Source organism: Phenylobacterium sp. (genome assembly GCF_030697925.1).
GTDB lineage: Bacteria > Pseudomonadota > Alphaproteobacteria > Caulobacterales > Caulobacteraceae > Phenylobacterium.
The window spans coordinates 1-55,907 of record NZ_JAUYOJ010000169.1; the positions used below are offsets into that span (position 1 = coordinate 1).

Below are 55,907 nucleotides of genomic sequence, written 5' to 3' on the forward strand. Positions count from 1 at the left end.
AGACCAACGGCAAGGCCGAACGCTTCATCCAAACCGCGCTACGGGAATGGGCCTACGCCCAGGCTTACCCGACCTCAGATCGCCGCACCGCCGAGCTGCCCTTCTGGCTGCATCGCTACAACTGGCATCGACCGCACGGCGCGATAAAGTCCCAGACACCCATCAGCCGACTCGGCTTGGATCAGGACAACCTATTGAGGCTCCACAGCTAGAGCGTTTCGGCCAAGGGTTCGCTTGTGAGCGCGCCGGTCCCAGCGAGCATTCGTGGAGTGATCCAACATGCAACAACAGATCGCCGTCATCACCCTTGGCGTCACAGACCTCGACCGATCCAAGGCCTTCTATCGCGACGGCTTCGGCTGGTCTCCGGTGTTCGAGAATGACGAGATCGCCTTTTACCAGATGAACGGCTTCGTGCTCGGCACGTGGCTGAAGGGCGCGCTGGAAGGCGATATGGGGCGTTCCGGCCTGGCGACGCCTGGCGCCTTCGCCCTCGCGCACAATGTCGGATCGGCGGAGGAGGTGGATGAGGTCATCGCCCGGCTGGTGTCAGCCGGCGGGCGGCTTCTGAGGGGGGGGACGCGCCAACCCATGGCGGGTTCCGAGGCTATGTGGCCGATCCGGACGATCATGCGTGGGAGGTCGCCTGGAACTCGGCTTGGCCGATCTCCGCCGAAGGCTATGTGACGTTCGGGACCTGATCCTCGCCGCATTCTTCAGTCCGGCGACAATGGCCTCTAGGCCTCAGGTCATCTGGGCGGCGACGGGCGGCGTCTCGACGTCGCCCGGCGCTTCGAGCAGGGCCGGGATGACATCCTCGATCCGATCGACCGAGATCCAGCTTTGCATGAACGAAGCGGGGGTCAGGCGGTGATCCACCGTGTGCTGGAAGAGCTGGAACAGCGGCTCCCAGAAGCCGTCCGGGCTGAAGAACACCACTGGCTTGGCGTGCAGATCCAGGCGCCGCCAGGACAGCAGCTCCACCACCTCTTCCAAGGTGCCGATACCGCCGGGCAGCACCACGAAGGCGTCGGATCGTTCGAACATGATCTGCTTGCGTTCGTGCATCGAGCTGACGGTGATGGTCTCCACCACGTCCAACCGGCGCTCGCGCTCCTTAAGGAAGTGCGGAATGACGCCCAGCACCCGGCCGCCGGCCTCGTGGGCGGCGATGGCGCAGGCGCCCATCAGGCCGACCCCGCCGCCGCCATAGATCAGGGTCAGGTCCTCGGCCGCCAGGCCCCGGCCCAGGGTCGCCGCGTCGGCCAGCAGCTGCGGTTCGGCGGCGTCGGACGAGCCGCAGAACACACAGACCGATTCAAGATGGGCGGGCTTTGGCCCCATTCGCTTAGGCTCCGGGAGAATATTCCGTTCCGGGCGCGCTTGCGGATGCGCCTGGAAGGTCCAATTAGCTATGATCCGGGTTAAGGAGTTTCAAGCAAGTCGTGTTCCGCGCGCCGTTTCTTATCTTCGCAGCCCTGTTGGCTCCGCTCGCCGGGTGTGGCGAGGGGACCTCGCCGGTCATCGTGCCCGGAACGGCGCCCCAGGCGCTGCCCGAGACCGCCTATCTGACGCCCCCCACCGTCACCGCCGCCCGTCTCCAGGGGGCGAGCCTCGTGCTGTCCGGCGCGGCGCCGGCCGGGGCCAGGGTGCGGCTGGCCACGCCCGCCGGCGACACGGTCTTCGCCAACGCCGACCCTAAGGGCGTCTGGCGGGTCACCCTGCCGGCCTCGACCGAGGCGCGAATCTACGGGATCTCGGCCGCCAGCGGCCCTCGCACCGCCCAGGGTGAAGGCTATCTTCTGCTCACGCCCCAGGGCGAGCCCGTGCTGCTGAGGGCCGGGGCAGGGGCCCTGCGCATCGGTCCGCGCGGCCAGAACGGCCTGGACGCCGTGGACTTCGACCGGGAGGGCGGGGCGGTGGTCTCCGGCCGTGCTCCGGCCGGGGCGGCGCTCAGCGTCCATATCGACGGGCGCCAGACCGCCGACGGTCGCGCCGATTCGACGGGCCGCTACGCCATAGCGCTCACCCAGCCCCTGCCGCCGGGCGCGCACCAGGTCGACGTGTTCGGCGACGCCACCGAGAACTCCGTGACGGTCGACGCCACCTCCGCGCCGCCGCTGGCCGAAGGGCCGTTCCGCGCCATCCAGGCGGGCTCCGGCCTGCGGGTCGACTGGATGACGCCGGGCGGCGGCGCCCAGTCCACCCTGTTGCTGAAATGAGCGTCCTGACTTGACCTTCGCCCATCCCAGCACGGCGCGCGGCTTCGCCGTTCCCGGCGCGATTTCCCCGGCCTCGGTCAAGTTCGACTTCTGGCGCTCGATGGCCGATCTCGGCCGGCTGGTCATGCGCTCGGGCGCGCCCGGTCTCAAATGGCGGGTCAGCGCCTCCCTGGCCCTGGTCTTCGTCGGCAAGCTGGCCGGGGTGGGCGCGCCCGTGGCCCTGGGGGAGGCGATCAACACCCTGGCGCCTGGGGCAGGCGCCCCGGCGGCCGAGGTCGGCGTGGGCTTCGTGGCCTTCGCGCTCGCCTTCGTCGGCATGCGCCTGGTCGCGGCCTGCGCGCCCTATGCCCGCGACGCCATATTCACCGTGGTCAGCCAGTCGACCATGGCCAAGGCGGCCACCGAGACCTTCGCCCATGCGCTTGCCCTCTCGCTGGACTTCCACCAGGGCAAGCAGACCGGCAGCATGGCCCGGATCATCGACCGCGGCGCGCGGTCCACCGACTTCCTAATGCGCAGTGTGGTGTTCAACCTGGGCCCCACGGCCATCGAACTGGTCCTGGCCATGATCGTCATGGCCACTCGGCTGGACTGGCGCTTTGCGCTCACCGCCTTCGCCACCATCGTCGTCTACACGGTGCTGACCTTCAAGATCACCGACTGGCGGCTGGCCCATCGGCGCGAGCTGAACGAGGCCGACAGCCGCACGGCGGGCCTCTCGGTGGACGCCCTGCTGAACTACGAGACGGTCAAGACCTTTGGCTCCGAGGTCCGCACCGTCGGCCGCTACGAGGCGGCCATGGGCGACTATGTGAAGGCCGGGGTGAAGGCCAACACCTCGCTCTCCCTGCTGAACGCCATCCAGTCGGTGGTGCTGAACCTCGGGCTGGCCCTGATGACCGTTATGGCCGGCTACGAGGTGCTGGAAGGCCGCATGCGGATCGGCGACGTCACCATGGCCATCCTGCTGCTGATCGGCATCTACGGGCCGCTCAACATGCTGGGCTTCAACTATCGCGAGATCCGCCAGGCCTTCATCGACATGGAACAGATGGTGGCGCTTACGGCGCTGAAGCCCGACATCGTCGACGCGGCCAACGCGCGGGACTTGCCGCCCGCCACCGGCCGCGGGGCCGAGATCGTGTTCGAGGACGTGGAGTTTCGCCACGACGCGCGTTCCACCGGCCTGATCGGCATGAACTTCCGCGCCGCGCCGGGCTCGACGGTGGCCCTGGTGGGTCCTTCCGGCGCGGGCAAGACCACGGCGGTGCGCCTGGCCCTGCGGCTGATCGATCCGCAGAGCGGCCGGATCACCCTCGATGGCGTGGACCTGCGCCAGATCCGGCAGTTGGCCCTGCGCCGGGCGGTGGCCTTGGTCCCGCAGGACGTGGCCCTGTTCAACGACACCATCGCGGCCAATATCGCCTTCGCCCGACCCGAGGCCGGCGCCGCCGACGTCCGCGCCGCGGCCGAGGCCGCCGAGCTGGGAGCCTTCATCGACGGCCTGCCGAACGGCATGGCGACCCTGGTCGGCGAGCGCGGCCTGAAGCTCTCAGGCGGCGAGCGCCAGCGGGTGGGCATCGCCCGCGCCCTGCTGGCCGATCCACGCTTTCTGGTGTTGGACGAGGCCACAAGCGCCCTCGACGGCCCCACCGAGGAAGCGATCCAGGCCACCCTGCGCAAGGTGAGGGAAGGGCGCACCACCCTGGTCATCGCCCACCGACTCTCCACCGTGGTCGACGCCGACCTGATCCTGGTCCTGCGCCGCGGCCGCATCGTCGAGCAGGGCCGCCACGCCGAGCTGCTGGAGAACGCCGGCGAATACGCCGCCCTCTGGCGCCGGCAGACGCGGGAGGTTTGAGGCGCCCTCTCTTCCCTCCCCACAAGGAGGAGGGAAAAGTCCCTACTCCGCGGCCTTGGGCAGGCTGTCGTCGTCGCCGAACACCACCGAAGGCTTCCGCGACGGCGTCTGGCGAGGCTTGAACACCTTCGCCCCAGTCTTGCTCCAGAACCAGGCGAACCGGCGCGAGGCCACCTTGGGCGCGGCCAGCAGGGTCGGGGTCAGGATCAGGGTCAGCAGGGTGGCGAAGGACAGGCCCCAGACCACCGCGCCGGAGAGCTGCACCCACCATTCCGAACCGGGAGCCTTGTACTCCATGTGCATGCCATGGAAGTTCGGGTGCACTTGGAACATCAACGGCAGCAGGCCGACCACGGTCACCAGGGTGGTCAGCATGACCGGCCGGAACCGCTGGGCGGCCGAGCGCACCGCGGCCTCATCGGCCGGGAAGCCCTGGCGCCGGAGCTGATAGTAGGTGTCCACCAGCACGATGTTGTGGCCCACCACCACGCCGGCCAGGGCCACGACCCCGGTCCCCAGCATGATCACCGAGATGTAATCGAAGGTGTGGCCGAGATTGACCACGACCCCCAGCAGCACGCCCACCGTGGACAGCGCCACCGCCGAGAGCGTCACCACCACCCCGTAGAAGGAGTTGAACTGCCAGAGCAGGATCACGCCCATCAGGAACAGCGACACGGCCATGGCGGTCATGAAGAACACCGCGGCCTCGCGGCCTTCCTCGTCGGCGCCGGTGAACTTCCATCGGACGGAGGGGTCAATGGTGGCCTTCTCCAGCCAGGGGCGGAGCTCCTCGATCTTCGGGCTGGCGTCGACGCCTTCGATCGTATTGGCCTGGATGACCACCAGGCGCTGACCGTCGCGGCGCTGGATGGTCGTCACCTGCTGGGCCGGCATCTGCTTGATGAAGTAGCTGGCCGGCACGGGGCCGCTGGCGGTCGGAATCTTCAGGGTGTCGAAGGCCGCCACGTTGCGCGCCTCGGGCGGGAAGCGGACGCGGATGTCCAGCTCGTCGTCGGCGTCGTCGGGGCGGAAGCGGCCCACCAGCACGCCGCCGGTCACGAACTGGATGGCCTGGCCGACCGAAAGGACGTCGACGCCGTAGCGGCCAGCGGCCTCGCGATCGACCGCCAGGTTCCACTCGATCCCGGGGGAGGTGCGGTTGTCCTCCATCTCGTAGAGCTGGCGGTCGCTGGCGAACTTGGCCTTGATCATGTCGGCCGCGGCGTTGAGCGCGACCGGATCCTGGCCGCGCAGTTCGACCTGCACGTCCTTGCCGGTGGGCGGCCCGCCTTGCGGCTCGCGGACCTCGACCTCGATGCCGGGGAGGTTGGTGACGCGCTTGCGGACCTCGTTGGCGATGTCCTTGCCGACCAGGCCCAAGGCCTGGCGTTCCTCATACTCCGCGAAGTCGAGGTTCAGCCGACCGATTGTGTCGTTGGGCGCGGAGTTGGGGCCGCCACCGGGGCTGCTCGTGCCGGTGCGGGCGAAGATCGAGTTGACGCCTTTGATGCCCTGGAGGCGGCTCTCGACCTGTTTGACCAGGATGTCCTGGGCCTGGGGCGAGAGGTTGCCGCGGGCCTTCACATAGACGTTCACCCATTCCGGGTCCTGCTGCAGGAAGAATTCGGAGGGCTTCTTGGCGTTGATGAAGGCGAAGACGATGACGACGATGATCGCGATGGTGCCGAGCACCGTGCGGCCGGGGTGGCGGCCTAGCACGTCGATCATCCGGGCGTAGTAGCCCATGAAGCCCTTCATCTGGCGCGGGTCGCCGCGCTCGGACTTCTCGATCTCGGCCAGGTGATCGGCGTCGACCGCGGCCTTGCGGCCGAAGATCGAACCCAGGGCCGGGGTGAAGATCAGCGCAATGAAGATCGAGGCGCCCAGCACGTAGAACAGGGTCATGGGCAGGAAGCTCATGAACTTGCCGGGGATCGAGTTCCAGAACAGGAACGGCAGGAAGGCGCAGAGCGTGGTCAGGGTGCCGTTCAGCACCGGCCAGAACATGCGCTTGCCGGCGGCGGCGAAGGCCTCCTCCTTGGGCATGCCCTCGGCCATTTTCCGATCGGCGTACTCCACCACCACGATGCCGCCGTCGACCAGGATGCCGACCGCCAGCACCAGGCCGAACATCACCATCTGGTTCAGGGTCACGCCGTTGGCGTTCAGCATCAGGAAGGCCAGCAGGAAACAGGCCGGGATCGCCGCGCCGACCATCAGGCCCTGGCGGATGCCGAGCGTCGTCACGATGATCAGCATGACCAGTATGGTGGCGGTCAGCAGGCCGCTCTCCAGCACCACCAGGGTGCGGCCGATGAAGTCGCTTTCGTCGAAGATATAGTTGGCCTTGACCGTCTCGGGCCAGCGCTTCTGCTCCTCGGCGACGACCTTGCGGACCTCTTTCACCGTGTCGAGGATGTTGGCGCCCGAGCGTTTGGCCACGTCCACCGAGAAGGCGGGCTGGCCGTTGAAGCGGGTGATGAGGGTCGCTTCCTTGAAGGTCCGGCGCACGTCGCCGATGTCGCCAACGGTGATCAGCCGATCGCCGTTCTTCTTGATCGGCAGGGCCAGGATATCTTCCGGCTTCTCGACGACGCCGGGCACCTTCACGGCGAACTTGCCGGTGGTGGATTCCAGGTTGCCGGCAGGGACCAGCTGATTGTTGCGGCCGATCACCTGGGCCAGCTCGCCTGTGGTGACGTTGGCCGCCTCCATCCGCGCCGGGTCGATGGTGACCTCGAGGAACTCCTCGCGACCGCCGTTCAGATAAACCTCCAGCACGCCAGGGGCGCTTTCCAGCCGGTCCTGTAGGGAGCGCGCGATCTGGAACAGGGTCCGCTCGGGCGCGGCGCCCGACAGCACGATGCCGATGATCGGCTCACCCGTGAAATTGGCCTCTTCGATGATCGGTTCTTCGGCGTCCGGCGGGAATTCGCCGCGCGCCAGGTCGACCTTGGCGCGGACCTCGCCCAGGGCCTTGTCCTTGTCGAAGTCGGCCTCGAACTCAAGATTGACGATCGCCATGCTCTGGCGGGCGACCGCGTTCATCTCCTTGATGCCTTCGATCGCCTGGAGTTCGGTCTCCAGCGGTCGCACCAGCAGCCGCTCGGCGTCCTCGGGGCTGACGCCGGGATAGGGCACCACCACCGAGATGAAGGGAAAGTCGATGTTCGGGTTGGATTCCCGCGGCATCGCCAGATAGGCGAACAGGCCGAAGATGCTGGCGATCAGGGTGACGGCCAGCACGACCTTGCGCCGTTTGATCGCGCCGTCGATCAGAGGTCCGATCATCTGCCCAGTCTCCTACCGCGGGATCGCGCTTAGCGCGCGACGCCCACGCGAACCTTTTGACCCTCGGCCACGTACGACTGGCCAACGGTGATGATGCGGACGGGACCTTGCAGGCCCGTCACCCAGATGCCTTGCGGGGTCTCCTCCAGCACCGTGACGGGGGAGAAGGCCACGCGGTTGTCGTCGAGGACGTAGCGGACGCCCTGGCGGCCCTTGGCGTCCAGCACCAGGGACGACAGGGGGATCAGGTGGGCCGGACCAACACCCGTGCCGATCTTGACCGAGGCCGAGAGCCCCGAGCGGATCAGGTTGGGATTGTTGGCCGTGACCTCGACCCGATAGGTGCGGGTCATGGGGTCGGCCTCGCGCGACGCGTAGCGGATGCGGCCCGAGAGGCTCTCGCCCGAGGTCAGCTGAGCCGTGGCGTTGGCCCCGACCCGGACCTTGGAGGCCTCGGTCTCCGGCAGGTCGCCCACGATCAGCAGCGGGTTCAGCTCGATCATGGTGCCGCAGGCCTGGCCGGGCGCCAGATAGGTTCCGATCTCGGCTTCGCGCTTGTCGAACACGCCGTTGAAGGGCGCGCGGATGTTCATCTGCTCCACCCCGATCTCGGCCTGGCGCGCGGCGGCGGCGGCGGCGTCAAGGTTGGCCTGGTCCTGCAGGACCTGGGTCTGGGAGCGGTAGCCCTTGGCGGCGAGATCGGCCGAGGCTTTCTGTTGCAGCTGGCGCGAACGCACGTTGGCGCGCGCCTGGTCGAGCGTGGCTTGGCGGGCGTCGACGTTCAGGCGGCAGAGCACCGTACCCTTGCGCACATAGGAGCCTTCCACCGCCGGGGTCGCGGCGACCACGCCGGCGCTCTCGGACTTGACGACGACGCTGCGAGCCGACTCGGTACGGCCGCGGATCGTGACGATATAGGGCTTGGCGACCTCGGGGGTCAGCACCGCCTGGACGGTCGGATCGGCCGCCTTGGTCTGAACCGCGGTCTTGGCCTCGGCCTTTCCAGCCTTGCCCGCGGCGTTCATGGTCGTCCCGACCACGAAGGCCAGGACGAGCACCCCGACCAGGATCAAGGCGAAGAGGTACTGTGGTTTTAAGCGCATCCAGCCGTTCCCCGAGCGCAGCAGCAATGTCGCGACCGTCCCAATCCGGCCGCACGCCCCAGCTCACCAAATAGGTTGCGTCGCCTTGTTATTCCACCGTTCTGCGAGCGCAAATGAAATCGCGGACAGGTAAGTGGTTCGGCGGATATTGTACCCTTTACGCCATAGGTTCGCAGCACAGCCTTGCGTAGACCTTAACCTGGCGGCACACCACGGCGGCCAGTCTTCGAAGGGAGCCCCCACGTCGTGAAATACCTGCACACCATGGTCCGCGTGGCCGATCTCGACGCCTCGCTCGATTTCTACTGCGACAAACTCGGATTGATGGAGGTCTCGCGCACCGAAAACCCCGGGGGGCGTTTCACCCTTGTGTTCCTGTGCGCCCCGGGCGACGCGGAGACAGCCGCCCAGCGCAAGGCCCCGACCGTCGAGCTGACCTATAACTGGGACCCCGAGGACTATGGCGGCGGACGTAATTTCGGCCATCTGGCCTATGCGGTCGACGATATCTACGCGACCTGCCAGCGGCTGGCCGACGGCGGGGTGACCATCAACCGCCCGCCGCGCGACGGACGCATGGCCTTCGTCCGCTCGCCGGACGGCATCTCCATCGAGCTGCTGCAGGCCGGTCCTGCCAAGCCGCCGGCCGAGCCCTGGGCCTCCATGCCGAACGTGGGTGTGTGGTGAGTGGTCGTCTGGAGGGGCGCTGCGCGCTCATCACCGGGGCGGCCGGCGGCATCGGCCTGGGCTGCGCCGAGGCCTTCGCCAAGGAGGGCTGCGATCTGGTCCTCATGGATATCGACGGCCCGCGGCTGGCCACCGCCGCCGTGGACCTGGCCCAGAGGTCGGGCCGCAAGGTCCATGCGCTGACCTGCGACGTCGCCGACGCCGACGCCGCCCGCGCCGCGGTGATCAAGGCCGCGGCCCTGCTGGGACGGATCGATGTCCTGGTCAATAACGCAGGGGTCCTCGCCCCGGGTGACATCCTCGACGCCGAGCTCGCCGATTTCGACCGGGTGCTGGCGATCAATCTTCGCGCGCCGTTCGTCATCGGCCAGACCGTGGCGCGCCACATGGTCGACGCCAAGATCAAGGGCTCGATCATCAACATGTCCTCGATCAACGCCATCCTGGCGATCCCCAACCAGGTCGCCTACGTGACCAGCAAGGGCGGCATCGGCCAGTTGACCAAGGCCATGGCGCTGGGCCTCGCTCCTTACGGCATCCGGGTCAACGCCATCGGCCCGGGCACCATCGTCACCGACATCCTGAAGGGCGTGATGGAAAACGACGACGCGCGCCGCAGGGTCCTGCAGCGTACGCCGCTCAAGCGCTTCGGCGAGCCGGAGGAGATCGGCCGGGTGGCCGTGTTCCTGGCCAGCGAGGACGCCTCCTACATGACCGGCCAGACCATCTATCCCGACGGCGGACGGCTGGCGCTCAACTACACGGTGCCGGTCGACTAGGGCGTGACAGCCTGAAGCGGATACCGGTTCAGGCGACCGTCACGCTCTACGCTAGAGATCGATCTCGGCGACGATCAGGCGGACGGCGGTGGCGAAGCCCACCTGCGTCCCGGCGGGCGCCAGTAGGGCGTCCTCGCGCGCCAGGGCCGCCTCGCCGCCCGGCCAGGACGCGGCGACGGCTTCCAGCGCCAGCAGCAGGGTCGCCTCGCTCGTGCAGGTGAGGGCGTCGCCGGCGTCCAGCGAGCGCCGCCGGACGTGGGCCCGGGAGACGCCGCGCCGGACCATGATGTTGAGATCACGGATCGGTCCGAACTTCAGGCTGGCCTCGCACCGCGCTTCGCCGGGGAAGGCCAGGGGCGGGGAGGTGGCGTCCATGGTCACGGCCGTCCGCCCGTCGATGCTGAGGCTGAGGCCCGCGCCCTCGATCACGGTCAGCACCCGGTCGATCCCTGGGAAGCTGGAGAACGGCCCGCCCTCCGCCACCTCGGCGATGCTGATCCGCCAGTCGAAAGCGTCCATGGGCGCGCCGGCGGGCTGGACGGCCAGTTCGCGAGTGATCCCGCCGCCGTTCTTCCAGGGGACCGCGATCTGGTCGCCGGCGCGCAGGACGCGTGTCATGGGAGGATGCCCGGCAGGTCCAGGCCCTTCTCGCGGGCGACGTTGAGGGCGATCTCATAGCCTGCGTCGGCGTGGCGCATGACCCCGCTGGCCGGGTCGTTCCACAGCACGCGCTCCAGCCGTTTGGCGGCGGCCGGGGTGCCGTCGGCCACGATGACCATGCCGGCGTGCTGCGAGAACCCCATGCCCACCCCGCCGCCATGGTGCAGCGACACCCAGGTGGCGCCCGAGGCGGTGTTCAGTAGGGCGTTCAGCAGCGGCCAGTCGGAGACCGCGTCGGAACCGTCGCGCATGGCCTCGGTCTCGCGATTGGGGGACGCGACCGAACCCGAGTCCAGATGATCGCGGCCGATCACGACCGGGGCCTTCAGCTCGCCGGAGGCCACCATCTCGTTGAAGGCCAGGCCCAGGCGGTGCCGGTCGCCCAGTCCCACCCAGCAGATCCGCGCCGGCAGGCCCTGGAACTTGATCCGCTTGGCGGCCATGTCGAGCCAGTTGTGCAGGTGGGCGTTGTCAGGGATCAGCGCCTTCACCTTGGCGTCGGTCTTGTAGATGTCCTCGGGGTCGCCCGACAGCGCCGCCCAGCGGAACGGCCCGATCCCGCGGCAAAACAGCGGGCGGATATAGGCCGGTACGAAGCCCGGGAAATCGAAGGCGTTGGTCACGCCCTCTTCCTTGGCCATCTGGCGGATGTTGTTGCCGTAGTCGACGGTCGGCACGCCCGCCGCCTGGAAGTCCAGCATCGACTGGACGTGCACGGCCATGGAGGCCCGAGCGGCTTCCTCCACCTGCTTCGGGTCCTGGTCGCGCATGGCGGCCCAGCGCTCCAGGCTCCAGCCCTTCGGCAGGTAGCCGTTGATCGGGTCATGGGCCGAGGTCTGGTCGGTGAGCAGGTCGGGGCGGATCCCGCGCGCGAACATCAAGGGCAGCAGCTCGGCGGCGTTGCCCAGCAGGCCGACGGAGATCGGGGTCTTGTCGCGGCAGGACCGCTCGATCCAGGCCAGGGCCTCGTCGAGGTCCTCGGTGGAGCGGTCGAGATAGCCGGTGCGCAGCCGCATGGCGATGCTGGCGGGATTGCACTCGATGGCCAGGCACGAGGCGCCGGCCATCACCGCGGCCAGGGGCTGGGCCCCGCCCATGCCGCCCAGGCCCGCCGTCAGCAGCCACTTGCCGGATAGGTCGCCGCCATGGTGCTGGCGGCCCATCTCCACGAAGGTCTCATAGGTGCCCTGCACGATCCCCTGGGCCCCGATATAGATCCAGGAGCCGGCGGTCATCTGGCCGTACATGGCCAGGCCCTTGCGATCGAGCTCGTTGAAGTGCTCCCAGGTCGCCCAGCGCGGCACCAGGTTGGAGTTGGCGATCAGCACCCGGGGCGCGTCGGTGTGGGTCTTGAACACACCGACCGGCTTGCCCGACTGCACCAGCAGGGTCTCGTCGTCCTCCAGCCGGCGCAGGGTCTCGACGATCTTGTCGAAGCTCTCCCAGTCCCGCGCCGCACGGCCGATGCCGCCATAGACCACCAGCTCCTCGGGCCGCTCGGCCACGTCGGGATGCAGGTTGTTCATCAGCATGCGCAGCGGCGCTTCGGTGAGCCAGCTCTTGGCGGTGAGCGTCGTTCCGGTAGCGGGGCGGATGACGCGGGTGGTGTCGAGGCGGGTCATGGAGAACTCAGGCTTCGGCGAAGGCGAGGCACGCCTTCAGGACATCGGTGAGGGCCGCGCGCATGGGGGCGGCCTGGGCGGCGGAATAGGGGGCGGGCCAGGTGGCCGGGGTCGGCGGCTCGGCCGGATCGTCCATGTAGCCCCGGCAGGCGAGTTCCATCTGGATGGCGTGGATTCCCGCCTGCGGTTGGCCGTAGTGGCGAGTGGTCCAGCCGCCCTTGAAGCGGCCGTTGGTGACCCGGGAAAAGCCGCTGGCGTCACAGGCCGCCTCGACGGCGGCAGTCAGGGCCTGATCGCAGCTCGCGCCTGAGCTTGTGCCCAGGTTGAAGTTCGGCAGTTCGCCCTCGAACAGGCGTGGGATCACCGAGCGGATCGAATGGGCTTCGTAGAGCACCACCCTGTCGTGGACGTCGCGCAGGCGAGTCAGCTCGGCCTGCAGGGCGTCGTGATAGGGCGCGAAATAGGTCTCCCGCCGCCGCGCGATCTCGGCGCCGTCCGGGCCGCCGTCCGCGTGGAGCGGCTCGCCGTCGAAGGTGGTGGTCGGGCAGAGTTCGGTGGTTGCCTGGCCCGGATAGAGCGAGGCGCCCGACGGATCACGGTTCACGTCGATCACCGTGCGGCTGATGGCGGTGCGCACGGTGGTCGCTCCCAGGTCGCGGGCGAAGCCGTACAGCCGATCGATCCACCAGTCGGCGTCCTTGCGCGCCAGCCAGGGCGAGGCGAGGCGCTTCTCGATTTCCAGCGGGATCATGGTCCCGGTGTGCGGGAAGCTGACCACCAGGGGCGCCGCGCCGCGATGGACCTCCAGCCACTCCATCACGACACCGCCGGAAGGCTGACGGCCTGGACGGCGTCGATCACCGCGCCCGAGCGCACGAGAGCGATCGCGGCCTCCATGTCCGGATGGAAGTGGCGGTCGTCGGAGAGGTGCGGGACCTGCGCGCGCAGGGCGGCGCGGGCGGCTTCCAGCACGGCGCTGGAGGCCAGCGGCGCGTGGAAGTCGCAGCCCTGGGCCGCCGCCAACAGCTCGATCCCGATCACGGCGGTGGCGTTGTCGACCATGGCCAGCAGCCGCCGCGCTCCGTGGGCCGCCATGGAGACGTGATCCTCCTGGTTGGCCGAGGTCGGGATGGAGTCGACGCTGGCGGGATAGGCCTTCTGCTTGTTCTCGCTGACCAGGGCCGCGGCGGTCACCTGCGGGATCATGAAGCCGGAATTGAGCCCCGGCTTGGGAGTCAGGAAGGCCGGCAGGCCCGATAGGGCCGGGTCCACTAGCATGGCGATGCGCCGTTCGGCCAGGGAGCCGATCTCGCAAACCGCCAGGGCGATCATGTCGGCGGCGAAGGCCACCGGCTCGGCGTGGAAGTTGCCGCCGGACAGGGCCTCGTCGCTCTCCGGGAAGATCAGTGGGTTGTCTGTGACCCCATTGGCCTCGGTGGCGAGGGTGCTGGCGGCCTGGCGCAGGACGTCGAGGGTCGCCCCCATCACCTGGGGCTGGCAGCGCAGGCAGTAGGGGTCCTGCACCCGCTCGTCACCCTGCAGGTGCGAGGCGCGGATCGCCGAGCCGGTCATCAGGGCGCGCAGAGCGTCGGCGGTCTCGATCTGGCCGGCATGGCGGCGCAGGGCGTGGATGCGCGGATCGAAGGGGGTGTCAGACCCCTTGGCGGCCTCGGTCGACAAGGCTCCGGTCACCAGGGCGGTCTGGAACAGCCGCTCGGCCCCGAACAGGGCGGCCAGCGCATTGGCGGTGGAGAACTGGGTGCCGTTCAGCAGGGCCAGGCCTTCCTTGGGCCCGAGCGTCAGCGGCGTGAGCCCGGCCTGGGCCAGGGCCTCGGCGGCCGGCAGCCGCGCCTCTCCGACGAAGATCTCGCCGACTCCGATCACGGTCGCCGCCATGTGGGCCAGCGGAGCAAGGTCGCCCGAGGCGCCCACCGACCCCTGACCTGGAATGACCGGCGTCAGGCCCCTGGTCAGCATGGCTTCCAGCAGGGCGACCGTGGCGGGCCTCACCCCGGAGGCGCCCTGGGCCAGGCTGCCCAGCTTCAGCGCCAACATCAGCCGGATCACCGCGATAGGGGAAGGTTCACCGACGCCCGCGGCATGCGACAGCACGATATTGCGCTGCAGGGTCTCCAGGTCCGCGGCGGCGATGCGGACGCTGGCCAGCTTCCCGAAGCCCGTATTGATTCCATAGACCGGCTCGCCCTTGGCCAGGATCCGCTCCACGGCCGCGGCGCTCTCGGCGATCAGCGGGGCGCAGGCCGGGTCGAGCCTCGCCCCCGCGCCACGGTAGATCGCCGCCCATTCGGCGAGGCTCACCTCACCAGGCCGCATGACGACGTCGTTCATAGTCCACTCCAGACGCGGGCATGGAGCGGGTTGAACCCCATGCGATAGACGAGTTCGGCCGGGCGCTCGATGCCCCAAATGGCCAGGTCGCAGCGTTTGCCGGCCTCCAGGGTCCCGGTCTCCGCGAGCACGCCCAGGGCGCGGGCCGCCTCGCGGGTGACGCCGGCCAGGCACTCCTCGACCGTCAGCCGGAACAGGGTCGCGCCCATGTTCATGGTGAGCAGCAGGGAGGTGAGCGGCGCGGTGCCGGGATTGCAGTCGGTGGCGAGCGCGATCGGCACGCCGGCGGCGCGCAGGGCTTCGATCGGCGGAAGCTTCGTCTCGCGGACGAAGTAGTAGGCGCCGGGCAGCAGGGTGGCGACCACCCCGGCCTGGGCCATGGCGGCGATTCCCGCCTCGTCGAGATGTTCCACATGGTCGGCCGACAGCGCCCCGAACTCGGCGGCCAGCGCCGCGCCGCCCAGGTTGGAGAGCTGTTCGGCGTGCAGCTTCACCCGCAGGCCATGGGCCCGGGCGGCTTCGAACACCCGCCGTGTCTGGGCCAGGGTGAAACCGATCCCCTCGCAGAAGGCGTCCACGGCGTCGGCCAGGCCCTCGGCGGCCACGGCCGGGATCATCTCGCGGCAGACCAGGTCGATATAGCCGTCGGGATCGCCCTTGAATTCGGGGGGCAAGGCGTGGGCGCCGAGGAAGGTGGTCTTGATGGTCACGGGGCGGCGCCGGCCGAGCGCGCGGGCCGCGCGCAGCGACTTCAGCTCGTGCTCCAGCGAAAGCCCGTAGCCGGACTTCACCTCGACGGTGGTCGTTCCTTCGGCGATCAGGGCGTCCAGGCGGGGCAGGGCGCTGGCGACCAGCTCCGCCTCGCTGGCCGCCCGCGTCGCGGCCATGGTCGAGACGATGCCGCCGCCGGCCCGGGCGATCTCCTCATAGGAGGCGCCGGCCAGGCGCAGTTCGAACTCGTGGGCGCGGTCGCCGCCGAACACCAGGTGGGTGTGGGGATCGATCAGGCCCGGCGTGATCCAGCGGCCTTCGCAGTCGATCGTCTCGTCGGTCACAAAGGCCGGCGCCCCGGAGGCTGGCCCTGCATAGACGATCCGGCCGTCGCGGGCGGCGACACAGCCGTCGTCCACCTCGCCCAGCCCCCGCCGCCCGGAGGCGAGCGTGGCGAGGCGGGCGCGGGCCCAGACCCTGTCGCAGCGCATGGCCGCCTCCTTCCCTCGGTCGTCGAATATGTATAGACATATGTCCGAGACGGGAGGCTTGTCCAGTGACCGATCCGACGACGACCCTGTGGTTCGAAAGCGCCCTGCTGGAGACGGGCTGGGTCGACAATGTTCGCCTGACCCTGAGGGATGGCTGTATCGTCCGCGTCCAGGACGGCGTGCCGCGCGAGCCGCATGAGTCGGCCAACGGCCCCGCGGTCCCGGGCCTGCCGAACCTGCACAGTCACGCCTTCCAGCGCGGGATGGCGGGCCTGGCCGAGGTGCGTGGTCCGGACGGCGACAGTTTCTGGACCTGGCGCGAGGTCATGTACCGCTTCCTGGAACGCCTAGGCCCCGATGAGGTCGAGGCCATCGCCGCCCAGGCCTATGTCGAGATGCTGGAGGCCGGCTTCACGCGGGTGGGAGAGTTCCACTACCTGCACCACGACCGCAACGGATCGCCTTTCACAGATCCCGCCGAGATGGCGGCCCGGATCGCCGCGGCGGCCGGCGAAAGCGGCATTGGGCTGACACTGCTGCCGGTGTTCTACGCCCATTCGGGCTTCGGCGGCGCGGACCCGACCCCTGGCCAGGCCAGGTTCATCCACGACATCGATGGCTTCGCGCGCCTGCTCGAGGCCAGCCGCGGGGCGGTCGTGAGCCTCAACGGCGCCGTGGTCGGCCTGGCGCCGCACAGCCTGCGCGCCGTGACCCCCGGCGAGCTGAGCGCGCTCACCGGCCTGGCGGGCGAAGGGCCCATCCACATCCACGTGGCCGAGCAGACGCAGGAAGTGCAGGACTGCCTGGCCTGGTCGGGCCAGCGCCCGGTCGAGTGGCTGATGGCCAATGCGCTGGTCGATCCGCGCTGGTGCCTGGTCCACGCCACCCATGTCACTCTGGAGGAGATCGCCGACATGGCCCGCGCCGGGGCTGTGGTGGGGCTCTGCCCGATTACCGAGGCCAATCTCGGCGATGGCCTCTTCCTGGCGCCGGAGTTCCGCCAGCAGGGCGGGCGATTCGGGATCGGCTCGGATTCCAACGTGCTGATCGATGTCGCCGAGGAACTGCGGACCCTCGAATACGGCCAGCGCCTGGCGCGGCGGAACCGCAATGTCATGGCTGCGGAGCCGGGCGATTCCACCGGGGCGGGCCTGTATCGCGCGGCGCTCACGGGCGGCGCCCAGGCGCTCGGGGTCGGGGCGCCGCGTCTGGCGGTGGGCGAGCCCGCCGACATCGTCACCCTTGACGCCGGCCATCCGGCCCTGGCCGCCCGGCGCGGCGACGCCCTGATCGACAGCTGGGTGTTCGCCGGACGTCAGGGCGTGGTCGACGGGGTCTGGCGCGCGGGCGTCAAGCTGGTCAGCGGCGGTCGCCACCGCGCCCGTGACGCCATCGCCGGCCACTACCGCAAGGCCTTGGCCCGCGTGCTCGCATGAGCGCGCCGCTACATCAGCGCATCCGCCGCGAGATCGAAGCCCAGATCCTCTCCGGCGCCTGGCCGCCGGGCCATCGCATCCCGTTCGAGCACGAGCTGATGGCCAGCCACGGCTGCTCGCGCATGACCGTGAACAAGGCGATGACGGCCCTGGCCGAGGCCGGACTGATCGAACGACGCCGCCGGGCGGGCTCCTTCGTGGCCCGGCCCAAGGTCCATTCGGCGGTGCTGGACATCCCGGACCTGCGCTCGGAGGTCACCCGTCGCGGCCAGACCTACGCCTTCCGGCTGATCTCCAGCCGCCGCCGCGCGGCCAAGGGACCGGCCGAGATCGAGCTGGCGGGCGGCGGAGCCTTGCTGGACCTGCGCGGCCTGCACCTGGCCGCGGGCCGGCCCCTGGCCGTCGAGAACCGCCTGATCAGCCTCAACGTCGCGCCGGAGGCGGCCGAGGTCGACTTCTCGGAGGATCCGCCTGGCGCCTGGCTGCTGGAGCACGTCCCCTGGACCGAGGCCGAGCACCGGATCAGCGCCGTCGGCGCCGACGCCGCCACGGCCAAGCTGCTGGAGATCCCCCGCGGCGCGGCCTGCCTGGCCGTCGACCGCCGCACCTGGCGCGGCCCTGTCCACGTCACCCAGGTCCGCCAGATCTTCCCGGGCGAGGCCTATGACCTCGTGGCGAGGTTCGGGTCATCGCGGGGCGGATAGGCGCCCAAACCCGGATAAGCGCTTCGCGCTTTCCGGGATGACACTCAGGGGCTAGTCGAAAGGGAGCGGCGGATAGGCGTGCTGCGCCCCGCTCGGGTCTTCAACCCGCGCGCCATCGGCGCTCAGATAGTTCGGCCCCACCGGGGCCTTGCCGTGGCCGCCGGGAATGTCCAGCACATAGGTCGGCTGGCAGAGGCCCGAATAGTCGCCGCGCAGAGCCTTCATCAGCGCCTGGCCCTGCGCGATCGTGGTCCGCAGGTGGCCGGTGCCCGGCGCCAGGTCGCCCTGGTGCAGGTAATAGGGCTTGATCCGGGTCTCCACGAAGGCGCGCATCAGCGCGCCCAGGGTCGACGGATCGTCATTGACCCCGCGCAACAGCACGCTCTGGCTGACCAGGGGGATGCCGGCGTCCACGAACCGTGCGCACGCCGCCCGCGCCGCCGGTGTCAGTTCGCGCGGATGGTTGGCGTGGATCGCCACATAGACCGCCTTGTCGGGCCGCCGGAGCGCCGCGACCAACGCCTCGGTGACCGCGGCCGGCTCCACCACCGGCACGCGCGTGTGGAAACGGACCACCTTGACGTGGTCGATGGTGTCCAGCCGGTCCATCAGGTCGCGCAGCCGACGGGCCGACAACACCAGCGGATCGCCGCCGGTGACGATGACCTCCCAGATCTCCGGCCGCGCGGCGATATAGGCGAGGGCGGCGTCCAGTTCGGCGGGCGTGAGCGCGCCCAGGCCCTGCGGCCCGACCATCTCGCGGCGGAAGCAGAACCGGCAATAGACCGCGCAGGTGTGGGTGATCTTCAGCAGCACGCGGTCGGGATAGCGGTGGACGATCCCCTCCACCGGGCTGCGCACCGCATCGCCGATGGGATCGGCGCGCTCGTCGGGATGGACGTCCAACTCATGGATATCGGGCAGGAACTGGCGCGCGATTGGGTCGTCGGCGGTCTCGATCAGTTCGGCCATGGCGGGGGTGATGGCCACGGCGTACTGGGCGGCCACCCGCTCCAGGTTCGGCAGCTGGCCCGGCGAAATCAGCTTGGCCTCGGCGAGCGCCGCCGCGCTGCGCAGGGTCGTCTGGTAGGTCATGGGCCGCATATGGCCCAAGGCGCCGCCTCCGGCAATCAGTCGGTCCCGGCCACAGGGGTCCACAGCACCTGCTCGATCCGGCTCGCCCCGGTCGCCAGCATCACCAGCCGGTCGAAGCCCAGCGCTATGCCGCAGGCCTGCGGCATGTGCTCCAGCGCCGCCAGGAAGTCCTCGTCGAGGGGATAGCGCTCGCCATAGACCCGGGCCTTCTCGTCCATTTCGATCTGGAACCTGCGCCGCTGCTCGGCCGGGTCGGTGAGTTCGCCGAAGGCGTTGGCCAGCTCCACCCCGCACGCATAGAGCTCGAAGCGCTCGGCCACCCGGAGATCGCCCGGCTTGGGCCGCGCCAGGGCCGCCTCGCAGATCGGGTACTCGCAGAGGATGGTCGCCCGGCCCATGCCCAGGTTCGGTTCGATCTTCTCCACCAGCACCCGGCTGAACACGTCGGTCCAGGTGTCGTCGGCGGCCACCCGGATCCCCGCCGCGGCCGCCGCCTGCGCCATGGCGTCGCGGTCGGTGGAGCCGTCCGGCCCAACGCTGGCCAGCAGGTCGATCCCGGCGAACCGCTCGAAGGCTTCCGCCAGGGTCACCCGCTCCGGTTCGACGAAGGGATCGGCGGTCCTGCCGCGCCAGGTCAGGGCCTTGGCGCCGGCCGTTTCGGCGGCGAGCGCCATGAGGGCGGCGCTGTCGGCCATCAGGGCCTCGTAGGTCTCGCCCGCCCGGTACCATTCCAGCAGGGTGAATTCCGGATGGTGCAGCGGCCCGCGCTCGCGATTGCGCCACACCCGGGCGAAGTCGAAGATCTTAGTCTCGCCGGCCGTTAGCAGCTTCTTGGCCGCGAATTCCGGCGAGGTGTGCAGATAGAGCGTCGAGCGTCGGCCGTCGGTGGTGATCGCCTCGGTGGCGAAGGCGTGTAGGTGGGCCTCGTTGCCGGGCGAGACCTGCAGGGCCGCGGCCTCCACCTCGGTGAAGCCGTCGGCCTCGAACCAGGCGCGCAGCCTGCGCTTGATGGCGTTGCGCGCCGTCAGGAACGGGCGGCGGTCGCGATGGCTGTCGGGACGCCACCAGGGCGAGGGTAGGGGGCTCGGCATGAGGCTGTTTACGGTGTCGCAGGCCGCGCGCGAAGCGGGAGAGCTATGGCGATCCTGGCAAGGTTCGCTATAGGGGCGGGCAAAGCATCATCGACGCGGCCGTCGAATCCGCCGCGAACTTGAGGAAGACCGACTTGAAGGTAATCGCCAGCTCTCTGCGCAAAGGCTCCGTCGTCGACATGGACGGCAAGCTCTATGTGGTCCTGAACGCCGAGAACATCCATCCCGGCAAGGGCACGCCGGTGACCCAGCTCAACATGCGACGCATCTCCGACGGGGTGAAGGTCTCGGAGCGCTACCGCACCACCGAACAGGTCGAGAAGGCCTTCGTGGACGAGCGCGACCACACCTTCCTGTACCAGGATGGCGACGGCTTCCACTTCATGAACCCGGAGAACTACGACCAGGTCACCGCCTCGGCCGAGGTGGTGGGCGACGCCGCGCCGTTCCTGCAGGAGGGCATGACCATCCAGGTGGCCACCCATAACGACGTGCCGATCTCGCTGACCCTGCCGCGCACGGTGACCCTGGAGATCGTCGAGACCGAGCCGTCGGTGAAGGGCCAGACCGCCTCGTCGTCCTACAAGCCGGCGATTCTCTCGAACGGCGTGAAGACCACGGTGCCGCCCTACATCGCCGTCGGCACCCGGGTGGTGATCCTCACCGAGGACAACAGCTATCTCGAGCGGGCCAAGGACTGATCGCGAATCCCTTCTCCCCTTGCGGGAGAAGGTGGCCTTGCGGAGCAAGGTCGGATGAGGGGTCTCTCAGAACTCGCCGGCCGGTGTTCGGCCTAGCGTCAACTCAGAAGTCGGACGGATAGGGTCATCGACCCCTCATCCGACCCCGCTCTCGCGGGGCCACCTTCTCCCGCAAGGGGAGAAGGGACGTGAGCATATGTACTAGCGCTTGCGGAACGTCGGGCGCGCGCCGCCGCCGACCCGGGGGCCGTCGGTCTTGTGGCGGTAGGTGATGCGGCCGCGGGTCAGGTCGTAGGGGGTCATCTCGACGATGACGCGGTCGCCGACCAGCGAACGGATGCGGTTCTTCTTCATCTTGCCCGCCGTGTAGGCGAGAATTTCGTGGTCGTTGTCCAGCTTCACGCGGAACCGGCCTTCCGGCAGCAGTTCGACGATCAGGCCGTCGAATTCGATCAGCTCTTCCTTGGCCATACGAGGCCTCCTCTCCGCCGGGACGTCCGGCGAGGTCGTGAAAAATGAAAAACGGGCCGGCGTGAGCCGGCCCGTCTGGCAGTGGCGGGCTTACGCCCGCAAAGGCCTTAGGCGGATTGCAGCTGACCAGCCGACATCTTGCCGCTGCGCTGATCGCGCTCCAGTTCGAAGGCGACGCGTTGGCCTTCGTTCAGGGTGCCCATGCCGGCGCGCTCAACGGCCGAGATGTGCACGAAAACGTCGGCGCCGCCATCATCGGGTTGGATGAAGCCGAAGCCCTTGGTTCCGTTGAACCACTTAACAATACCGGTAGCCATGAGAAGTCCCCTTCCGGGTCTTAATATTACCTCGCGCCAAGAGCGGCCGAGGGATCAAAATTTCGGATGGGGTCGAGGGCAGGTCCGGATGTTCGAGTAAACTCGAACTGGGATAGCGGCCGAACCAAAACGATATTCGATACGGTCGTAGACCATCTACTGAGAAAAAAAGCAATTCCTTTCGACGAACGCCGCGATCAAGCCGCCGTTATCTGCCGGAAGCGGGGCGTCGCCAGGGTTGCGGGAGCGTCTCGACCACACCGCGCGATGGCGCCTATGCCGCGCGCCAATCCGGTGAGAAGCTGCGCCATCTCAGCGGAGATCGCGCCATGAGCCTCTATGTGTTCGCCCTGTTGATCGGCGTGATCGCCGGCCTGCGCGCCATGACCGCGCCCGCCGCGGTGAGCTGGGCCGCGGCGCTCGGCTGGCTGTCGCTCGACGGCACGCCCCTGGCTTTCCTGAGCTTCAAGTACTCACCCTGGGTCTTCACCGCCCTGGCCGTCGTCGAGTTGGTCAGCGACCAGCTGCCCAGGACCCCAAGCCGCAAGGTCCCGGTCCAGTTCGGCGCCCGGATTCTCATGGGCGGCCTTTGCGGCGCCGCCATCGGCGCCAGCCAGGGGCAGCTGGTCGGTGGCCTGATCGCCGGCGCCGTGGGCGCGGTGATCGGAACCCTTGGCGGCTACGAGGCTCGTTCCCGGCTTGTCAGGGCGATCGGCGGCCGGGACTTCCCCATCGCCCTGCTGGAAGACGCCGTCGCGATCGGCGGCGCCTGCCTGATCGTGACCTCGCTCGCCTGATGCCGGCCTTCGACGCCATCGTCGTCGGCGCGGGCCAGGCCGGTCCATCGCTGGCTGTGCGGCTGGCCGGCGCGGGGATGAGCGTCGCCCTGGTCGAGCGCAAACTGTTCGGCGGCACCTGCGTCAACACCGGCTGCATGCCGACCAAGACCCTGGTGGCCAGCGCCTACGCCGCCCATCTGGCCCGCTGCGCCGCCGACTATGGCGTCGTCCTGCAGGGCGAGGTGGGGGTCGACATGGCCCGGGTGAAGGCCCGCCAGGACAAGGTGGTCACCGATGCCCGCGACGGCCTGGAGACCTGGCTGAGGGACGCCAAGGGCGTCACGGTCTTCCAGGGTCACGCCCGGTTCGAATCGCCCAGAGACCTGCGGGTCGGCGACGAGGTTCTGACCGCCCCGCGCATCTTCATCAATGTCGGCGGCCGCGCCCTGGTCCCCGACATGCCGGGGGTGAACGAGGTGGACTACCTGACCAACACCTCGATGCTGGCCCTGGATGTCCTGCCACGCCACCTGGTGGTCGTCGGCGGCAGCTATGTCGGGCTGGAATTCGCCCAGATGTACCGCCGCTTCGGGGCGCAGGTCACCGTGGTCGAGAAGGGGCCGCGCCTCATCGGCCGCGAGGACCCCGACGTCTCCGAGGCCATCCGTGAGATCCTGGAAGGCGAGGGGATCGCCTTCCGGCTGAAGGCCGAGTGCATCAGCTTCCGTCAGCACGGACCCGACATCGCCGTCGGCGTCGACTGCGAGAATGGCGAGCCGGAGGTGCTGGGCTCCCATGCCCTGCTGGCCGTCGGCCGCAAGCCCAACACCGACGACCTCGGCCTGGACAAGGCCGGCGTCGCCCTCGACCCGCGCGGTTACATCGTGGTCGACGACCATCTCCGCACCAATGTGGAGGGGATCTGGGCCATGGGCGACTGCAACGGCAAGGGAGCCTTCACCCACACCGCCTACAACGACTTCGAGATCGTCGCCGCCAACCTGCTGGACGACGACCCGCGCCGGGTCAGCGATCGCATCACCGCCTACGCCCTCTATACCGACCCGCCGCTGGGCCGGGTGGGCATGTCGGAAACCGAGGCCAGGGCGTCCGGGCGCAAGGTCCTGGTCGGGATGCGGCCCATGAGCCGGGTCGGCCGGGCCGTGGAGAAGGGCGAGACCGCGGGCTTCATGCGCATCCTGGTCGACGCCGACAGCCGCGAGATCCTGGGGGCCTCGATCCTGGGGACTTCCGGCGACGAGGCGATCCACGCCGTCCTCGACCTCATGTACGCCAGGGAGCCCTATTCGGTGCTGCAACGCGCGGTGCACATCCACCCGACAGTGTCGGAATTGATCCCGACCATACTGGGCGAACTCAAGCCGCTGTAGGCGCGTTTTGGGAGAAGGACGGCGGCCTTGCGGCGGCCTGAAGGTCCAATGGCTCCCCGAGCAGGACTCGAACCTGCGACAAGTCGGTTAACAGCCGACTGCTCTACCAGCTGAGCTATCGGGGATCACCTTGGAGGCGGCGATATACGTCGCGTCGGGCGACGGCGCAAGCCGGTGTTCGACGTGTCGCAGGAAGGGCTCGAAAAAAGAGCCCGGCCGAGGCCGAGCTTTACGAAGTCGGTGATGGTGGGGTGCCTTCCGGAGAAGACAGCGTCAGGTTCCGCCAACATGGTTAAGTGAGAATTAACGCCCGGAGCAGCCTGCTCCAAAACGCCGCGTCGGAGCGGGCGGGCCTTGAGGCGGCGGGGCGATCTCCGCTAGTCAGGATCGGCGCGGCGTGCGGTCCGGGAGCAGACGGAAATGCGTATCCATTTCACGGGCGTGGCCGGGGCCGGGATGAGCGCCGTGGCGCTGCTGATGCGCGACGCCGGCCACGAGGTTTCGGGTTCCGACGAGGACGTCTTCCCGCCCATGTCGACCTATGTGGAAGCCCTGGGCTTTCCCTTCCATCGTCGGTTCGACGCCGCGAATCTCCCGGCCGAGCTGGACGTCCTGGTGCTGGGGACCAGCGCCAAGCTGGGCGCCGAAACCAATACCGAGGTGATCGCCGCCCGCGCTCGCGGCGTGCGGGTCACCACCTTCGCCGAGATGCTGGGGGAGGCGACTCTGGGCCGCGAGGTGACGGTGGTGGCCGGCTCCTTCGGCAAGTCGAGCTGCACGGCGCTGATGGCCCATGTCCTGCGCCAGGCGGGGAACGATCCGGGCTGGATGGTCGGCGCCATCTCGCCGTCCCTCCCGGAGACCGGCCATTGGGGGCGCGGGCAGGTGGTGCTGGAGGGCGATGAGTACATCGTCTCGGGCGCCGATCGCCGGTCCAAGTTCGCCCTCTACCATCCCGACCATCTGCTGCTGACTTCGCTGATCCACGACCACGTCAACGTCTTCCCGACCATCGCCGACTACGAGGCGCCCTTCCTCGAGCTGCTGCAGGGCCTGCCCATGAGCGGCCTGGCCGTGCTGCAGGATCATCCGGCGATCCGCGCGGTGGCCCATCACACGAAGGCTCGCATCGTCTGGTACGACACCGCCGCGTGCGACGGATGGTTCAGCCGCGACGTCACGTTCGGCGAGACCACCAGCTTCGTCCTGGTCGCCCCGGACGGCGGCGAGATCGCCCTCCGCACCCAGCTGCTCGGCGCCCACAATGTGGAGAACATCGTCGGCGTGGCGGCCTATCTGTTGGAGCGCGGCCTGGTGAGCCCCGACCAGCTCGCCCGCGCCCTGGAGAGCTTCGGAGGCATCCGCCGGCGGCTGGACCGGCTGACCACGGCCTCGAAGGTGCCGCTGATCGAGGGCTTCGGCTCGTCGTACGAGAAGGCCCGCTCGGCCATCGAGGCCATGCAGCTGCACTATCCCGACCGGCCGCTGATCGTGGTCTTCGAGCCCCACACCTTCTCCTGGCGCTCCCGCGACGCGCTCAGCTGGTACGACACAGTGTTCGCCGGTGCGGCCCAGGTGCTGATGATCCCACCGCCCACCCACGGGGCGGCCAGCCATCACCAGTCCACCCACGAGGAGATCGTCGCGCGCACTGCCGGCGCCGGCGTGGCGGTCCAGGGCGTGACCACCGCCGAGGACGTCATCGCCGCGCTCTCGGAACTGCACGGCGACGAGGCCGTCCTGCTGCTATCCTCCGGCCCCCTGCTGGGTCTGCCCGACAGCCTGCCGCCGGTGTTGGACAGGCTGTACGGGGAAGCCGTCGCCGCCTAGGCCGCAGCGATCCGAGCCGCGATCAGCGGCTCCAGCCACGCGCCGCGCTCGATGATGCCCATGTGGGTCGTTCCCGGCAGGACCGCGAGTTGCGCGCCGGGGATCAGCCGCTTCATCTCCGCGGCGTGCTCGATGCGGGTGAAGTCGTTGTCGCCGATGGCCAGCAGCGTCTTGGCGCGGATGGCGCCCAGCTGGGCCGGGGTCCAGCCCTCCCAGGAACCCAGCATGGCGTTCAGCTTCTCCAGCACCGGGAAGAAGGTCTCCGGCTTGGGATTATGCTTGTTGTAGTTGGCCTGCCAGGCGGCGAAGTCGGCCTCGGTCGGCAGCAGTGGGACCAGTTCGGCCGAAGGTTCCTTGATCTCGCCGCGCTGCAGCTTCGCCAGTTCCGGCAGCATGCCGTCGAGATTGAAGGTCGTGCCCACGGCGGTCAGGCTGGCGACCAGGGCCGGATGGCGGATCGCCACGCCGGTCGCGATCATCCCGCCCAGGCTGTGGCCGAACAGGTGGGCCTGCTTGACGCCCAGATGCTTGAGCACACCGGCCACGTCGTCGCTCATGCGCTCGAGCCTGAACGGGCCCTCGCGGTCGCCGGTGTGCCCATGGCCCTGCGGCTCGATGGCGATGATCGGCCAGGTCTTCGAGAACCGGGGGATGATGTCGGCGGTGAAGGCGGTGTCGATCGCCATCACCCCGCCGGGTAGCAGCACCATCGGCGTCTTGCCGGACGTCGGCGATCCGCCGTGCAGCTCGTAATAGACGCTCAGGCCGTCGACCTCGGCGTGGCCGCCGGCCTTTGTCTTGGTTTCCATCGCAAATCCCTTGTCGCTCATGGCAAGGCCGGCGGCCATCGATGCGCCCCCGGCCAGCATCAGCCGGCGGCTGGAGCCTTGCGGTGTCGGTTTCATCCACGGTCCTCCGGTCTGGGTTACACCGGAACGACGAGCGGGGACGCCCCGACCCGACATCAGGCCGAGAGAATAGTCGACCTCACCGCGTCGTTGCGGTCAGTGGCGCGCCGGGATCGGCTGCACATACTCTCCGCCGGCGGCCTCGGCCTCTTTGAACTGCGCCCGCTTGGGACCGAGATAGCCGAACAGGAAGGCGGCGACCTTGCGCATCTGGATCTCCTCCGAGCCCTCGGTGATCCGGTAGCGGCGGTGGTGGCGGTAGATGTGCTCGAAGGGCTTGTGGCGCGAATAGCCGATGCCGCCGTGCACCTGCATGGCGCGGTCGGCGGCCTCGCAGACCAGGCGGTTGGCCCAGTAGTTACACATCGACACCTTGTCGGAGATCGTCCGCTCGATCTCCTTGTGCTCCATGCGGTCCATGTCCCAGGCGGTCTTGCGGATCAGCAGGCGCAGCATCTCGCACTGGGTGGCCAGCTCCACCAGCGGGAACTGGATGCCCTGGTTGTCGGACAGCGGCTTGCCGAACGGCTTGCGGGCCCGGGCATATTTCACGCTCTCCTCGATGCAGAACACCGCCGCCCCCAGCGACGACGCCGCCTGGCGAATGCGGTTCTGGTGCACGAAGCTCTGTCCCAGCCCCAGCCCGCGGTCGATCTGGCCCCAGTAGCTGTCCTCGGGGATCCAGACGTCGGTGAAGCTGACCCGCGGGTGGTCGGTGGGCATGTTGAAGGTCCAGAGATACTCCTCGACCTTCACGCCGGGGGTGTCGGCCGGGACGATGAAGCAGGTGATGCCGGTGGCGTCGCCGTCCTTGCCGCTGGTGCGGGCGAAGACCATGACGTGGGTCGCCACGTGCATGCCCGTGGTCCACATCTTTTCGCCGCGGATCAGCCAGCCGGGCTTGCCGTCCTTGTCCTGGCGGACGGCGGTGGTCTCCATGAAGGTGGCGTCCGAGCCGTGATTGGGTTCGGTCAGCCCGAAGCCCGTGCGCATCTGGCCGGCCAGCAGCTTGGCGCCGTCGCGGTCATATTGGGCGTTGGTGGCGAACTCCTTGAACATCAGGATGAAGGGGTTGTTGCCGACGATGGAGTGCTCGTTCTGCAGGTCGTTGTGCAGGCCCAGCCCCTTGGCCGCCAGGTGCTCGCGGATCACCGCCATGTCCAGGTTCGAGCCGCCCTTGCCGCCCATCTCGGTGGGCCAGGCGTAGCGCAGGTGCCCGGCCTCGTCGGCGAGCTTGCGGGCTTGGCCCAGCAGCTCCTCCCACTCCTTCTTCGGCAGGCCGCCGGCGTCCCAGTCGGTGCGCTCGTATTCGCGCCGATGGTCGAAGTAGCGGATGTTGTCGTCCTTCTGCTCCAGCGGCTTGATCTTGGCCTCGATGAAGGCGTCCAGTTCCCCCAGGTAAGCTTCGAGTTCCGGGCTGATGCTGAAATCCATGGGTATCTCCTCCGATACGGGCCGACGTCTTTTTGGCCGTTTACAAGCCGGCGCCGAACGCTGCAGATCGTTGGATTAGATCACGTCAAAGGTTCCCCGGCGTCATGGAAGACACCATTTTTTCAAGCCTTTCGCGGCTGGCTCCCCAGCTGGTCGAGGGCGGTGAAACCATTGAGGATCTGCAGCGCCTTTCCGGGGGCGCCAGCATGGAGACCTGGGCCTTCGCGGTGGCTGGGCCGGGCCGCCGCGAGGAGATGATCCTGCGCCGCAGGCCGGGCGGTCCCATCGACGAGGACGCCTCGCGCTCGGTCTCGCTGGCCACCGAGGCGGCCCTGATCGTTGCGGCCCACGGGACGGGCGCGCCGGTCGCACCCCTGGTCCACCTGGCCGGACCCGACGACGGCCTGGGGGAGGCCCACATCACCAGGCGGATCGCCGGCGAGACCCTGGGCCGCAAGATCGTCACCGATCCGAAGTTCGAGGCTGTGCGGCCCAGCCTGGCGCGTCAGTGCGGCGCCATCCTGGCCCAGATCCATTCGGCCAAGGCCGACCTGCCGCTGAAGACCGTCGACTTCCTGGGCGAGCTGGAGCGCTACGAGGCGGTCTACCGCCAGTCGGGCGCCGAGCGGCCGATCCTGGAGCTGGCCTTCCAGCACCTGAAGAAGCACGCCCCGCCGCCGGTCGAACCGGTGCTGCTGCACGGCGACTTCAGGAACGGGAACCTCATCGTCGACCCGGAGAAGGGCGTCGCCGCCGTGCTGGACTGGGAACTCTCCCACTACGGCGATCCGGCCGAGGACCTCTCCTGGATCTGCGTCAATTCCTGGCGGTTCGGGAAGGCCGAGCTACCGGTCGGCGGCTTCGGCCACTACGCCGAGCTGCTGGACGGCTACGCGGCCGGCGGCGGGGCCGAGATCCCGCTCTCGCGCGTTCTCAGATGGCAGGCGCTGGGCTCGCTCAAATGGGGGGTGATGTGCCTGATGATGTATGCGAGCTACGCCACCGGAGCCGAGTCCTCGGTCGAGCGGCCGATGATCGGGCGCCGCGTCTCGGAGACCGAAATCGACCTCGTCATACTCATGGAGAACGGCCTGTGATCGAGAATCCCCGCGCCGACGAGCTGGTGGAGGCGGTGGCCCGCTGGATCGATTCCGTGCGGCCGGGCCTGCCGCCCCGCGACGCCTTCCTCGCCCGGGTGGCGGCCAATGTGCTGAGCGTGGTCAAGCGCGAGCTGACCCTGGGGCCGCAGGCCGAGGCCGCCGCCACCGCGCGCCTGGCCGGCCTGCTGGGCCACGAAGGCACGCTGGCCGAACTCAACGCCGAACTCTGCGCCAGGCTGCGCGACGGGGCCATGGACCGCGACACCCCGGGCCTATTGGCGGCGCTGAAGGCCAACATCGTCGAGCAGATCGCCATCGACCAGCCGAACTACGCCCCCGAACCCGCCCGATGATCGCCGACCGCGCCGCCTGCGAGGCCCTGGACCGCGCCGATCCCCTGGCCGGACGCCGGGCGTTGTTCGACCTGACTCCGGGCCAGATCTATCTCGACGGCAATTCCCTGGGCGCCCTGCCGCGCGCCGTGAAGCCACGACTGGAGGCCGCCGTCCAGGCCGAGTGGGGCAGGGACCTGATCAAGAGCTGGAACACGGCCGACTGGATCAATCTGCCGGCGCGGGTGGGGGCCAGGATCGCCCCCCTGATCGGCGCCGCGCCCGACGAGGTGATCGCCGCCGACTCCACCTCGGTGAACATCTTCAAGCTGGCCGCCGGGGCGCTGAAGCTTAGGCCCGGCCGCAAGGTCATCGTCACCGAGCCCGGCAACTTCCCCACCGACCTCTACATCCTGCAAGGCCTGCGCGACCTGATGGGCGACGTCGAGTTGCGGGTGGTCGAGCCGGGCGGCCTGGAGGCCGCGCTCACCGATGAGGTGGCCCTGCTGCTGCTGACCCATGTCCACTACAAGACCGGCCGGGTCCACGACATGGCCCGGCTGACCGCCCAGGCCCATGCGGCCGGCGCCCTGGCCCTCTGGGACCTCAGCCACTCGGCCGGCGCCTTGGCTGTGGATCTCAACGGCTGCGGGGCGGACCTGGCGGTCGGCTGTGGCTACAAGTACCTGAACGGCGGCCCCGGGGCGCCGGCCTTCCTGTTCGTCGCCAGACACCTGCAGGCCGGTTTCCAATCTCCGCTCACCGGCTGGATGGGCCATGCGACGCCCTTCGCCTTCGGCGACGACTACGCCCCGGCCAGGGGCGTCCTGCGCGGCCTCTGCGGCACGCCCTCGGTCCTGGGTCTGACCGCCCTGGAGGCGGCGCTGAGCGTGTTCGACGGCGTCGACATGGCCGAGATCCGCGCCAAGTCCATGGCCCTGGGCGACCTCTTCCTCGACCTGGCGCTCGCCCGCTGTCCGGAGTTCGGCCTTGGCTGCGCCCGCGACGCCCGCCAGCGCGGCAGCCAGGTGGCGCTCACCCATCCCCACGGCTATCCGATCATGCAGGCCCTGATCCATCGCGGGGTGATCGGCGACTTCCGCGCCCCCGACGTGCTGCGCTTCGGCTTCACCCCGCTCTATGTCGGCTATGCCGATGTCTGGGACGCCGTGGAGATCCTGGCCGACATCATGGCCAATGAGCAGTGGCGCGAAGCGCGGTTCCATGAGATCGCGGCGGTGACATGAACGACAAACTGCACACCCCGCCGCCGATGAGCTACGGTGACTATCTGGGCCTCGACACCCTGCTGTCGGCCCAGCGCCCGCGTTCGTCCGAGCACGACGAACTGCTGTTCATCATCATCCACCAGGCTTCGGAGCTCTGGCTGAAGCTATCGATCCACGAGCTGTCGGCCGCCCGCCAGCACATCCGCGACGACGACCTGGGCCCGGCCTTCAAGATGATCGCCCGCGTCAGCCGCATCCAGGGTCAGCTCATCCAGTCCTGGGACGTGCTGGGCACCATGACGCCTAGCGACTACCACGCGCTGCGCCCGCACCTGGGCCAGAGCTCGGGCTTCCAGTCCTTCCAGTACCGGATGCTGGAGTTCCTGATGGGGGCCAAGGACGCCACCATGCTGCGTGTCCACGAGGGGACCGAGGTCCATGGCCTGCTGGCCGAAGCCCTGGCCGCACCCAGCCTCTATGACGAGTGCGTCCGGCTGCTGTCCCGCCGCGGTTTCGACCTGCCGGCCGACCTGTTGGAACGCGACCTGCGCGAACCCCACGCTGAACACCCTGCGGTCGAGGCCGCCTGGATCGCCGTCTATCGCGATCCCGATCGCTACTGGGACCTCTACGAACTGGCCGAAAAGCTGGTCGACCTGGAGTTCCGCTTCCAGCAATGGCGTTTCGCCCACCTGAAGACCGTCGAACGCATCATCGGCTTCAAGCAGGGCACCGGCGGCAGCGCCGGCGCGGCCTACCTGGCCAAGGCCCTGGAGGGCTCGTTCTTCCCGGAACTGTTCAAGGTCCGGACGGCGCTCTGAGCATGATCGACGCCCTGCTCAACCGCATGATCAAGGTCGGCGACCTCACCGTGCATCTGCCCGGTGGCGTCTCCAAGCGAGCCGGCGACGGGACGGGGACGCCGGTGGTGATCCGCTTCACCGGCCGGGGCGTGCGGCGGACCGTGGCCAATCCCAGCCTGGGTCTGGCCGAGGCCTATATGGACGGCGACCTGGTCATCGAGCAGGGGACCCTGTGGGACCTGCTGGAGATCGTCGGCAAGGGCGGCAGCCGGGGGCTCAAGGGCCGCGGCTCGTGGCTCAAGCGCGCGCGGCGGGCGGTCAAGCGCAAGATCCAGCAGGCCAATGACCGCACGGCCGCGCGCCGCAATGTCGCCCATCACTACGATCTCTCCAACGACCTCTACCGGCGCTTCCTCGATACGGACATGCAGTATTCCTGCGCCTATTTCGCCCGGCCCGACATGACGCTGGAAGAGGCCCAGGCGGCCAAGAAGGCGCATATCGCGGGCAAGCTGAACCTCAAACCCGGCCTTTCCGTCCTCGACATCGGCTCGGGCTGGGGCGGCATGGGCATGACGCTCGCCCGCGACCACGGCGCGCAGGTGACGGGCGTCACCCTCTCAGTCGAGCAACTGGAACTGGCTCGGGGCCGCGTCCAGGAGGCTGGCCTCGCCGACAAGGTCGCCTTCGAGCTGAAGGACTATCGCGACCTCGACCGCCCCTTCGACCGCATCGTCTCGGTGGGCATGCTGGAGCATGTGGGCGAGCCGCATTTCCGCGAGTATTTCGAGACCGTCAAACGCCTGCTGGCCGACGACGGGACGGCGGTGATACACGCCATTGGCCGGGCCGGCGGACCAGGCCTGACCAACGCCTTCACCCACAAGTACATCTTTCCGGGCGGCTACATCCCGGGCCTGTCGGAGATCGTCTCGGCGGTGGAGGACGCGGGCCTCTGGATCACCGACATCGAGATCCTGCGCCTGCACTATGCCGAGACCCTGAAGAACTGGCGGCTGCGGTTCCTGGCCGACCCCGATATCCCCGCCCTCTATGACGAGCGTTTCCGCCGCATGTGGGAGTTCTACCTGGCCTCGGCGGAGATGGGTTTCCGCTACGGCGGCCACATGGTCTTCCAGATCCAGCTCGCCCGGCGCGTCGACGCCCTGCCGATCACGCGGGACTATATGCGCGCCTAAGCCGCGACCGCCGCCGCCCAGCCTTTGGGCGCCGGGGCGCCAATCCACCGTCCAGATCCAAATCTAATGAAATAGCGATTGTCCGCTCGGCGTGCTCCTCTGCTCCCTGCGTCCCATTGCAATGCGGGTGGGGATATTATGGATCGTGGATTGTTGGCCGCCGGGCTGGGCGTTTCGCGCCGGTCGTTTCTGGAGGGCCTCGGCGGGGTGGGCGGATCCAGCCTGCTGCTGGCCGGGATGAGCGCCCTGGGATTCGGGATCGCCTCGGCCCAGGCCGCGCCGCCAGTCCTGTCGGGGGGCGGCGGCAAGAAGGTCGCGGTGTTGGGAGCAGGCGTCGCCGGCCTGACGGCGGCCTATGAACTCTCCAAGGCCGGCTACGACGTCACGGTCATCGAGGCCCGCGAATTCGCCGGCGGCCGCTGCCAGACGGCGCGCAAGGGCTTCAAGCTGACCGAGCTGGGCGGCGAGACCCAGGTCTGCGATTTCGACGACGGGAACTACATCAACCACGGCCCCTGGCGGATTCCGTACCACCACCAGTCGACCCTGCATTACACCAAGGAATTCAACATTCCGCTGGAGGTCTTCGTCAACGACAACGACGCCTCCTACCTGATGTTCGGCCGCGGAACGGGGCCGCTGGCCGGCAAGCCGATCCGCAAGGGCCAGGTGGCCGCCGATATCCGCGGCGGGGCCGCCGAAATCCTCGCCAAGTCGATCAAGCAGGGCGCGCTCGACCAGCAGATGACCGCCGAGGACCGCGAGCAGTTCCTGGCCTACGTGGTCCAGGAGGGCTACCTGACCAAGGATCTGGCCTATAGGGGCACGGAGGGCCGCGGCTTCGACCTGCCGCCCGGCCCCCTGATGGATCCCGGCCCCGGCAAGCCGTCCACCCCCAACAGCTTCACCGACGTGCTGCACTCCGGCGCCTGGCGCACCCTGGCCTCGGTCAGCGGCTGGGAGCAGCAGCGCACCATGTTCCAGCCGGTCGGGGGCATGGACCGGATCGCCAAGGGTTTCGAAGCCGCCATCGGCCAGTTGATCAAGTACTCGACCCAGGTGAAGAGCCTGAAGCAGAACCCCAAGGGCGTGGAGATCGCCTTCGTCGACGGCGACGGCAAGGCCGGGACGCTGAAGGCCGACTACTGCATCTGCACCATCCCGCTTTCGGTCCTGCGCCAGCTCGACGTGCAGGCCTCCAAGCCGTTCAAGGAAGCGATCGGGCAGGTCTCCTACGCCCTGGTCGGCAAGATCGGCCTGCAGATGAAGCGGCGGTTCTGGGAAGAGGACCATCACATCTATGGCGGTCACGTCTATTTCGACGACCCCGAGATCAACTCCATGACCCTGCCGTCCACGGGCTTCCAGGGCCGCAAGGGCGTGCTGCTGGGCTACTACAATTTCGGCGCCCAGGCCGCGAAGGTCAGCGCGCTTTCGCCCGCCGAGCGCCGCGCCCTGGCGGGCCGGGCCGGCGACCGGGTGTTCCCTGGCTATTCCGACAACATCGACAGCGCCTTTTCCGCCTCCTGGCACCTGATCGAGCACAATCTGGGCGGCTGGGCCCAGTGGAGCGACGAGGCGCGGGCCAGCGCCTATCCGATCCTCTGCGAGCCCGATGGCCGGCTCTACCTGGCCGGCGAGCACATGAGCTACATGACCGGTTGGCAGGCCGGCGGGATCGAGAGCGCCTGGCAGCAGATCGCCAAGCTGCACGCCCGGGCGCACGCGGCGTGAGGGGAGCCATGCGTGTTGTTCCCGTGCTCGCGCTTGTCGCCGCCAACCTCTGCGCCCAGCCGGCCGCCGCCGCCGACGGCGCCAGCCTCTACAAGGACAACTGCGCCGCCTGCCATCGCCCGACCGGCCAGGGGATACCCGGCGCCTTCCCGGCGCTGGCCGGCAGCAAGTTCGTGCAGGGCGATCCCAAGGAGCCGATCGGCCGGGTGCTGCACGGGCGCGGCGGCATGCCGTCCTTCCAGGACGAGCTGACGGACCTGCAGATCGCGACGATCCTCAACTATGTACGCGTGTCCTGGGGCAACAAGGCCAAGCCCATCAACCCGACCCAGGTGACCACCCTGCGCGGCGGCCGTCGGGAGAATCCCAAGGCGACGCTACAGGCGCACTGAATCGCCGGACCTCGGCTATCGGTCGTCGAGCACCGGGCGACGCAGGCCCTCGTCCTTCAACAGCGCGCCGGTGGCCAGGCCGCAGATATCCAGGCTGCGGGCGAGGACCTTGGCGTTGGCCTCGAACAGTTCGGCCGGCGTGCGTAGGTCCGGTAGCTCCGCCAGATACTCCAGCCAGATGTCGCAGCCGCACTTCCAGAGCTCGAAGCCCTCCTGGAGCGCCTTTCCGGCGAGGGCTGCTGTGGGGTCGGTCTCGGTCGTTGGACTGGGCATGGTGCGGCTCCGGGGCTCTCCGTCAACGACACAATCATCGGGCCCGCGACTTTGATCCCGCTCAATCGCGCGCCGATTATCTGGCCACCGCCCGCTCGGCCTTCGCCGCGTCGTGAAGCGGGAGGTCGGGCGGGAAGGGCAGTTTCGACCGGTGCCGCCGAAACGATCCTCACGCCTCGGTGCGTCGTCATCAAATTCGGGACCGCGAATTGGCCGCTGGAAGCGCGTCGCGTTCGGAGCCTCGTCCCAGACGAGCGCGCCTTCGAGGTGGCGCTGGCTCGCCTCTGCGCAGGCTCCGGCGAGCCCCGCACCTTGATGCGCTCTCTCCGCAAGGTGGTGGATGCGGACGGCGAGTTGGACCCAGAGGAGGTCGCCTTCGCCAGCTATATCCAGAGGAAGCTCATGGAGGCGGGGCGGCTTTAGCCGTTCGGCGCGATGGGAGAATGCGTCAGAGGGCAGGGCCTCGATTCGCCCGCATGCTGGCGCGAAGCTCCCGGCGGACTAACGAAACGCTGACGCGCCGAAAGCACTGACGCACGTGGCGCTCTAAGTCGTCGAGGAAATTTGGAGGCCTGACCGAGAATCGAACTCGGGTGCACGGATTTGCAGTCCGCTGCGTAACCACTCCGCCATCAGGCCGCCGCCGGTTGTTCGCCGGAGAGGGCGGATCGCTAACAGAACGTCCCGCCGGGGGCAATCTCTGCCGCAAGCGTGTTGCGTTACGGTTAAGCGCGGACCCGTCGCATTGCCTTCGCCGAGGGCGGCGACCTATAAGCGCACTTCGAATTCAACCCGCCAGGAATCGTCCGAGGACCCATGGCCGCAGATTTCGCCGCCGCACGGCTGAACATGGTCGAGAGCCAGGTTCGCACCAACGACGTCACCGATGTCCGGATCCATGACGCCATGCGGGCCATCCCCCGCGAGCAGTTCGCGCCGGACAAGGCCTTCCAGGCCTATACCGACGCCGACCTGCCCTATGCGCCGGGCCGATTCCTGCTGCGTCCGCGCGAGGTCTCCAAGCTGCTCCAGGCGCTCAAGCCCAAGGCCGGCGAACGGGCTCTGGCCATCGCCGCGCCCTATGCCGGCGCCGTGCTGGAGGCCATGGGCCTGAGCGTCGAGCATCTTGACGGCGCCGACCTCACCGCCGTTTCGGGCGCCAACTACGACATCGTCGTGGTCGAGGGCGCGGTGACCAAGGCCCCCGAGGCCTGGACCCGGGCCCTGGCCCTGGGCGGTCGCCTGGGTGTGATCGAGCGTGAAAATGTGACCGCAAAGGCCGCCTTGTACGTCCGCGCCGAGGACGGCGTGGGGCGCCGGACCCTGTTCGACGCCATGGCCCCGTTCCTCGAAGGCTTTGAACCGCAACATGGTTTCGCCTTCTAACCAGGTTGTGAAACACACCCGAAACCTTGGCGTGAAAAAAGCTTAAGGTCGCGGCCTCTAGTCCGCGACGGTTTCGCCGGTCATATAGGGCGCGGTCTCTCTACGCCGTTTCGGGGATAAGCATGTTCAATAGTCGTCGCGGAGCTTTGCTCGCCGCGGTCTGTCTCGCGGGCCTTGGCTGCGCTGCCCCCGCCTTCGCCGAAACCTTGGCCGAGGCCATCGCGCTCGCCTACGACTCCAACCCGACCCTGCAGGCCCAGCGCGCCACGCAGCGGGCGTTGGACGAAGGCTACGTCCAGGCGCGCACGGGCTACCGGCCGACGCTCTCGGCCAGCGTCCAGGGCTCCTACTCCGAGACCCGTACGCCCGGCGGCGTTCCGCAAAGCGGCGGCGTGCGGCTGTTCGGGCCGATCGAGGACAACTCCGGCTCGGCGACCTTCAACCTGACCCAGCCGCTCTTTACCGGCGGACGCACCGCCGCGGCGGTCTCCGCCGCCGAGGCGGATATCTTGACGGGCCGCGAGAACCTGCGCCGGATCGAGTCCCAGGTGCTGGCCAATGTCATCACCGCCTATGTCGACACCCGCCGCGATATCGAGGCCCTGCGCATCCGCCAGGAGAACGTCCGGGTCCTCGAGCGCCAGCTCGAGGAATCCAAGGCCCGCTTCGACGTCGGCGAGATCACCCGCACCGACGTCGCCCAGTCCGAGGCTCGCCTGGCCGCCGCTCAGTTCCAGTTCTCCCAGGCCCAGTCCCAGCTCGCCATCAGCCGCGCCAACTATGCCGCCGTGGTCGGCCAGAATCCCGGCGACCTGGCTCCCGAGCCCTCGCTCGCGGCCCTGATGCCGACCGACGTGGCCCAGGCCTTCGACGCGGCCGAGAATTCCAGCCCGCAGATCCGCGGCGCCGAATACACCCAGCAGGCCAGCCGCGCGCGCCTGGCCGGCGCCCGCGCCGAACGCATGCCGAGCCTCGCCCTGCGCGGCACTGTCGGCTGGAGAGGCCAGGCCGATCCGCTCGAGACCGAGGACTATGCCCGCGATGTCACCGGCGCGGCGGTCCTCACCGTGCCGCTGTTCACCGGCGGCCTGACCAATTCGCGGGTCCGCGCCCAGATCGAGCGCAACAACGTCGACCGAATCGGCGTCGAGACCGCCCGCCGCAACGTGCTGCAGGGGCTGACCCAGTCCTGGAGCCAGCTCATCGCCGCCCGCGCTAATATCGGCTCCAGCGACGAGCAGGTCCGCGCCGCGCGCATCGCCGCCGAAGGCACCCGCCAGGAACAGCAGGTCGGTCTGCGCACCACCCTCGACGTCCTGAACGCCGAGCAGGAGCTGCGCTCCGCCGAGCTGGCCCAGGTCAGCGCCCGCCGCGACGAGTATGTGGCCGCCACCAATGTCCTGGCCCTGATGGGCCGGCTGGAGGCGCCGAATCTCACCCCGACAGTCACCCGCTACGACCCGAAGACCAACTTCTCCAAGCTCCGCTTCACCTGGGGCTGGGTGCCGTGGGAAGAGCCGATCGCCATCGTGGACGGCGTGCTGACGCCCAAGCCGGTCGAAAAGCCAATGGAAGCCGCGCCGACCGCGCCGAAGTAAGCGGCCATTCGCCGCAAGACTTCGCCTGACAGGCGAATACGCGCTTGCGAAGCTTGGCGGAAATTGCAGGATCACCTGCACGCGCCTACCGTGACGCGTACGGATTCTCTCATCGCTCCAGCGACGGCCCAGCATATGTCCGACCAGACTTCGCAAGAACCGACGATGGAGGAGATCCTAGCCTCCATCCGGCGCATCATCTCGGAGGATGACGCACCCGCGGATGGGGCTGCGCCTGCCGAGGAGGAGGCGGAGCCCGAAGCTGTGGCGGAAGCCGCCCTGCCGGAGCCCGAACCCGAGCCGGAGCCGGAGCCCGAGGATGACGGCGTCCTCGAGCTGACCGAGAAGGTCGGCGATCTCGATGTCTACACCCCGGGCGCGGCCGAGCCGGAGCCTGAACCCGAGCCGCTGGCGGCCTATGAGCCCGAGCCGGAACCCGAGCCGCCCTATGAGCCGCCGCCCGTGGCGCCCGGCGAGGGCCTGGTCGGCGACATCGCCGCGGCCGCCGCGGCTTCGGCCTTCGGACGGCTCTCGAAAACCATCCAGATGCCGGCCGAGGGCCGCACCCTGGAAGACGTCGTGCGCGAACTGCTGCGGCCCATGCTCAAGCAGTGGCTGGACGACAACCTGCCGCAGATCGTCCAGGCGACGGTGGACCAGGAAGTCGAACGCATCGCCCGCGGGCGGTAGGCCACCACCCAAATCGACCAGGCCAAATCCAATCCGCCCTCTCCGTGAAAACCGGGGAGGGCGGTCTTGACTCATCCCGCTTCCGCTGGCCGGAGCGAGAATGTAAGCACCGCAGCGAAATGCTTGAAAAAAACTTCGATCCCAAGACCGCCGAACCGCGCCTCTACGCCGCCTGGGAGGCCTCGGGCGCCTTTGCGCCGACCTCCGACCCGGCCGCCGAGCCGTTCTCGATCGTCATTCCGCCGCCGAACGTCACCGGTTCGCTGCACATCGGGCACGCGCTGAACAACACCCTGCAGGACGTGCTGACCCGCTTCGAGCGGATGCGTGGCAAGGCGGCCCTGTGGCTGCCCGGAACCGACCACGCCGGCATCGCCACCCAGATGGTGGTGGAGCGCCAGCTCGCCGAGGCCGGCAACCGCTCGCGCCGCGACATGGGCCGCGAGGAGTTCGTCGCCAAGGTCTGGGAATGGAAGGCCGAAAGCGGCGGGACCATCACCAACCAGCTGCGCCGCCTGGGGGCCTCCTGCGACTGGAGCCGTGAGCGTTTCACCCTGGACGAGGGCCTGTCGGCCGCCGTGCGCAAGGTGTTCGTCACCCTGCACAAGCAGAAGCTGATCTATCGCGACAAGCGGCTGGTGAACTGGGACCCGCACTTCCAGACCGCCATCTCCGACATCGAGGTCGAGCAGCGCGAGGTCGAGGGCGCCTATTACCACTTCGCCTATCCGCTGGAGGACGGTTCCGGCGAGATCGTGGTCGCCACCACCCGGCCCGAGACCATGCTGGGCGACACCGCCGTGGCCGTGAACGCCAAGGACCCGCGCTACACCCACCTGATCGGCCGCGCCGTGCGCCTGCCCATCGTCAACCGGCCGATCCCGATCATCGCCGATGACTACGCCGATCCCGAGAAGGGCTCCGGCGCGGTGAAGATCACCCCGGCCCACGACTTCAACGACTACCAGGTCGGCAAGCGCAACAACCTGCCGCTGATCAACATCTTCGACCCCCAGGCGCGGCTCAACGAGAACGCGCCCAAGGAATATCAGGGCCTGGACCGCTTCGCCGCCCGCAAGAAGGTGGTGGCCGAGTTCGAGGCGCTCGGCCTGCTGCGCGAGATCGAGAAGACCCGCCACGCCGTGCCGCACGGCGACCGCTCCGGCGTGGTCATCGAGCCCTACCTGACCGACCAGTGGTACGTCGACGCCAAGACCCTGGCCCAGCCCGCCATCAAGGCGGTGGAGGAGGGGCGCACGGTCCTCGAGCCCAAGAACTGGGAAAAGACCTACTTCGAATGGATGCGGAACATCGAGCCCTGGTGCGTCAGCCGCCAGCTCTGGTGGGGGCACCGCATCCCGGCCTGGTACGGCCCGGACGGCAGGATCTTCGTCGAGGAGACCGAGGAGGCCGCCAAGGCCGCTGCGCGCGAGCACTACGGCCACGACGAGCCCCTGCGCCAGGACGAGGACGTGCTGGACACCTGGTTCTCCTCGGGCCTGTGGCCGTTCTCCACCCTGGGCTGGCCGGACAAGACCGCCGACCTGGCGCGGTTCTACCCGACCCACACCCTGGTCACCGGCTTCGACATCATCTTTTACTGGGTCGCCCGGATGATGATGCTGGGCATCCACTTCACCGGCGGGGTCCCGTTCAAGCGCGTCTTCTTCAACGCCCTGGTGCGCGACGCCAAGGGCGCCAAGATGTCCAAGTCCAAGGGCAATGTCATGGACCCGCTGGAGCTGGTCGACAGCTACGGCGCCGACGCCCTGCGCTTCACGCTGACGGCGATGTCGGGCCAGGCCCGCGACATCAAGCTCTCGACCCAGCGCATTGAAGGTTATCGCAATTTCGGGACGAAGCTGTGGAACGCGACCCGCTTCACCCAGATGAACGGCTGCGCCCGCGCCGAGGGCTTCGACCCGGCCCAGGTCAAGGGCGTGCTCAACCGCTGGATCGTCGGCGAGACCGCCCGCGCGGCCCAGACGGTGACCGCCGCCCTGGAGGGCTGCGGCTTCGACGAGGCCACCAACGGCCTCTACCGGTTCATCTGGAACACCTATTGCGACTGGTATGTCGAACTCGCCAAGCCGCTGCTGAACGGCGCCGACGAGGCCGCCAAAGGCGAAACCCAGGCCACCGCCGCCTGGGTGCTGGACGTGATCCTCAAGCTGCTGCACCCGGTCATGCCCTACATCACCGAGGAGCTGTGGAACCAGACCGCCGACCTGGGCGCCCCACGCGCGCAGGGCATGCTGATCACCGCCCCATGGCCGGTGCTGCCGTCCAGCCTGATCGACCCCGCCGCCGACGCCGAGATCGGCCTTGTCATCGCCTCAGTCAGCGAGGGCCGCTCGGTCCGCGCCGAGCTCAACGTTCCGCCCAGCGCCAAGCCCGCCCTGCTGGTGGTTGAGGCCACGCCGGCCCAGCGCCAGGTCTTCGAGACCAACGCCGCGGTGATCGCCCAGACCCTGCGGGTCTCCGAGGTGCGCTTCGAGGACGCCATCCCCGAGGGCGCCATCCCCTTCGTGGTGGACGGGGCGACCCTCGCCCTGCCGGTGGCGCAGTTCATCGACCTGGCCGCCGAGCGCGCGCGCCTGGCCAAGGAGATCGCCACCCACGCCTCCGACATCGCCCACGTAAACAAGAAACTGGGCAACCCAGCCTTCGTGGCGAACGCCAAGGAAGAGGTGGTCGAGGAGAACCGCGAACGCCTGGCCGAATCCGAGGCGGCAAAGGCCAAGCTGGAAGGCGCCCTGTCGAGGCTGGAAGCGGCGGGCTGAGCCGTTCGCCCATTTGGCTCCGAGGCGGTCGCATCGCCTCCTCTCCACCCGTTTTCGGGGGGAGAGGGTAGGGTGAGGGGGCGTTCCCGCCGTACCAAGTTGGTGGTAGGCCGCAGCGCGTCGCTCCGCGCCGCAAACCCCTCACCCTACCCTCTCCCCTCAAGCGGGGAGAGGAGCGGGAGTTGTCTGACCGCCTTACGATCCCGAGGGAAAAGGTTCAAACAGGTGTTTGCGCCTGACGCTAGGTTATGCCAGTTCACTTGAGACGACGCGGGCCCGTGAATCCGCGCGAGTATCAGGAGGAACGTCCCATGACCGAGGCTGCGCCCGCCGGTTGGCCCGCCATGTCCATCGCCCAGGCCAATGCGATGATCACCGCGCCGGGCTCGCCCGCCGAGATCGAGACGGTCGACATCCAGGGTGTCCCGACCCGCGTCTGGAAGAACCTGCCGCCGTCCATCCGCTCCATCGTCGAGCTGGGCCGCACCCATGGCGAGCGGGTCTTCCTGGTCTATGAGGACGAGCGGGTCACCTTCGAGGCCTTCCACCGCGCTGTCGCAGCCTTCGCCGCCGAGCTGCAGGCCCAGGGCGTGGTCAAGGGCGACCGGGTCGCCGTGGTCATGCGAAACCTGCCCGAGTGGCCGGTGGCCTTCTATGCCGCGGCGGCCGTGGGGGCGATCGTCACCCCGCTGAACGCCTGGTGGACCGGGCCTGAGCTGGAATACGGCCTCACCGATTCCGGGACCAAGGTCGTGATCATGGACGCCGAGCGCTATGAGCGCATGACCGAGCACCTGCCCAACTGCCCCGACCTCGTCCGCGTCTATGTCAGCCGCGACCGCGAGGAGATCGCCCATCCGCTGGTGACCCAGCTGGAGAGCGTGATCGGCGGCGCCAACGACTGGGCGGCCCTGCCGGACCGGCCGCTGCCCGACGTCCAGATCGGGCCTGACGACGACGCCACCATCTTCTACACCTCGGGCACCACCGGAAAGCCCAAGGGCGCGCTCGCCACCCAGCGGGCGGTCAATTCCAACATCATGGCCGCCGCGGTTTCCGGGGCGAGGGCCTTCCTGCGACGCGGCGAGGCGCCGCCCCAGCCCGATCCAAATGGCCCGCAGCGGTCCTCGCTGATCTCGGTGCCGTTCTTCCATGTCACCGGCTGTTTCGCCGTGCTGAACCCGTCCCTGGCCGGGGGCGCCAAGCTGGTGATGATGCACAAATGGGACGTCATCCGCGCTTTCGAGCTGATCGAGCGCGAGAAGGTCCAGTCGGCCGGCGGGGTGCCCACCATCGCCTGGCAGCTCATCGAGCATCCGGCCCGGGCCAATTACGACCTGTCGTCGCTGGAATCCGTCGCCTATGGCGGCGCGCCCTCCGCGCCCGAGCTGGTGCGCAAGATCAAGGAGACCTTCCCCAAGTCGGCGGCGGGCAATGGCTGGGGCATGACCGAGACCTGCGCCACGGTCACCACCCACGGGGCCGAGGACTATGCGAACCGCCCCGACAGCTGCGGACCGGCCGTGCCGGTCTCCGACCTGGAGATCCGCGATCCCGCCGACGGCAAGACCGTGCTGGCGCCGAACCAGGTCGGCGAGCTGTGGGCGCGCGGGCCGCAGGTGGTGAAGGGCTACTGGAACAAGCCCGAGGCCACCGCCCAGACCTTTGTCGACGGCTGGGTGCGCACCGGCGATCTGGCGCGGGTCGACGAGGAGGGCTTCTGCTTCATCATCGACCGGGCCAAGGACATGCTGATCCGCGGCGGCGAGAACATCTACTGCATCGAGGTCGAGAACGTCCTCTATGACCACCCGGCGGTGATGGACGCCGCCATCGTCGGCATCCCTCACAGGACGCTCGGGGAAGAGCCCGGCGCCGTGGTGACGCTGAAGCCCGGCGCCTCGGCCACCGAAGCCGAACTGCGCGCGCACGTCGCCGAGCACCTGGCGGCCTTCAAGGTGCCGGTGAAGGTCAAGTTCTGGCACGAGACCCTGCCGCGGAACGCCAACGGCAAGATCCTCAAGAACGAGCTGAAGAAGCTGTTCGAGGAGGAAACCGCCAGCGTGTAAACGGTCCGGGCATGTCCCAAACCTCACAGATCGTCATGGCCGGCCTCTTGTGCCGGCCACCCATGAACTCCGTCGCTCAGGACTTGCTTAGGCGATCGGTGCGTATGGATCCCCGAGACGAGCTCGGGGATGACGATCGGGTTGGGGCGGGGCCGCGCGCCGGAATGGCCGCCTAGATGGCCCGCAGACGAGCCGACGTCCTGCTGGTGGAGCGCGGCCTGTTCGACAGCCGAGCCAAGGCCCGCGCCGCCATCGAGGCGGGCGGCGTCACGGTCGGCGGCCGGGTGCTGGCCAAGGCCTCCGAGCCGCTGGAGGAGGACGCCGATATCGTCGCCGTGGCCGCCCACCCCTATGTGGGGCGGGGCGCGCTGAAGCTGGTCCACGCCCTCGACCTGTGGCCCATTGAGGTCGCGGACCGCACGGTGCTGGATGTGGGCGCCTCAACCGGCGGCTTTACCGAGGTCTGCCTCACGCGCGGGGCGGCCAGGGTGTTCGCCGTCGATGTCGGGCGAGGCCAGCTCCACCCACGGCTGGCGAGTGATCCCCGGGTGATGAACCTCGAGGGCGTCGATGCGCGCAGCTTGGACGCGAGCCTGATCCCGACTCCGCCCGACCTGGTGGTCACCGATGTCAGCTTCATCGGCCTGGCCAAGGCCCTGCCGGCGGCGCTCGGCTTGGCGCGAGGCGGCGCGGATCTGGTGGCCCTGGTCAAGCCGCAGTTCCAGGCCGGGCCGCAAGGGGTGGGGAAGGGCGGTGTGGTCAAGGACGAGGCGGTTCGCGCCCGGACCCTGGCGGAGGTCATAGCCTTCCTGGAGGCCGCCGGCTGGTCCGTCCAGGCCACCGCCGAGAGCCCCATAACCGGCGGCGACGGCAATCGCGAATATCTGCTTTGGGCCATGAAAAAAGCCGCCGGCGATTAAGCCGACGGCCTTCTCACGCTCAGGCGTCGGTACTAGTCGACGACCTGATAGTTGCCCGAGGCGTCCTGGCAGACGCGAACGAAGCGCTTCTGCACACGGCCGTCGGGGAGATAGATCGGGCTTTCGGCCAAGGTGCAGCCGTCGGCGCCGGGGCTTTGGGTGACCTCGTATCGCGTGCCGCGACGGTCGTAGGCATAGTCGTCGTCATAGCCGCTGCGATCGACATAGCGGTCGCGGTCGTAGGAGCCCGCGTAATAGCCGCTGTCGCCGCGCGATCCATAGCGCGAGCCGTTGTCGTAATAGGTCGAGCGCGGGGCCCGGTAGGATTCGCAGGCCGCGGAGTTCTTGCCCACGGCCGCGCCGCCCACCGCCCCGAGCGCGCCGCCCAGCAGGGCGCCTTCGGTCCGCGCGTTGCGGGCCGCGGCGTTGGAGCCGATCACCGCGCCCAGCGCGCCGCCGATCAGGGCGCCGGCCGTGCCGCGGTTGGTCGAGGACCGGCGGCAGGGGTCGTAATAGGTCCCCTCGCGCTGGTCGTAATAGCCGGCCGACTGGGCCGCGGCGAAGGTCGGGACGGTGGCGGCGGCCGAGAGGGCCATCACGCCGGCGACGCCGGCCAGGGCGCCCTTAGCGAATTTGTTGCGGAAGTTCATGGGTTCATCCCCTCGTTAAATCTCGATGATGCTTTTGGACGGCTTAGCCGCGACCGCTCGGCCGCCAGACGCCATCGCGTCCGCGGCAGACTTCGAAGCTGTGGTTGCGGCCGCCGTAATACTCCTGCACCCAACGGCAGTTGTTGCGCTGGTAGGCGTTACGCGACACGCGCTTGGGATAGGACCCGCACTTGACGTTGCGCTTGGCGATCTCGTGACCGGCGACCGCGCCGACCACCCCGCCCAGCACCGCGCCCTCGGTCTTGGCGCCGCGACCCGCGACGCTGCCGCCGACCACGGCGCCCAGGACGCCGCCCGCCAGGGTGCCCTGGTTGGCCTTGCGGCGCTGTTCGGCGCGGCAGGGATCGCCCGAGCCGTAGGACTGTGCGGCGGCGAAGGTCGGAATGGTGAGGGTGGAGGCCGCAACGGCCGCCGCGACGGAGAGGGCGAGGACGCGATTCATCGGGTGGCTCCAGATTGGGTGAGGCGACGTCGGGGCGCCGACTGCGGTAGAGAGATTGGTGGAACGAACCTGAACGCCGCTTGAGTGCGTCGTTCATCTTCGTTCATGTGACACCGCGCCTTGATCCACATGGGTTGGACGCGGGTTTCCTGAAAACGAGCTAGAGCATGCGAAGTTCCCGGCGGCCGTCCCGGCCCCAGAGGCGTCCCCAGTCCGAATCTCCGTCCGGGCCCGCCCTTGAGGTGGTCATCGAGAGCGTAGGCGGAGAAGGGGACGGCATTGCGGCAGGACCGCTCTTCGCGCCGTTCACCCTGCCGGGCGAGCGCGTGCGCCTGGCCCCGGGCGGCGAGCGGCGCGAGGTCGAGCAGATCCTGGAGCCGAGCGCTGAGCGCGTCGTCCCGCCGTGCCCGCATTTCGGGATTTGCGGCGGCTGCGCCCTCCAGCACTGGGAGCACGGCGCCTATCTGGCCTGGAAGGTCGACCGCCTGCGCCGCACCCTGGCCCGTGAGCGGATCGAGACCGACTTCCTGCCCGCCGTCGCCGCCCCGCCGGCCAGCCGCCGCCGCCTGGCCCTGCACGCCCGACCCGGCGGCCGCGGCGTTGCGCGCCTGGGCTTCAAGGCGCGCAAGTCCTGGGACGTGGTCGACATCGAGGTCTGCCCCATCGCCGACCCGGCCCTGCAGGCCGCCCTGCCGGCCCTGCGCGCCCTGGCCGCACCGCTGTTCGAGCATTCCAAGTCCGCGCCGACCTTGCACGTGACCCTCACCGCCACCGGGATCGACGTCGACATCACCGGGGTGGAGCGCAAGAGCGGCGGCCTGTCGGCCGACGCCCGCATGCTGCTGGCTGAGATCGCCGCCCAGGGCGACTTCGCCCGCGTCACCCTGGACGGGGAGCCGGCCTACCTGGCCCGCCAGCCCATGGTCCGCCTCGGCCCGGCCACCGTCGCCCTGCCGGCCGGCGCCTTCCTGCAGGCGGTGCCCGCCGCCGAGGCCGCCATGGCCGCCCTGGCGGTGGAGGCCTGCGCCGGCGCGGGCAAGATAGCCGACCTCTATTGCGGGGTGGGGACCTTCACCTACCGGCTGGCGGGTGTCGCACCCGTCCTGGCCTGCGATTCCTCGGCGCCGGCCATCCATGCGCTCAACGCGGCGGTCTCCACCGCGCCGGGGGTGAAGGGGATCGTCGGTGAACATCGCGACCTGGCCCGCCGCCCGGTCCTGGCCGAGGAGCTGAAGCGCATCGACGCCGTGGTCTTCGATCCGCCGCGCGCCGGGGCGGCCGAGCAGTCGGCCGAGATCGCCAGGTCCAAGGTCGCCCGCGCCGTCGCCGTCTCCTGCAACCCGGCCACCTTCACCCGCGACGCGCGGATCCTGATCGATGGGGGATTCACCCTCGATCGCCTGCTGCCGGTCGACCAGTTCCTCTGGTCGCCGCATATCGAGCTGGTGGGCGTGTTCAGCCGCTGACGAACGGCCCGCCGGGCGGACCCCAGTTCCAGCTCGGCATGGGCGGATTGTCCGTGGGCGGCTCGACGCCCGGCGCGGAGTTGATCACCGCCAGCCGCGTGCCCCACTCCAGGTAGCCCACGAAGGCCGCGCGGAATTCCGGATCGTCGGGCAGGCCGACCTCGTCGGCGGTCTCCAGCATCAGCCCGACCCAGCGCTTGCGCTGCGGCTCGGTCAGGTGGCGGCCCAGATGGTGGCCGATCATGCCAGCATGGCTGCCGCCCGCGCTGGTATAGGCCCTGGGGCCGCCCAGCACCTCGCCGACGAAGGCCGCCACGTGCTGCGGATGCTCGGCGTCCATGCGGGCGAAGATCGGCGCCAGGACCGGATCGTCGGGAACCTTGGCGTAGAAGGCGGTGGTGAGCGCCAGCAGGGCCTCGGCGCCCCCGGCCCAGTCGAAGAGGGTTGGGATGTCGGTCACGAAGGCTCCCCGGAACTGCGGCCAGACTTGGTGCGATGCGGCCGGGCCGTCAACCGGCCGCCGAAAGCCCGCGGCGCATGCAGGGAAAATCCCTTGCAAAACAATGTTCGGATCGGCGTCCTCATCTCCAACGAGAAGGCCGCGCCCGCTTCGACGCGCCCCTCAGGGAGACGACCTATGAGCGACGGCGCTGTCGACATCCGTGGAGAAGCCCGCGCGCGGGCCTACGCCGAGCCGCTGGAGACCTTGAACCCGGCCCAGCCGGAGCTGTTCGCCGACGACGAGCTCTGGCCCTATTTCGAGCGCCTGCGGGCCGAGGCTCCGGTCCATTTCACTGAAGACAGCGCCTACGGCCCCTATTGGTCGGTGACCCGCTACAACGACATCATGGCGGTCGACACCAATCACGAGGTGTTCTCCTCGGCCGACGGCATCACCCTGGTCAGCCTGGAGGCCAAGGAGCAGAACGCCAACCGCCCGGCGCGGCCCAGCTTCATCTCGATGGACCCGCCCAAGCACGACGTGCAGCGCAAGACGGTCAGCCCGGCGGTCGCGCCGGCCAACCTGCACCGCATGGAGCCGGTCATCCGCGAGCGGGCCGGGATCATCCTCGACGGTCTGCCGATCGACGAGGTGTTCGACTGGGTGGACCTGGTCTCCAAGGAACTGACGGCCATGACCCTGGCCACGCTCTTCGACTTCCCCTTCGAGGAGCGCCGGACCCTGACCCACTGGTCCGACTGCATGACCAACGCCCCTGGCCACGGCCCGGTGACCAGCTGGGACCAGAAGCGCTCCGAGGTCTCCGCCTGCTTCGGCCGCTTCACCGAAATGTGGAACGAGCGGAAGGACAGCCCGCCGCAGGGCGACATGATCTCCATGTTGGCCCATGGCGCCGACACCCGCGACATGGACGTCCACGAGTTCCACGGCAATGTCGCCCTGCTGATCATCGGCGGCAACGACACCACCCGCAACACGATCTCCGGCTCGGTCTATGCGCTGAACCACAACCCTGGCCAGTACGCCAAGCTCAAGGCCGACCACTCCCTGATCTCGTCCATGGTCTCGGAAACCATCCGCTGGCAGACGCCGCTGGCCCACATGGCGCGCACCGCGACCCAGGACTATGAGCTGGGCGGCAAGACCATCAGGAAGGGCGATCGGGTGGCTATGTGGTACGTCTCGGGCAACCGCGACGATGAGGTCATCGCTGACCCCGACAGCTATATCATCGACCGCGAGCGGCCCCGCCAGCACCTGTCGTTCGGGTTCGGCGTCCACCGCTGCGTCGGCAACCGCCTGGCCGAGCTGCAGCTCAAGATCATCTGGGAAGAGATGCTGGCGCGCTTCCCAACCATCGAGGTGGTCGCCGAACCGACCCGCACCCACTCGGTGTTCGTCAAGGGCTACGAGACCCTGCCGGTGATCATCCCGACGCGGAACTAGGCGAACAGGTCTCCCTGGTCGCCCGCCTTCACGGGGACCCGGAACTGGCTCAGGTCCAGGCCGTCGAACCTGAACGTCAGGCCGGAGCGCTTCTTGGCCGCCTGGAAGCGCTGGGACATCATCTCGGCGATCGGGCCTTCGCCGCGCATCCGTTTGCCCCATTCGGGGTCGTAGTCGAGGCCGCCCCGCATCTGGCGCACCAGGGACATGACCTTGCCGGCCCGGTCGGGATGGTCGGTGGCCAGCCATTCCTGGAACAGGTCCTTGATCTCGCGGGGCAGGCGCAGGGCCACATAGCCCGCCCCCTTGGCGCCGGCGGCCGCCGCGCGCTCCAGCACCGCCTCCATCTCGTGGTCGTTGAGGCCGGGAATCGAGGGGGCGAACATCACGATCACCGGCACGCCGGCGTCCGACAGGGCCTTGATCGCCCCGATCCGTTTCTCGGGCGTCGCCGCGCGCGGCTCCATGCTCCGCGCCAGCGCCCGGTCCAGGGTGGTCACCGACACCGCCACCCGACAGAGGTTCCTGGCCGCCGCCTCCGCCAGGATGTCGAGGTCGCGCAGGATCAGCGCCGACTTGGTGATCACCGAAAACGGATGGTTGAACCGGGCCAGAACCTCCAGCACCTGGCGGGTCACCCGCGCGGTGCGCTCCTGCGGCTGGTAGGGGTCGGTGTTGCCGCCGATATGGATGAACTCGGGCCGGTAGCGCGGCGCCGACAGCTCCTTCTCCAGCAGCTTGCCGGCCTCGGGCTTGAAGAACAGCTGGCTCTCGAAATCCAGTCCTGGCGACAGGCCCATATAGGCGTGGGCGGGCCGGGCGTAGCAGTAGATGCAGCCGTGCTCGCACCCTCGATACGGATTGATCGAGCGATTGAAACCGACATCCGGGCTCCTGTTCCTGCTGATGATGGTCTTGGCCCGCTCGGGGCTGAGCGTGGTGCGGATTTGAACCGGCGCGGGATCCTCGACCGTCCAGCCGTCGTCGAAGGCCTCCCGCGCCTGGGCCTCATAGCGCCCCGACGCATTGGACCGGGCGCCGCGGCCCCGAATGGCGATCTGCTGGGTGAAAGTGGTCACCTTCTCACTCTACCCCTGAGTGAGAACAAAACAAGAACTCTATTGACGACCCGTTCGAACCAACGCCACTGGGCCTCATGCTCTCCGTGATCGTCCCGACGCTGAATTCCGAACGCGAGCTCGCCAACCTGCTGGGCCGCTTGGTCCCGGCGGCGGTGGACGGACTGGTGGCTCAGGTGATCGTGCTGGACGGCGGCTCTACGGACGGCACGCTGGAGATCGCCGAGGACGCCGGCGCTGAGGTGGCCGCGACCTTCGCCTCGGCCCTGGCGATCGCCCGGCGCGACTGGGTGCTGATCCTGCCGGCCGGCCTGCGCCTGCGTAGCGGCTGGGACGGAGCCCTGGGCGGCCACCTGGCGGGACGCGGCGGGCCGGCCCTAGTCCTGGGTGAACGGGACGGGGAGGGGCTTCTGGCTCGGCTGAAACCCGCGCCTACCGGCCTGCTGGTGGCGAAAGCCGCGCTGAGAGGCGCGGGCCCGACCCTCGACCTAGTCGGTCTGCGCCGCAAGCATGGTGGGCGCACCCGGCTGTGAGGCCGGCTGGTCCAGGCGCGCGTCGATGAAGCCCTCGCCCTGGGCCAGGGCGTCCAGGGTCTTGCTCTCCTGGCCGAATTTCTTGCGATAGGTCCAGTAGGCCGCCATCACCTTCTCGACGTAGTTGCGGCTCTCCAGGCTGGGCAGGCTCTCGATGATCAGCAGGCTGTCGGCGTCCGGGCCGACCCGCTGGACGGTCTTGAGCAAGGTTCCGGGGCCGCCGTTATAGGCCGCCACGGTGCGCAGGATGTCGTAGCCGACCCCGCGCTCCATCAACCAGGTCACATAGTCCTGCCCGACCCGCAGGTTGAAGGCCGGATCGAACAGCGGGCTCATGTCGGTCTTCAGCTTGTCGTCGCCGGCGGCGCGGGCCGCGGCCTCGGGCATCAGCTGCATCAGGCCCACGGCCCCGGCGTGGCTGACCACCAGCGGGTTGAAGCGGCTTTCCTGGCGCACAATGGCGTAGACCAGGGCCTTATCGACCGTGAAGCCCGAGCGGGGCTCCAGGGTGGGCGTCGGATAGTCGGGCTCGGCCACGGCGCGGGTCGGGCCGGTGAGCGCCGTCAGCGGGGCGTTGAGGGCCTGGATCAGCTCCATCCAGCGCGAACGCTCGGTGGGGGTCTTGGCGAGCGTCAGGCCGGCGCGGCATTCCAGGCCGGCCTCGGTGGCCCGGCCGATCTGGGCCAGGGCCGCGGCGCGGTGCGCACGCGAGTCGCTGCTGATGAACCGCGCCAGCTCCACGGTCGGGCCGCTATAGGCGGCGGGCACGTAACGGCCCTGGTCGGCGACCGCCAGGAGTTTGGCCTTGCCCAGCGCCACGCGGCGCTCGGCGATCATGCCGTAGAAGGTGGTCGGGAAACGGGCCGCCAGCGCCAGGAACTGGTCGGCGCGGGCGCTGTCTCCGGCCTGCGCCACGGCGCGGGCCGCCCAATAGGCCGCCCCGGCGCGCAGCCAGGGATCTTCGTCCACGTCGCGGGCCACCAGGGCCAGGTGGGTCTCGGCCGCGTCGTAGTTCTTCAGGCGATAGGCGGCGAGGCCGGCGATCCAGCGCTCGCCCGCGGCCGGGGCCAGCTCGAAGGCCCGCTTCATGTCGCCGGCGTAGAAGGCCTCGCGGGCCATCCGGCCCTTGGCGCCGGGCAGGCGCTGGGCGATGCCCTGGGCGGTGCGCTCGATGGCGCCCCAGCCGAAGCCCGCCAGCAGGGGAGTGTTCAGGACCGCGCCGTCGGTCGGCTTGCGGCGGCTGGCCAGGGTGTAGACCCGCTCGGCGCCGGGCAGGTCGCCGAACCGCTCCAGCCACTTGGCCAGCTCGTCATAGCTGGCCGTGTGGGCGGTGGGGTGCATGAGTTGGCGGAAGGCCAGGTGGCCGGCCAGGGACTGGTCCTTGGCCTGGGCGGCCTGCAGGCCAGCGTCGATGAAGTCGCCGTCCTCGACGGCTGCGAACGCCGCGGCGTAGCGCTGGGCGTCCGAATCGCTCAGCACCTTGGGCGCGGCGACGGCGGTTTGGGCGAAAGCGGCGAAGATCCCGGCGAGAACCGCGACCTGAATGCCGTTGCGTGCCTGCATCCATTTCCCGCGTCGGCCGCTTCTTGAGAGCGATCTGGACGCAGCCCTTGTTCTCGACAGAGGGAGTCCTAGCCGCCCCGTTCCGGCCGATCAAGTCGTTCGGTCAGGGTCAGAAGGTCGCTCCACGCCTTCTTCTTGGCTGCCGGTTGCCTGAGCAGGAAGGCCGGGTGGAGTGTCGGCATGGCGGGCAGTTCCAGGTCGCCGCTCTCCGAACGCCACTCGAACCACCGCCCGCGCAGGGACAGAATCCCTTCGTCGCGCTTCAGCATCGACTTGGCCGACGGGGCCCCAACCAACAGCAGCATCTTCGGCGAGACCAGCTCGATAGCCCGTTCCAGGAAGGGCAAGCAGACCGCCTGTTCGTGGGGCGCGGGCGTCCTATTCCCTGGCGGGCGCCAGAAAACGGTGTTGGTGATGAACACGCGGTCTGTCAGGCCCGCGGCGGCGAACATCCTGTCCAGCAGCTGGCCGGCCTTGCCCACGAAGGGTTCTCCGCGGGCGTCTTCCTCCGCGCCTGGGCCCTCGCCGATCACCAGCAGGGGCGCATCGGCCGCGCCGCGCGAGAACACCGCCTGGCGCGCGCCCTCGAACTTCAACGGGCAGCCGTCGAAGCCGGAGATCGCGGCCTTGAGGGCGTCCAGGTCCTGGGCGTCCGCGGCCAGACGCCGCGCCTCGATCACCGCCGAGGCGACGTCTGGGGCCAGGCCGGGCTTGCGCGCGACCGGCGCGGGCGTGGCGGCCTTTCGTTCCGGCGGGCGCGGCGGGACGATCCTGCCGGCCTCTATGCGGTCCACCGCCACGTCCAGCAGCATGGCGTCGACACCCGCCTCGGCCCAGAAGGCGAGCAGGCTTTCGGCGGCGCGGAGGTCGGTTGGGGGCATCGGATCCGAGAAAAGCTTCTATGAGACAGGTGTATAGCGGAGTTCACGCTTGACCGCGCTTGTGCAAGCTTCCGATAAGTCCCGCGACGGATCAACGCCGCGTGACATAAGGGGAGGGGAACCCCTGGCGCGCGGATCTTAGGGAGTTGGGGACATGACCGAAGCCATCGAACGCGAAGCGATGGAGTACGACGTCGTCATCGTCGGCGCCGGTCCCTCGGGACTCTCGGCCGCGATCCGTCTGAAACAACTCGCCGAAGCAGCGGGGACCGAGATTTCGGTGGCCATCCTGGAAAAGGGCTCCGAGGTCGGCGCCCACATCCTGTCGGGGGCGGTGATCGACCCGATCGGCCTCAACGAACTGCTGCCCAACTGGGAAGAGCTGGGCATTCCGCTGGAGACCAAGGTCACCCGCGACAAGTTCGTGATCCTGGGGCCGCAGGGCGACCTGGACATCAGCTTCCTGCCGTTCCCGAAGTGGATGCTCAACCACGGCAACTACATCGCCTCGCTCGGCAATGTCTGCCGTTCGATGGCCCAGCACGCCGAGGCCCTCGGCGTGGAGATCTATCCCGGCATGGCCGCCTCCGAGGTGGTCTATAACGAGGACGGCTCGGTGAAGGGCGTCGTCGCCGGCGTGTTCGGGATCGGCAAGGACGGCCAGCCAGGCCCCGACTTCCAGCCCGGGATCGAACTGCACGCCAAGTACACCTTCATCGGCGAGGGCGTGCGCGGTTCCCTGGCCAAGCAGCTTCAGGCCAAGTTCGGCCTCACCGCCGGCCGCGATCCGCAGAAATTCGGCATCGGTATCAAGGAGTTGTGGCAGGTTCCGGACGAGAACTTCGAGGCCGGCCTGACCCAGCATACCTTCGGCTGGCCGCTGAAGAACGACGCCGGCGGCGGCTCGTTCATGTACCACTTCGGCGACAACTACGTGGCCATCGGCTTCGTGCTGCACCTCAACTACAAGAACCCCTGGCTCTCGCCCTTCGACGAGTTCCAGCGCTTCAAGACCCACCCTGCAATCAGCTGCTATCTTGAGGGCGGGAAACGCATCTCCTACGGCGCGCGCGCCATCACCGAGGGCGGTCACCAGTCCCTGCCGCAGCTCTACTTCCCCGGCGGCGTGCTGCTGGGCTGCTCGGCCGGCATGGTCAATGTCCCGCGCATCAAGGGCAGCCACAATGCGGTCAAGAGCGGCATGCTGGCCGCCGAGGCCGCCTTCGCCGCCATCGCCGCGGGCCGTTTGGGCGACGAGTTGACCTCGTACGAAGAGACCTACAAGAAATCCTGGATCGCCAAGGAGCTGCGCAATGTGCGCAACTTCAAGCCGCTCTGGTCGAGGTTCGGCACCATTCCGGGCATCGTCTTGGGCGCGATGGACGCCATCATCGCCAACGCGCTCGGCGGCTGGTCGCCCTGGGGCACGCTGAAGCACGGCAAGAGCGACGCCGAATCCACGGGCCTGGCCAAGGACTACGAGCCTATCGTCTATCCGAAGCCGGACGGCGAGTTCAGCTTCGACAAGCTGTCCTCGGTCTTCCTGTCCTCCACCAACCACGACGAGAACCAGCCGGCCCACCTGCGGCTCAAGGATCCCTCGGTGCCCATCCAGGTGAACCTGCCGCGCCATGGCGAGCCCGCGCGGCTCTACTGCCCGGCCGGGGTCTATGAGGTGCTCTACGACGCCGAGGGCAAGAACCCGAAGTTCCAGATCAATTTCCAGAACTGCGTCCACTGCAAGACCTGCGACATCAAGGATCCGTCCCAGAACATCGTCTGGACCACGCCGCAGGGCGGCGACGGGCCCAACTATCCGAACATGTGACGCCAAGCCTCGCCCTGGCGCCTTGATGTTGGCGCGGAAAGCAGGGAGTCTCGCGAAATGCGCCATCTGCTCGTAGCCCTCGCCCCGCTCCTCCTGGTCGCCGCCTGCGCGACGCCGTCCCAGGAGGTCACCTGGCGCCCGACCATGATCGACGGCATGGGGGGCTCGGCCTATGGGGCCTTCCTGGCCGGCCAGGGCGCGCTCAACGACGGCAACGGAGCCGAAGCCGCGGCCTACTTCCAGCGCGCCGAGACCGAGGGCGGGGCCAACGACCTGCTGCGCGACCACGCCTTCACCGCCGCGGTCCTGGCCGGCGACATCGCCAAGGCCGCCGCTTTGGCGCCGGAGGGCGAGGAGGCTTCGGAATCCACAAAGCGCCTGGGCCAGCTGGTCAAGGGCGTGGAGAACATGGCCCAGGGCAAGGGCAAGGAGGCCCACGCCATCCTGACCGGCGACGGCATCGGCTTCCCCCATCGCGGCGCCGCGGCCCTGCTGGCCCCGTGGGCCGCGGCCATGGCCGGCGACCTCGACGGCTCGCTGGTGCGGCCCGAGGTGCGCGGCGACCGGGTCGTCGACTATTTCGGCCAGCTCGGCCAAGCCCATCTCTATGAGCGGGTCCGCCGCTTCGACGAGGCGGAGACCGACTACAAGGCGCTGACCGGCGGCGAGAACCCGCTGGACATGGCGATCCTGGCCTATGGCGCCTTCCTGGAACGGCGCAATCGCCGCGCCGACGCCGTGGCCCTTTACGACAAGGCGCTCGCCGTCCAGCCCTCCGATGCGATCATCGCCGCGGCGCGCCTGCGCGCGCTCTCAGGCAAGTCCGCTCCGCCCATGCCGACCCTGCGCCAGGGCGCGGCCCAGGTGCTGATCGCGCCAGCCGCCACCATGCTGGCCGCCAAGCAGGACCAGTTGGGCCTGGCCTATCTGCGGCTGTCCCTGCGGCTCGATTCCACCCGCAACGAGGCTTGGCTGATGGTCGGCGATCTGATGGAGGTGGCCGGCGACACCATCGCTTCGCGCGACGCCTATGGCCGGCCCAAGCTGGGGTCGCCGGAATTCGCCACGGCCCGCGCCAAGCTCGCCTGGAG

The 55,907-nt window shown here is 68.9% G+C and carries 51 protein-coding genes and 2 tRNA genes (1 of these 53 running past the window's edge); 30 read left to right on the top strand and 23 right to left on the bottom strand.

Annotation, left to right across the window (positions count from 1 at the left end; translation table 11 throughout):
- Together Q8Q88_RS15975 and Q8Q88_RS15980 are read left to right on the top strand one after the other, a co-directional pair.
- On the top strand, positions 1-212 hold a 212-nt coding region (locus Q8Q88_RS15975; protein ID WP_305676179.1), incomplete at its 5' end, for an integrase core domain-containing protein.
- A 67-nt stretch (positions 213-279) separates the two neighbouring features.
- Positions 280-687, top strand: coding sequence for a VOC family protein (locus tag Q8Q88_RS15980; RefSeq protein WP_305676180.1), 408 nt, complete (start codon positions 280-282; stop codon positions 685-687).
- A gap of 57 nt (positions 688-744) precedes the next feature.
- Here Q8Q88_RS15980 and Q8Q88_RS15985 read toward each other — a convergent pair whose 3' ends face one another.
- Positions 745-1,344, bottom strand: coding sequence for a TIGR00730 family Rossman fold protein (locus Q8Q88_RS15985; RefSeq protein WP_305676181.1), 600 nt, complete (start codon positions 1,342-1,344; stop codon positions 745-747).
- A gap of 101 nt (positions 1,345-1,445) precedes the next feature.
- On the opposite strand from Q8Q88_RS15985, the gene Q8Q88_RS15990 reads away from it, so the two are divergent.
- Both Q8Q88_RS15990 and Q8Q88_RS15995 read left to right on the top strand, forming a co-directional pair.
- Positions 1,446-2,222: a hypothetical protein gene (locus Q8Q88_RS15990; RefSeq protein WP_305676182.1), complete on the top strand. Its 777-nt coding sequence runs from the start codon at positions 1,446-1,448 to the stop codon at positions 2,220-2,222.
- Positions 2,223-2,322: 100 nt separating this feature from the next.
- Entirely contained in the window at positions 2,323-4,083 is a 1,761-nt protein-coding gene (locus Q8Q88_RS15995) for an ABC transporter ATP-binding protein/permease (protein WP_305676226.1), read from the top strand.
- 42 nt (positions 4,084-4,125) lie between these two features.
- Here the strand turns inward: Q8Q88_RS15995 and Q8Q88_RS16000 are convergent, their stop codons facing one another.
- Entirely contained in the window at positions 4,126-7,377 is a 3,252-nt protein-coding gene (locus Q8Q88_RS16000) for an efflux RND transporter permease subunit (RefSeq protein WP_305676183.1), read from the bottom strand.
- Between the two features lie 29 nt (positions 7,378-7,406).
- Complete coding sequence (locus Q8Q88_RS16005; protein WP_305676184.1) at positions 7,407-8,480, bottom strand: efflux RND transporter periplasmic adaptor subunit; 1,074 nt, start codon at positions 8,478-8,480, stop codon at positions 7,407-7,409.
- 246 nt (positions 8,481-8,726) lie between these two features.
- On the opposite strand from Q8Q88_RS16005, the gene Q8Q88_RS16010 reads away from it, so the two are divergent.
- Together Q8Q88_RS16010 and Q8Q88_RS16015 are read left to right on the top strand one after the other, a co-directional pair.
- A complete protein-coding gene (locus Q8Q88_RS16010; protein WP_305676185.1) occupies positions 8,727-9,167 on the top strand; it encodes a VOC family protein in 441 nt (146 codons plus the stop codon).
- Positions 9,164-9,946, top strand: coding sequence for an SDR family NAD(P)-dependent oxidoreductase (locus Q8Q88_RS16015; protein WP_305676186.1), 783 nt, complete (start codon positions 9,164-9,166; stop codon positions 9,944-9,946). Before Q8Q88_RS16010 ends, Q8Q88_RS16015 begins: the two co-directional genes overlap by 4 nt.
- Positions 9,947-9,997: 51 nt before the next feature.
- On the opposite strand, the gene Q8Q88_RS16020 is transcribed toward Q8Q88_RS16015, so the two are convergent.
- The 5 genes from Q8Q88_RS16020 to hutI are packed head-to-tail and all read right to left on the bottom strand — an operon-like array spanning position 9,998 to position 15,779.
- A complete protein-coding gene (locus tag Q8Q88_RS16020; protein ID WP_305676187.1) occupies positions 9,998-10,564 on the bottom strand; it encodes a HutD family protein in 567 nt (188 codons plus the stop codon).
- Positions 10,561-12,228 carry a urocanate hydratase gene (hutU, locus tag Q8Q88_RS16025; RefSeq protein WP_305676188.1) on the bottom strand — a complete coding sequence of 556 codons (1,668 nt, stop codon included), beginning with the start codon at positions 12,226-12,228 and terminating at the stop codon, positions 10,561-10,563. Before hutU ends, Q8Q88_RS16020 begins: the two co-directional genes overlap by 4 nt.
- A gap of 7 nt (positions 12,229-12,235) precedes the next feature.
- A complete protein-coding gene (gene hutG / locus Q8Q88_RS16030; RefSeq protein ID WP_305676189.1) occupies positions 12,236-13,048 on the bottom strand; it encodes an N-formylglutamate deformylase in 813 nt (270 codons plus the stop codon).
- A complete protein-coding gene (gene hutH / locus Q8Q88_RS16035; RefSeq protein ID WP_371129872.1) occupies positions 13,045-14,577 on the bottom strand; it encodes a histidine ammonia-lyase in 1,533 nt (510 codons plus the stop codon). Before hutH ends, hutG begins: the two co-directional genes overlap by 4 nt.
- Positions 14,574-15,779 carry an imidazolonepropionase gene (hutI, locus tag Q8Q88_RS16040; RefSeq protein ID WP_305676190.1) on the bottom strand — a complete coding sequence of 402 codons (1,206 nt, stop codon included), beginning with the start codon at positions 15,777-15,779 and terminating at the stop codon, positions 14,574-14,576. The genes hutH and hutI overlap by 4 nt, the downstream gene beginning before the upstream one ends.
- Positions 15,780-15,844: 65 nt before the next feature.
- Here hutI and Q8Q88_RS16045 point away from each other — a divergent pair, with 65 nt between their 5' ends.
- Together Q8Q88_RS16045 and hutC are read left to right on the top strand one after the other, a co-directional pair.
- On the top strand, positions 15,845-17,215 hold the full coding sequence (locus tag Q8Q88_RS16045) for a formimidoylglutamate deiminase (protein WP_305676191.1): 1,371 nt from the start codon (positions 15,845-15,847) through the stop codon (positions 17,213-17,215).
- On the top strand, positions 17,212-17,919 hold the full coding sequence (gene hutC, locus Q8Q88_RS16050; protein ID WP_305676192.1) for a histidine utilization repressor: 708 nt from the start codon (positions 17,212-17,214) through the stop codon (positions 17,917-17,919). The genes Q8Q88_RS16045 and hutC overlap by 4 nt, the downstream gene beginning before the upstream one ends.
- A 51-nt stretch (positions 17,920-17,970) precedes the next feature.
- Here the strand turns inward: hutC and Q8Q88_RS16055 are convergent, their stop codons facing one another.
- Both Q8Q88_RS16055 and epmA read right to left on the bottom strand, forming a co-directional pair.
- Positions 17,971-19,014, bottom strand: coding sequence for a lysine-2,3-aminomutase-like protein (locus tag Q8Q88_RS16055; RefSeq protein WP_305676193.1), 1,044 nt, complete (start codon positions 19,012-19,014; stop codon positions 17,971-17,973).
- Between the two features lie 35 nt (positions 19,015-19,049).
- Positions 19,050-20,105 (bottom strand): EF-P lysine aminoacylase EpmA, encoded by a 1,056-nt coding sequence (gene epmA / locus Q8Q88_RS16060; protein ID WP_305676194.1) that lies wholly within the window; start codon positions 20,103-20,105, stop codon positions 19,050-19,052.
- A gap of 134 nt (positions 20,106-20,239) precedes the next feature.
- On the opposite strand from epmA, the gene efp reads away from it, so the two are divergent.
- Positions 20,240-20,806 carry an elongation factor P gene (gene efp, locus Q8Q88_RS16065; RefSeq protein ID WP_254833602.1) on the top strand — a complete coding sequence of 189 codons (567 nt, stop codon included), beginning with the start codon at positions 20,240-20,242 and terminating at the stop codon, positions 20,804-20,806.
- Positions 20,807-21,007: 201 nt separating this feature from the next.
- On the opposite strand, the gene infA is transcribed toward efp, so the two are convergent.
- Both infA and Q8Q88_RS16075 read right to left on the bottom strand, forming a co-directional pair.
- A complete protein-coding gene (gene infA, locus Q8Q88_RS16070) occupies positions 21,008-21,277 on the bottom strand; it encodes a translation initiation factor IF-1 (protein ID WP_254833601.1) in 270 nt (89 codons plus the stop codon).
- Between the two features lie 107 nt (positions 21,278-21,384).
- Positions 21,385-21,594, bottom strand: a complete 210-nt coding sequence (locus tag Q8Q88_RS16075) for a cold-shock protein (RefSeq protein WP_254833600.1) — start codon at positions 21,592-21,594, stop codon at positions 21,385-21,387.
- A 329-nt stretch (positions 21,595-21,923) separates the two neighbouring features.
- Here Q8Q88_RS16075 and Q8Q88_RS16080 point away from each other — a divergent pair, with 329 nt between their 5' ends.
- Both Q8Q88_RS16080 and Q8Q88_RS16085 read left to right on the top strand, forming a co-directional pair.
- Positions 21,924-22,391, top strand: coding sequence for a DUF4126 domain-containing protein (locus Q8Q88_RS16080; RefSeq protein ID WP_305676195.1), 468 nt, complete (start codon positions 21,924-21,926; stop codon positions 22,389-22,391).
- Positions 22,391-23,764, top strand: coding sequence for an FAD-containing oxidoreductase (locus Q8Q88_RS16085; protein WP_305676196.1), 1,374 nt, complete (start codon positions 22,391-22,393; stop codon positions 23,762-23,764). The genes Q8Q88_RS16080 and Q8Q88_RS16085 overlap by 1 nt, the downstream gene beginning before the upstream one ends.
- 49 nt (positions 23,765-23,813) lie before the next feature.
- Here the strand turns inward: Q8Q88_RS16085 and Q8Q88_RS16090 are convergent.
- Positions 23,814-23,889, bottom strand: a tRNA-Asn gene (locus tag Q8Q88_RS16090).
- Positions 23,890-24,184: 295 nt separating this feature from the next.
- On the opposite strand from Q8Q88_RS16090, the gene Q8Q88_RS16095 reads away from it, so the two are divergent.
- Entirely contained in the window at positions 24,185-25,594 is a 1,410-nt protein-coding gene (locus tag Q8Q88_RS16095) for a Mur ligase family protein (RefSeq protein WP_305676197.1), read from the top strand.
- Here Q8Q88_RS16095 and Q8Q88_RS16100 read toward each other — a convergent pair.
- Positions 25,591-26,499 (bottom strand): alpha/beta fold hydrolase, encoded by a 909-nt coding sequence (locus Q8Q88_RS16100; protein WP_305676198.1) that lies wholly within the window; start codon positions 26,497-26,499, stop codon positions 25,591-25,593. The two genes, Q8Q88_RS16095 and Q8Q88_RS16100, sit on opposite strands and share 4 nt — an antisense overlap.
- Positions 26,500-26,598: 99 nt before the next feature.
- Positions 26,599-27,936, bottom strand: a complete 1,338-nt coding sequence (locus Q8Q88_RS16105; protein ID WP_305676199.1) for an acyl-CoA dehydrogenase family protein — start codon at positions 27,934-27,936, stop codon at positions 26,599-26,601.
- A 104-nt stretch (positions 27,937-28,040) separates the two neighbouring features.
- Here Q8Q88_RS16105 and Q8Q88_RS16110 point away from each other — a divergent pair, with 104 nt between their 5' ends.
- From Q8Q88_RS16110 to Q8Q88_RS16140, 7 genes are all read left to right on the top strand, one after another.
- Positions 28,041-29,033 (top strand): phosphotransferase family protein, encoded by a 993-nt coding sequence (locus Q8Q88_RS16110; RefSeq protein WP_305676200.1) that lies wholly within the window; start codon positions 28,041-28,043, stop codon positions 29,031-29,033.
- Entirely contained in the window at positions 29,030-29,389 is a 360-nt protein-coding gene (locus Q8Q88_RS16115) for a DUF6285 domain-containing protein (RefSeq protein ID WP_305676201.1), read from the top strand. Before Q8Q88_RS16110 ends, Q8Q88_RS16115 begins: the two co-directional genes overlap by 4 nt.
- Positions 29,386-30,615 (top strand): kynureninase, encoded by a 1,230-nt coding sequence (kynU, locus tag Q8Q88_RS16120; RefSeq protein ID WP_305676202.1) that lies wholly within the window; start codon positions 29,386-29,388, stop codon positions 30,613-30,615. The genes Q8Q88_RS16115 and kynU overlap by 4 nt, the downstream gene beginning before the upstream one ends.
- The gene (kynA, locus tag Q8Q88_RS16125) at positions 30,612-31,418 is read left to right on the top strand and encodes a tryptophan 2,3-dioxygenase (protein ID WP_305676203.1); all 807 of its coding nucleotides are present in this window, start codon (positions 30,612-30,614) and stop codon (positions 31,416-31,418) included. Before kynU ends, kynA begins: the two co-directional genes overlap by 4 nt.
- 2 nt (positions 31,419-31,420) lie before the next feature.
- Positions 31,421-32,599, top strand: a complete 1,179-nt coding sequence (locus Q8Q88_RS16130; RefSeq protein WP_305676204.1) for a cyclopropane-fatty-acyl-phospholipid synthase family protein — start codon at positions 31,421-31,423, stop codon at positions 32,597-32,599.
- Positions 32,600-32,737: 138 nt separating this feature from the next.
- Complete coding sequence (locus tag Q8Q88_RS16135; RefSeq protein WP_305676205.1) at positions 32,738-34,333, top strand: flavin monoamine oxidase family protein; 1,596 nt, start codon at positions 32,738-32,740, stop codon at positions 34,331-34,333.
- Between the two features lie 8 nt (positions 34,334-34,341).
- Complete coding sequence (locus Q8Q88_RS16140) at positions 34,342-34,725, top strand: cytochrome c (protein WP_305676206.1); 384 nt, start codon at positions 34,342-34,344, stop codon at positions 34,723-34,725.
- 15 nt (positions 34,726-34,740) lie between these two features.
- On the opposite strand, the gene Q8Q88_RS16145 is transcribed toward Q8Q88_RS16140, so the two are convergent.
- Together Q8Q88_RS16145 and Q8Q88_RS16150 are read right to left on the bottom strand one after the other, a co-directional pair.
- Entirely contained in the window at positions 34,741-34,998 is a 258-nt protein-coding gene (locus Q8Q88_RS16145) for a hypothetical protein (RefSeq protein ID WP_305676207.1), read from the bottom strand.
- Positions 34,999-35,563: 565 nt separating this feature from the next.
- Positions 35,564-35,637, bottom strand: a tRNA-Cys gene (locus Q8Q88_RS16150).
- 177 nt (positions 35,638-35,814) lie between these two features.
- Between Q8Q88_RS16150 and Q8Q88_RS16155 the strand changes: the two genes are divergently transcribed.
- From Q8Q88_RS16155 to Q8Q88_RS16180, 6 genes are all read left to right on the top strand, one after another.
- Entirely contained in the window at positions 35,815-36,384 is a 570-nt protein-coding gene (locus tag Q8Q88_RS16155) for a protein-L-isoaspartate O-methyltransferase (RefSeq protein WP_305676208.1), read from the top strand.
- A gap of 122 nt (positions 36,385-36,506) precedes the next feature.
- Positions 36,507-37,982: a TolC family outer membrane protein gene (locus Q8Q88_RS16160; RefSeq protein WP_305676209.1), complete on the top strand. Its 1,476-nt coding sequence runs from the start codon at positions 36,507-36,509 to the stop codon at positions 37,980-37,982.
- 135 nt (positions 37,983-38,117) lie between these two features.
- Positions 38,118-38,672: a DUF2497 domain-containing protein gene (locus tag Q8Q88_RS16165; protein ID WP_305676210.1), complete on the top strand. Its 555-nt coding sequence runs from the start codon at positions 38,118-38,120 to the stop codon at positions 38,670-38,672.
- A 119-nt stretch (positions 38,673-38,791) separates the two neighbouring features.
- The gene (locus Q8Q88_RS16170; RefSeq protein WP_305676211.1) at positions 38,792-41,455 is read left to right on the top strand and encodes a valine--tRNA ligase; all 2,664 of its coding nucleotides are present in this window, start codon (positions 38,792-38,794) and stop codon (positions 41,453-41,455) included.
- Positions 41,456-41,766: 311 nt separating this feature from the next.
- Positions 41,767-43,524, top strand: coding sequence for a class I adenylate-forming enzyme family protein (locus Q8Q88_RS16175; RefSeq protein ID WP_305676212.1), 1,758 nt, complete (start codon positions 41,767-41,769; stop codon positions 43,522-43,524).
- A 176-nt stretch (positions 43,525-43,700) separates the two neighbouring features.
- Positions 43,701-44,444, top strand: a complete 744-nt coding sequence (locus Q8Q88_RS16180; RefSeq protein WP_305676213.1) for a TlyA family RNA methyltransferase — start codon at positions 43,701-43,703, stop codon at positions 44,442-44,444.
- A gap of 32 nt (positions 44,445-44,476) precedes the next feature.
- Here the strand turns inward: Q8Q88_RS16180 and Q8Q88_RS16185 are convergent, their stop codons facing one another.
- The gene (locus Q8Q88_RS16185; protein WP_305676214.1) at positions 44,477-45,094 is read right to left on the bottom strand and encodes a glycine zipper 2TM domain-containing protein; all 618 of its coding nucleotides are present in this window, start codon (positions 45,092-45,094) and stop codon (positions 44,477-44,479) included.
- A gap of 43 nt (positions 45,095-45,137) precedes the next feature.
- Complete coding sequence (locus Q8Q88_RS16190; RefSeq protein WP_305676215.1) at positions 45,138-45,557, bottom strand: glycine zipper 2TM domain-containing protein; 420 nt, start codon at positions 45,555-45,557, stop codon at positions 45,138-45,140.
- Between the two features lie 242 nt (positions 45,558-45,799).
- Here Q8Q88_RS16190 and Q8Q88_RS16195 point away from each other — a divergent pair, with 242 nt between their 5' ends.
- Positions 45,800-47,023, top strand: a complete 1,224-nt coding sequence (locus Q8Q88_RS16195; RefSeq protein WP_305676228.1) for a class I SAM-dependent RNA methyltransferase — start codon at positions 45,800-45,802, stop codon at positions 47,021-47,023.
- On the opposite strand, the gene Q8Q88_RS16200 is transcribed toward Q8Q88_RS16195, so the two are convergent.
- On the bottom strand, positions 47,013-47,483 hold the full coding sequence (locus Q8Q88_RS16200; protein WP_305676216.1) for a group II truncated hemoglobin: 471 nt from the start codon (positions 47,481-47,483) through the stop codon (positions 47,013-47,015). The genes Q8Q88_RS16195 and Q8Q88_RS16200 overlap by 11 nt on opposite strands.
- Before the next feature lie 177 nt (positions 47,484-47,660).
- On the opposite strand from Q8Q88_RS16200, the gene Q8Q88_RS16205 reads away from it, so the two are divergent.
- Positions 47,661-48,932, top strand: a complete 1,272-nt coding sequence (locus tag Q8Q88_RS16205) for a cytochrome P450 (protein WP_305676217.1) — start codon at positions 47,661-47,663, stop codon at positions 48,930-48,932.
- On the opposite strand, the gene Q8Q88_RS16210 is transcribed toward Q8Q88_RS16205, so the two are convergent.
- Positions 48,929-50,011, bottom strand: coding sequence for a PA0069 family radical SAM protein (locus Q8Q88_RS16210; RefSeq protein WP_305676218.1), 1,083 nt, complete (start codon positions 50,009-50,011; stop codon positions 48,929-48,931). The two genes, Q8Q88_RS16205 and Q8Q88_RS16210, sit on opposite strands and share 4 nt — an antisense overlap.
- Positions 50,012-50,088: 77 nt before the next feature.
- Here Q8Q88_RS16210 and Q8Q88_RS16215 point away from each other — a divergent pair, with 77 nt between their 5' ends.
- A complete protein-coding gene (locus Q8Q88_RS16215; protein WP_305676219.1) occupies positions 50,089-50,544 on the top strand; it encodes a glycosyltransferase in 456 nt (151 codons plus the stop codon).
- On the opposite strand, the gene Q8Q88_RS16220 is transcribed toward Q8Q88_RS16215, so the two are convergent.
- Together Q8Q88_RS16220 and Q8Q88_RS16225 are read right to left on the bottom strand one after the other, a co-directional pair.
- Positions 50,500-52,107, bottom strand: coding sequence for a lytic transglycosylase domain-containing protein (locus Q8Q88_RS16220; RefSeq protein ID WP_305676220.1), 1,608 nt, complete (start codon positions 52,105-52,107; stop codon positions 50,500-50,502). The genes Q8Q88_RS16215 and Q8Q88_RS16220 overlap by 45 nt on opposite strands.
- Positions 52,108-52,175: 68 nt before the next feature.
- The gene (locus tag Q8Q88_RS16225; RefSeq protein ID WP_305676221.1) at positions 52,176-52,988 is read right to left on the bottom strand and encodes a uracil-DNA glycosylase family protein; all 813 of its coding nucleotides are present in this window, start codon (positions 52,986-52,988) and stop codon (positions 52,176-52,178) included.
- A 154-nt stretch (positions 52,989-53,142) separates the two neighbouring features.
- On the opposite strand from Q8Q88_RS16225, the gene Q8Q88_RS16230 reads away from it, so the two are divergent.
- The gene (locus Q8Q88_RS16230) at positions 53,143-54,816 is read left to right on the top strand and encodes an electron transfer flavoprotein-ubiquinone oxidoreductase (RefSeq protein WP_305676222.1); all 1,674 of its coding nucleotides are present in this window, start codon (positions 53,143-53,145) and stop codon (positions 54,814-54,816) included.
- A gap of 57 nt (positions 54,817-54,873) precedes the next feature.
- On the top strand, positions 54,874-55,907 hold the 5' portion of the coding sequence (locus tag Q8Q88_RS16235; RefSeq protein ID WP_305676223.1) for a tetratricopeptide repeat protein. 670 nt of this gene lie beyond the right edge of the window; 1,034 of the gene's 1,704 nt are visible here — the first part of the coding sequence; it begins with the start codon at positions 54,874-54,876; the stop codon falls past the right edge of the window.

What these genes read in the sequence shown, in the direction of transcription:
- Q8Q88_RS15980 (WP_305676180.1), top strand. Translation starts at nt 280, where the DNA reads ATGCAACAACAGATCGCCGTCATCACCCTTGGCGTCACAGACCTCGAC.
- Q8Q88_RS15985 (WP_305676181.1), bottom strand. Translation starts at nt 1,344, where the DNA reads ATGGGGCCAAAGCCCGCCCATCTTGAATCGGTCTGTGTGTTCTGCGGC.
- Q8Q88_RS15995 (WP_305676226.1), top strand. Translation starts at nt 2,323, where the DNA reads ATGGCCGATCTCGGCCGGCTGGTCATGCGCTCGGGCGCGCCCGGTCTC.
- Q8Q88_RS16000 (WP_305676183.1), bottom strand. Translation starts at nt 7,377, where the DNA reads ATGATCGGACCTCTGATCGACGGCGCGATCAAACGGCGCAAGGTCGTG.
- Q8Q88_RS16005 (WP_305676184.1), bottom strand. Translation starts at nt 8,480, where the DNA reads ATGCGCTTAAAACCACAGTACCTCTTCGCCTTGATCCTGGTCGGGGTG.
- Q8Q88_RS16020 (WP_305676187.1), bottom strand. Translation starts at nt 10,564, where the DNA reads ATGACACGCGTCCTGCGCGCCGGCGACCAGATCGCGGTCCCCTGGAAG.
- hutU (WP_305676188.1), bottom strand. Translation starts at nt 12,228, where the DNA reads ATGACCCGCCTCGACACCACCCGCGTCATCCGCCCCGCTACCGGAACG.
- hutH (WP_371129872.1), bottom strand. Translation starts at nt 14,577, where the DNA reads ATGAACGACGTCGTCATGCGGCCTGGTGAGGTGAGCCTCGCCGAATGG.
- hutI (WP_305676190.1), bottom strand. Translation starts at nt 15,779, where the DNA reads ATGCGCTGCGACAGGGTCTGGGCCCGCGCCCGCCTCGCCACGCTCGCC.
- hutC (WP_305676192.1), top strand. Translation starts at nt 17,212, where the DNA reads ATGAGCGCGCCGCTACATCAGCGCATCCGCCGCGAGATCGAAGCCCAG.
- Q8Q88_RS16055 (WP_305676193.1), bottom strand. Translation starts at nt 19,014, where the DNA reads ATGACCTACCAGACGACCCTGCGCAGCGCGGCGGCGCTCGCCGAGGCC.
- epmA (WP_305676194.1), bottom strand. Translation starts at nt 20,105, where the DNA reads ATGCCGAGCCCCCTACCCTCGCCCTGGTGGCGTCCCGACAGCCATCGC.
- infA (WP_254833601.1), bottom strand. Translation starts at nt 21,277, where the DNA reads ATGGCCAAGGAAGAGCTGATCGAATTCGACGGCCTGATCGTCGAACTG.
- Q8Q88_RS16075 (WP_254833600.1), bottom strand. Translation starts at nt 21,594, where the DNA reads ATGGCTACCGGTATTGTTAAGTGGTTCAACGGAACCAAGGGCTTCGGC.
- Q8Q88_RS16080 (WP_305676195.1), top strand. Translation starts at nt 21,924, where the DNA reads ATGAGCCTCTATGTGTTCGCCCTGTTGATCGGCGTGATCGCCGGCCTG.
- Q8Q88_RS16085 (WP_305676196.1), top strand. Translation starts at nt 22,391, where the DNA reads ATGCCGGCCTTCGACGCCATCGTCGTCGGCGCGGGCCAGGCCGGTCCA.
- Q8Q88_RS16095 (WP_305676197.1), top strand. Translation starts at nt 24,185, where the DNA reads ATGCGTATCCATTTCACGGGCGTGGCCGGGGCCGGGATGAGCGCCGTG.
- Q8Q88_RS16100 (WP_305676198.1), bottom strand. Translation starts at nt 26,499, where the DNA reads ATGAAACCGACACCGCAAGGCTCCAGCCGCCGGCTGATGCTGGCCGGG.
- Q8Q88_RS16105 (WP_305676199.1), bottom strand. Translation starts at nt 27,936, where the DNA reads ATGGATTTCAGCATCAGCCCGGAACTCGAAGCTTACCTGGGGGAACTG.
- Q8Q88_RS16110 (WP_305676200.1), top strand. Translation starts at nt 28,041, where the DNA reads ATGGAAGACACCATTTTTTCAAGCCTTTCGCGGCTGGCTCCCCAGCTG.
- kynU (WP_305676202.1), top strand. Translation starts at nt 29,386, where the DNA reads ATGATCGCCGACCGCGCCGCCTGCGAGGCCCTGGACCGCGCCGATCCC.
- kynA (WP_305676203.1), top strand. Translation starts at nt 30,612, where the DNA reads ATGAACGACAAACTGCACACCCCGCCGCCGATGAGCTACGGTGACTAT.
- Q8Q88_RS16130 (WP_305676204.1), top strand. Translation starts at nt 31,421, where the DNA reads ATGATCGACGCCCTGCTCAACCGCATGATCAAGGTCGGCGACCTCACC.
- Q8Q88_RS16135 (WP_305676205.1), top strand. Translation starts at nt 32,738, where the DNA reads ATGGATCGTGGATTGTTGGCCGCCGGGCTGGGCGTTTCGCGCCGGTCG.
- Q8Q88_RS16140 (WP_305676206.1), top strand. Translation starts at nt 34,342, where the DNA reads ATGCGTGTTGTTCCCGTGCTCGCGCTTGTCGCCGCCAACCTCTGCGCC.
- Q8Q88_RS16145 (WP_305676207.1), bottom strand. Translation starts at nt 34,998, where the DNA reads ATGCCCAGTCCAACGACCGAGACCGACCCCACAGCAGCCCTCGCCGGA.
- Q8Q88_RS16155 (WP_305676208.1), top strand. Translation starts at nt 35,815, where the DNA reads ATGGCCGCAGATTTCGCCGCCGCACGGCTGAACATGGTCGAGAGCCAG.
- Q8Q88_RS16160 (WP_305676209.1), top strand. Translation starts at nt 36,507, where the DNA reads ATGTTCAATAGTCGTCGCGGAGCTTTGCTCGCCGCGGTCTGTCTCGCG.
- Q8Q88_RS16165 (WP_305676210.1), top strand. Translation starts at nt 38,118, where the DNA reads ATGTCCGACCAGACTTCGCAAGAACCGACGATGGAGGAGATCCTAGCC.
- Q8Q88_RS16170 (WP_305676211.1), top strand. Translation starts at nt 38,792, where the DNA reads ATGCTTGAAAAAAACTTCGATCCCAAGACCGCCGAACCGCGCCTCTAC.
- Q8Q88_RS16175 (WP_305676212.1), top strand. Translation starts at nt 41,767, where the DNA reads ATGACCGAGGCTGCGCCCGCCGGTTGGCCCGCCATGTCCATCGCCCAG.
- Q8Q88_RS16180 (WP_305676213.1), top strand. Translation starts at nt 43,701, where the DNA reads ATGGCCCGCAGACGAGCCGACGTCCTGCTGGTGGAGCGCGGCCTGTTC.
- Q8Q88_RS16185 (WP_305676214.1), bottom strand. Translation starts at nt 45,094, where the DNA reads ATGAACTTCCGCAACAAATTCGCTAAGGGCGCCCTGGCCGGCGTCGCC.
- Q8Q88_RS16190 (WP_305676215.1), bottom strand. Translation starts at nt 45,557, where the DNA reads ATGAATCGCGTCCTCGCCCTCTCCGTCGCGGCGGCCGTTGCGGCCTCC.
- Q8Q88_RS16205 (WP_305676217.1), top strand. Translation starts at nt 47,661, where the DNA reads ATGAGCGACGGCGCTGTCGACATCCGTGGAGAAGCCCGCGCGCGGGCC.
- Q8Q88_RS16215 (WP_305676219.1), top strand. Translation starts at nt 50,089, where the DNA reads ATGCTCTCCGTGATCGTCCCGACGCTGAATTCCGAACGCGAGCTCGCC.
- Q8Q88_RS16220 (WP_305676220.1), bottom strand. Translation starts at nt 52,107, where the DNA reads ATGCAGGCACGCAACGGCATTCAGGTCGCGGTTCTCGCCGGGATCTTC.
- Q8Q88_RS16225 (WP_305676221.1), bottom strand. Translation starts at nt 52,988, where the DNA reads ATGCCCCCAACCGACCTCCGCGCCGCCGAAAGCCTGCTCGCCTTCTGG.
- Q8Q88_RS16230 (WP_305676222.1), top strand. Translation starts at nt 53,143, where the DNA reads ATGACCGAAGCCATCGAACGCGAAGCGATGGAGTACGACGTCGTCATC.